The sequence below is a fragment of the Humibacter soli genome (assembly GCF_054779035.1).
Genome location: NZ_BAAGYX010000002.1, coordinates 732795 through 790465 on the forward strand (window position 1 = coordinate 732795; position 57671 = coordinate 790465).

General features: G+C 67.6%; 43 protein-coding genes (2 of these 43 cut by a window edge). 33 read left to right on the forward strand and 10 right to left on the reverse strand.

The genetic code is table 11. From position 1 onward, the window contains the following. From ACYVDN_RS16630 to ACYVDN_RS16655, 6 genes are all read left to right on the forward strand, one after another. Positions 1–886: the 3' portion of a cystathionine beta-synthase gene (locus tag ACYVDN_RS16630; RefSeq protein WP_460573542.1), read on the forward strand. It extends 479 nt beyond the left edge of the window; the window shows 886 of its 1365 coding nt (coding positions 480–1365); its start codon lies beyond the left edge, outside the window; its stop codon occupies positions 884–886. A gap of 230 nt (positions 887–1116) precedes the next feature. Next, a complete protein-coding gene (locus tag ACYVDN_RS16635; protein ID WP_460573389.1) occupies positions 1117–2310 on the forward strand; it encodes a PLP-dependent aminotransferase family protein in 1194 nt (397 codons plus the stop codon). 162 nt (positions 2311–2472) lie between these two features. Beyond that, positions 2473–3723: a bifunctional glycosyltransferase family 2/GtrA family protein gene (locus ACYVDN_RS16640; protein WP_460573391.1), complete on the forward strand. Its 1251-nt coding sequence runs from the start codon at positions 2473–2475 to the stop codon at positions 3721–3723. Then, a complete protein-coding gene (locus ACYVDN_RS16645) occupies positions 3720–5879 on the forward strand; it encodes a glycosyltransferase family 39 protein (protein WP_460573393.1) in 2160 nt (719 codons plus the stop codon). The genes ACYVDN_RS16640 and ACYVDN_RS16645 overlap by 4 nt, the downstream gene beginning before the upstream one ends. Positions 5880–6014: 135 nt before the next feature. Beyond that, positions 6015–6527 (forward strand): DinB family protein, encoded by a 513-nt coding sequence (locus ACYVDN_RS16650; RefSeq protein ID WP_460573395.1) that lies wholly within the window; start codon positions 6015–6017, stop codon positions 6525–6527. Between the two features lie 104 nt (positions 6528–6631). Next, the gene (locus ACYVDN_RS16655; RefSeq protein ID WP_460573397.1) at positions 6632–8338 is read left to right on the forward strand and encodes a glycoside hydrolase family 9 protein; all 1707 of its coding nucleotides are present in this window, start codon (positions 6632–6634) and stop codon (positions 8336–8338) included. A gap of 128 nt (positions 8339–8466) precedes the next feature. Here the strand turns inward: ACYVDN_RS16655 and ACYVDN_RS16660 are convergent, their stop codons facing one another. Both ACYVDN_RS16660 and ACYVDN_RS16665 read right to left on the reverse strand, forming a co-directional pair. Continuing rightward, the gene (locus ACYVDN_RS16660; RefSeq protein WP_460573399.1) at positions 8467–9864 is read right to left on the reverse strand and encodes an APC family permease; all 1398 of its coding nucleotides are present in this window, start codon (positions 9862–9864) and stop codon (positions 8467–8469) included. A 364-nt stretch (positions 9865–10228) separates the two neighbouring features. Next, positions 10229–11161, reverse strand: a complete 933-nt coding sequence (locus tag ACYVDN_RS16665; protein WP_460573401.1) for a zinc-dependent alcohol dehydrogenase — start codon at positions 11159–11161, stop codon at positions 10229–10231. A 239-nt stretch (positions 11162–11400) separates the two neighbouring features. Between ACYVDN_RS16665 and ACYVDN_RS16670 the strand changes: the two genes are divergently transcribed. The 10 genes from ACYVDN_RS16670 (at position 11401) to ACYVDN_RS16715 (ending at position 22659) form a co-directional block, all read left to right on the forward strand. Continuing rightward, positions 11401–12474: a Gfo/Idh/MocA family protein gene (locus ACYVDN_RS16670; protein WP_460573403.1), complete on the forward strand. Its 1074-nt coding sequence runs from the start codon at positions 11401–11403 to the stop codon at positions 12472–12474. Between the two features lie 31 nt (positions 12475–12505). Continuing rightward, positions 12506–13273: a ThuA domain-containing protein gene (locus ACYVDN_RS16675; protein WP_460573405.1), complete on the forward strand. Its 768-nt coding sequence runs from the start codon at positions 12506–12508 to the stop codon at positions 13271–13273. A gap of 7 nt (positions 13274–13280) precedes the next feature. Then, positions 13281–14255 (forward strand): ABC transporter permease, encoded by a 975-nt coding sequence (locus tag ACYVDN_RS16680; RefSeq protein ID WP_460573407.1) that lies wholly within the window; start codon positions 13281–13283, stop codon positions 14253–14255. Beyond that, the gene (locus ACYVDN_RS16685) at positions 14252–16405 is read left to right on the forward strand and encodes a dipeptide/oligopeptide/nickel ABC transporter permease/ATP-binding protein (RefSeq protein ID WP_460573409.1); all 2154 of its coding nucleotides are present in this window, start codon (positions 14252–14254) and stop codon (positions 16403–16405) included. Before ACYVDN_RS16680 ends, ACYVDN_RS16685 begins: the two co-directional genes overlap by 4 nt. After that, positions 16402–17520: an ABC transporter ATP-binding protein gene (locus ACYVDN_RS16690; protein ID WP_460573411.1), complete on the forward strand. Its 1119-nt coding sequence runs from the start codon at positions 16402–16404 to the stop codon at positions 17518–17520. The genes ACYVDN_RS16685 and ACYVDN_RS16690 overlap by 4 nt, the downstream gene beginning before the upstream one ends. Before the next feature lie 79 nt (positions 17521–17599). Further along, positions 17600–19264, forward strand: coding sequence for an ABC transporter substrate-binding protein (locus tag ACYVDN_RS16695; protein WP_460573413.1), 1665 nt, complete (start codon positions 17600–17602; stop codon positions 19262–19264). A gap of 84 nt (positions 19265–19348) precedes the next feature. Continuing rightward, positions 19349–20020, forward strand: coding sequence for a ThuA domain-containing protein (locus ACYVDN_RS16700; protein WP_460573415.1), 672 nt, complete (start codon positions 19349–19351; stop codon positions 20018–20020). Continuing rightward, a complete protein-coding gene (locus tag ACYVDN_RS16705; protein WP_460573417.1) occupies positions 20017–20799 on the forward strand; it encodes a sugar phosphate isomerase/epimerase family protein in 783 nt (260 codons plus the stop codon). The genes ACYVDN_RS16700 and ACYVDN_RS16705 overlap by 4 nt, the downstream gene beginning before the upstream one ends. Continuing rightward, positions 20796–21770 carry a Rossmann-fold NAD(P)-binding domain-containing protein gene (locus tag ACYVDN_RS16710; protein ID WP_460573419.1) on the forward strand — a complete coding sequence of 325 codons (975 nt, stop codon included), beginning with the start codon at positions 20796–20798 and terminating at the stop codon, positions 21768–21770. Before ACYVDN_RS16705 ends, ACYVDN_RS16710 begins: the two co-directional genes overlap by 4 nt. A 127-nt stretch (positions 21771–21897) precedes the next feature. Continuing rightward, the gene (locus ACYVDN_RS16715; protein ID WP_460573421.1) at positions 21898–22659 is read left to right on the forward strand and encodes a GntR family transcriptional regulator; all 762 of its coding nucleotides are present in this window, start codon (positions 21898–21900) and stop codon (positions 22657–22659) included. A 61-nt stretch (positions 22660–22720) separates the two neighbouring features. On the opposite strand, the gene ACYVDN_RS16720 is transcribed toward ACYVDN_RS16715, so the two are convergent. The 5 genes from ACYVDN_RS16720 to ACYVDN_RS16740 all read right to left on the reverse strand — a co-directional run bounded on the left by ACYVDN_RS16720 (position 22721) and on the right by ACYVDN_RS16740 (position 28206). After that, complete coding sequence (locus ACYVDN_RS16720) at positions 22721–23662, reverse strand: ABC transporter ATP-binding protein (protein ID WP_460573423.1); 942 nt, start codon at positions 23660–23662, stop codon at positions 22721–22723. After that, positions 23659–24516, reverse strand: a complete 858-nt coding sequence (locus ACYVDN_RS16725; protein ID WP_460573425.1) for an ABC transporter ATP-binding protein — start codon at positions 24514–24516, stop codon at positions 23659–23661. Before ACYVDN_RS16725 ends, ACYVDN_RS16720 begins: the two co-directional genes overlap by 4 nt. After that, positions 24513–25466, reverse strand: coding sequence for an ABC transporter permease (locus ACYVDN_RS16730; protein WP_460573427.1), 954 nt, complete (start codon positions 25464–25466; stop codon positions 24513–24515). Before ACYVDN_RS16730 ends, ACYVDN_RS16725 begins: the two co-directional genes overlap by 4 nt. A 9-nt stretch (positions 25467–25475) precedes the next feature. Next, entirely contained in the window at positions 25476–26459 is a 984-nt protein-coding gene (locus tag ACYVDN_RS16735) for an ABC transporter permease (RefSeq protein ID WP_460573429.1), read from the reverse strand. Between the two features lie 73 nt (positions 26460–26532). After that, entirely contained in the window at positions 26533–28206 is a 1674-nt protein-coding gene (locus ACYVDN_RS16740) for an ABC transporter substrate-binding protein (protein ID WP_460573431.1), read from the reverse strand. Between the two features lie 242 nt (positions 28207–28448). Between ACYVDN_RS16740 and ACYVDN_RS16745 the strand changes: the two genes are divergently transcribed. The 9 genes from ACYVDN_RS16745 (at position 28449) to ACYVDN_RS16785 (ending at position 38214) form a co-directional block, all read left to right on the forward strand. Beyond that, entirely contained in the window at positions 28449–29486 is a 1038-nt protein-coding gene (locus ACYVDN_RS16745; RefSeq protein ID WP_460573433.1) for a Gfo/Idh/MocA family protein, read from the forward strand. Continuing rightward, positions 29483–30256 (forward strand): GntR family transcriptional regulator, encoded by a 774-nt coding sequence (locus tag ACYVDN_RS16750; RefSeq protein WP_460573435.1) that lies wholly within the window; start codon positions 29483–29485, stop codon positions 30254–30256. The genes ACYVDN_RS16745 and ACYVDN_RS16750 overlap by 4 nt, the downstream gene beginning before the upstream one ends. A gap of 70 nt (positions 30257–30326) precedes the next feature. Then, on the forward strand, positions 30327–32318 hold the full coding sequence (locus ACYVDN_RS16755; protein WP_460573437.1) for a primary-amine oxidase: 1992 nt from the start codon (positions 30327–30329) through the stop codon (positions 32316–32318). Continuing rightward, complete coding sequence (locus ACYVDN_RS16760; protein WP_460573439.1) at positions 32315–33061, forward strand: sugar phosphate isomerase/epimerase family protein; 747 nt, start codon at positions 32315–32317, stop codon at positions 33059–33061. Before ACYVDN_RS16755 ends, ACYVDN_RS16760 begins: the two co-directional genes overlap by 4 nt. Beyond that, complete coding sequence (locus ACYVDN_RS16765) at positions 33058–34212, forward strand: Gfo/Idh/MocA family protein (RefSeq protein ID WP_460573441.1); 1155 nt, start codon at positions 33058–33060, stop codon at positions 34210–34212. The genes ACYVDN_RS16760 and ACYVDN_RS16765 overlap by 4 nt, the downstream gene beginning before the upstream one ends. Beyond that, positions 34209–35228, forward strand: a complete 1020-nt coding sequence (locus ACYVDN_RS16770) for an SIS domain-containing protein (protein WP_460573443.1) — start codon at positions 34209–34211, stop codon at positions 35226–35228. The genes ACYVDN_RS16765 and ACYVDN_RS16770 overlap by 4 nt, the downstream gene beginning before the upstream one ends. Further along, a complete protein-coding gene (locus ACYVDN_RS16775) occupies positions 35225–36112 on the forward strand; it encodes an N-acetylglucosamine kinase (protein WP_460573445.1) in 888 nt (295 codons plus the stop codon). The genes ACYVDN_RS16770 and ACYVDN_RS16775 overlap by 4 nt, the downstream gene beginning before the upstream one ends. Before the next feature lie 102 nt (positions 36113–36214). Next, positions 36215–37693: an aldehyde dehydrogenase family protein gene (locus ACYVDN_RS16780; RefSeq protein WP_460573447.1), complete on the forward strand. Its 1479-nt coding sequence runs from the start codon at positions 36215–36217 to the stop codon at positions 37691–37693. After that, entirely contained in the window at positions 37651–38214 is a 564-nt protein-coding gene (locus tag ACYVDN_RS16785) for a hypothetical protein (RefSeq protein ID WP_460573448.1), read from the forward strand. The genes ACYVDN_RS16780 and ACYVDN_RS16785 overlap by 43 nt, the downstream gene beginning before the upstream one ends. A 65-nt stretch (positions 38215–38279) precedes the next feature. Here ACYVDN_RS16785 and ACYVDN_RS16790 read toward each other — a convergent pair whose 3' ends face one another. The 3 genes from ACYVDN_RS16790 to ACYVDN_RS16800 are packed head-to-tail and all read right to left on the reverse strand — an operon-like array spanning position 38280 to position 43446. Continuing rightward, positions 38280–40922 (reverse strand): glycosyl hydrolase family 2 protein, encoded by a 2643-nt coding sequence (locus ACYVDN_RS16790; protein ID WP_460573450.1) that lies wholly within the window; start codon positions 40920–40922, stop codon positions 38280–38282. Then, entirely contained in the window at positions 40919–42088 is a 1170-nt protein-coding gene (locus ACYVDN_RS16795; RefSeq protein WP_460573452.1) for a dienelactone hydrolase family protein, read from the reverse strand. Before ACYVDN_RS16795 ends, ACYVDN_RS16790 begins: the two co-directional genes overlap by 4 nt. A gap of 8 nt (positions 42089–42096) precedes the next feature. Further along, entirely contained in the window at positions 42097–43446 is a 1350-nt protein-coding gene (locus ACYVDN_RS16800; protein WP_460573454.1) for an ABC transporter substrate-binding protein, read from the reverse strand. 438 nt (positions 43447–43884) lie between these two features. Here ACYVDN_RS16800 and ACYVDN_RS16805 point away from each other — a divergent pair, with 438 nt between their 5' ends. From ACYVDN_RS16805 to ACYVDN_RS16840, 8 genes are all read left to right on the forward strand, one after another. Further along, the gene (locus ACYVDN_RS16805; protein WP_460573456.1) at positions 43885–44913 is read left to right on the forward strand and encodes a LacI family DNA-binding transcriptional regulator; all 1029 of its coding nucleotides are present in this window, start codon (positions 43885–43887) and stop codon (positions 44911–44913) included. 163 nt (positions 44914–45076) lie between these two features. After that, positions 45077–49735, forward strand: a complete 4659-nt coding sequence (locus ACYVDN_RS16810) for a carboxypeptidase regulatory-like domain-containing protein (protein ID WP_460573458.1) — start codon at positions 45077–45079, stop codon at positions 49733–49735. Positions 49736–50071: 336 nt separating this feature from the next. Continuing rightward, positions 50072–51415 carry an ABC transporter substrate-binding protein gene (locus ACYVDN_RS16815; RefSeq protein WP_460573460.1) on the forward strand — a complete coding sequence of 448 codons (1344 nt, stop codon included), beginning with the start codon at positions 50072–50074 and terminating at the stop codon, positions 51413–51415. A gap of 74 nt (positions 51416–51489) precedes the next feature. Next, complete coding sequence (locus ACYVDN_RS16820; RefSeq protein WP_460573462.1) at positions 51490–52812, forward strand: BNR-4 repeat-containing protein; 1323 nt, start codon at positions 51490–51492, stop codon at positions 52810–52812. A 16-nt stretch (positions 52813–52828) separates the two neighbouring features. Continuing rightward, complete coding sequence (uidA, locus tag ACYVDN_RS16825; RefSeq protein ID WP_460573464.1) at positions 52829–54724, forward strand: beta-glucuronidase; 1896 nt, start codon at positions 52829–52831, stop codon at positions 54722–54724. Continuing rightward, positions 54721–55782, forward strand: coding sequence for a DUF6807 domain-containing protein (locus ACYVDN_RS16830; protein WP_460573466.1), 1062 nt, complete (start codon positions 54721–54723; stop codon positions 55780–55782). Before uidA ends, ACYVDN_RS16830 begins: the two co-directional genes overlap by 4 nt. Before the next feature lies 1 nt (position 55783). Continuing rightward, positions 55784–56944, forward strand: coding sequence for a Gfo/Idh/MocA family protein (locus ACYVDN_RS16835; RefSeq protein WP_460573468.1), 1161 nt, complete (start codon positions 55784–55786; stop codon positions 56942–56944). A gap of 2 nt (positions 56945–56946) precedes the next feature. After that, positions 56947–57671: the 5' portion of a cupin domain-containing protein gene (locus ACYVDN_RS16840; RefSeq protein ID WP_460573470.1), read on the forward strand. The gene runs 7 nt beyond the window's last position; 725 of the gene's 732 nt are visible here — the first part of the coding sequence; it begins with the start codon at positions 56947–56949; the stop codon falls past the right edge of the window.

Consider the following 57671-nt stretch of genomic DNA (forward strand, 5'->3'; position numbering starts at 1 on the left):
GACCGGGCCGGAGATCTGGCGCGACACCGACGGACGCGTGACGCATTTCGTCGCCGGCGTCGGCACTGGCGGCACCATCTCGGGCACGGGTCGCTACCTCAAGGAGGTCTCCGAGGGCCGAGTTCGCGTGATCGGCGCGGATCCCGAGGGATCGGTGTACTCGGGCGGAACGGGTCGGCCCTACCTGGTCGAGGGCGTCGGCGAGGACTTCTGGCCGAGCGCGTACGACCCGTCCATCCCCGACGAGATCATCGCGGTGTCCGACGCGGACTCGTTCGCCATGACCCGCAGGCTCGCCCGCGAGGAGGGTCTGCTGGTCGGAGGTTCGAGCGGCATGGCCGTCGTCGCGGCGCTGCGCGCAGCGAAGGACCTCGGGCCGGATGACATCGTCGTGGTGCTACTGCCGGACGGTGGCCGAGGGTATCTCGGCAAGATCTTCAACGACTCGTGGATGCGCTCCTACGGCTTCAGCGACGTGTCCGGTGAGGCAACGGTGCGCGAGGTGATCGCGAGCAAGTCGGGCCAGCTTCCCGACCTGGTCCACGCGCATCCGACCGACACGGTGCACGATGCGATCGCCATCATGAACGAGTTCGGCGTCAGCCAGCTCCCCGTGCTGAGCGCCGAGCCGCCCGTCGTGATCGGCGAGGTCGTCGGGTCGCTGGACGAGAGCGCGCTGCTTGATGCGATCTTCGCCGGACGCGTCGCCATGGCAGACAGCGTCGCCTCGGTGACGGGCGACCCGTTGCCGCTGATCGGCGTGAACGAGCCCGTCGGCGCCGCTCGCGCAGCACTCGGCGAGACCGGCGCACTGCTGGTGACCGACGGCGGCAAGCCCGTCTCGGTGATCACCCGGGCCGACCTGCTGGCCTTCCTGAGCCGCTGACCCTGCCCCTGGTGCGGTCCGATGTCCGTTCATAACTCCTGCAGATCTGCCGACCAGCTCAGGCGGCGCCGCGTGGCGACGCGGATCCCGATCCCGAGCACCCGCAGATTGCAGGAGTTATGCGCAGGGGCAGCTGGCCACATCAGCCTCTGCAGCCCACCGCAGCCCTCGGCTGGCCACCGCAGCCCACCACCGACTAGACCGACCATCCATCCGAACCGGAGACGACCATGACCGACGCACACCACGACGCTGAGAACACGGCGAGCGACGGGTTCGCGACCCTCGCCATCCATGCTGGGCAAGAGTTCGACCCCATCACGGGCGCGATCATCCCGCCGATCTACCAGTCGTCGACCTTCGTTCAGGATGGCATCGGCGGGCTCCGCGGCGGCTACGAGTACGGCCGCTCGGGCAACCCGACCCGCACCTCGCTGGAGACACTGCTCGCAGCACTCGAGGGCGGCGACCGTGGGCTGGCGTTCGCGTCAGGGCTGGCCGCGGAGGACGCCCTGCTGCGCAGTGCGCTGCGACCGGGCGACCACGTGGTGATGGGCAACGACGTCTACGGCGGCACGCACCGGCTGATCAACCGCATCCACGGCGAGTGGGGCATCAGGCACACGGCCGTCGACCTCACCGACCTCGACGCGGTGCGCGACGCGCTTGCCACCGACGGCACGAAGATGCTCTGGATCGAGACCCCGAGCAACCCGCTCATGAAGATCAGTGACATCGCGGCGCTCGCCGAGCTGGGTCACGCGGTCGGCGCGGTGGTCGTGGTCGACAACACGTTCGCGTCGCCCGCCCTGCAGCGCCCGCTGTCGCTGGGCGCCGACGTCATCGTGCACTCGACGACCAAGTACCTCGGCGGGCACTCCGATGTGATCGGTGGCGCCCTCGTGCTCCGCGATGCCACGCCCGAACAGCACAGTCTGGCCGAGAAGGTCGCGTTCCAGCAGTTCGCCGCCGGCGCCATCGCGGCGCCCATGGAGGCGTGGCTGACCGTGCGCGGCATCAAGACCCTCGACGTGCGGCTGCAGCGTCACTCCGAGAACGCTCAGGCGATCGCTGAGCGTCTTGCGGAGCATCCGGCGATCGAGCACGTCTATTACCCGGGCCTGCCCGACCACCCAGGACACGAGCTGGCCGCTCGGCAGATGTCGCGGTTCGGAGGCATGCTCTCCGTCGCGCTGCGCGGGGGAGCGGATGCCGCACATCGCTTCGCAGAGTCCACCCGGGTCTTCCAGCTCGCCGAGTCTCTGGGCGGAGTTGAGTCGCTGATCGGGTACCCGAGCGAGATGACGCATGCATCTGTGCGGGGGACCGAGCTCGAGGTGCCCGCGAACATCGTGCGTCTCTCCGTGGGCATCGAAGACGTTCGCGACCTCATCGCCGACGTCGAGCAGGCGCTGGCGCACTAGGGCGTCCCTCCCCGCTACTCGACCAGCGGGGGTCGGTGCCGCGGCGATGCCCGCGCTCACAGGAGGCCCACTGGACGCTCCCCGAATTCTTACGGTAGTCACATGAATTCGTGACAATCAGGGCAAAGGCACCGCCGAAGCCTGCCCGGCAGCATGGCCGGCATGTTCGAGAACGGTAGCCCCCCGAAGAACCGACTCGACCTCGACGTGGTCGTGCCGGTGTACAACGAAGAGCGCTCCCTCGCTGAGAGCGTGCGCTCCCTGCACGACTACCTGGCCACTCAGGTCAACGCGTCATGGCGCATCACCATCGCCGACAACGCGAGCACGGATGCCACCCCCGGCATCGCCGACGCTCTGGCGACGGAGCTCGCGGGCGTGGTCTCCGTCCACCTCGTCGAGAAGGGGCGGGGACGAGCGCTCAAACAGGTGTGGCTCGCGTCGTCGGCCACGGTGGTGGCTTACCTCGACGTCGATCTCTCGACCGACCTGGCCGCCATGCCGCCGCTGGTCGCTCCGCTGCTCTCCGGGCACTCGGATGTCGCCATCGGCACCAGGCTCGACAGGGCATCCCGCGTCACCCGCGGTGGCAAGCGCGAGTTCATCTCCCGCGGGTACAACACCATGCTGCGGATGACCGGCGCCCGGTTCAGCGATGCGCAGTGCGGATTCAAGGCCATGCGCACCGATGTCGCACACCGACTGCTGCCGCTGGTGGAGGACAACGGCTGGTTCTTCGACACCGAGCTGCTCCTGCTGGCGGAACGAGCAGGGCTGCGCATCCATGAGGTCCCCGTCGACTGGGTGGACGACCCGCAGAGTTCTGTCGACGTCTGGGCGACGGCCCTCGCCGACGTGCGCGGGCTCGGCCGGGTGTGGTGGAGCCTCGCTCGCGGGCGCGTGCCGCTCGCAGCGATCTACGCGGAGTTCGGCAGGCGTCCGTACGAGCCGCCTACGCGGCCGGGGTTCTTCGGCCAGGTGCTGCGGTTCGGCGTCGTCGGCGTGCTCAGCACCGTCGCCTACGCGCTGCTCTATCTGCTGCTGCAGCACGCGATGTCGGCACAGGTCGCGAACTTCATCGCCCTGCTCATCACCGCCATCGCGAACACCTGGGCCAACCGGCGCTTCACGTTCGGGGTGCGCGGCACGGAGCGGGCCGCAACGCACCAGGCGCAGGGCCTCGTCGTCTTCGGCATCGCGTGGGGGATCACGTCGGGCTCCCTCGGGGTGCTGCACCTCGTCGACCCGGATGCCCGACCCTCCGTGGAGCTCGTCGCGCTGACCGCCGCGAACCTCGTCGCCACCGCGCTGCGCTTCGTGCTCCTGAGGGCATGGGTATTCCGACGCGGACGATCCGCCGCCGTTCCTTCGCCGATGCCGACACCGACCACACAGAAAGCGAGCAGCTCATGACCACGACCACTTCGACCACAGCGATCCCGACCGAGCCGCACGGTGCCTCTCCAGGGGTGAACGGCGCATCGCAGGGCCGACGGAGCCGAGCTGACGCCCCGCCGGGCTCGCGCCTGAAGGAGATCGGCGGTCGCCTCGTCCGCGGTCGTGCGGATGCCGCACGTTGGGAGCGTCCCGCCTTGCTCGGTCTGCTCGTCGTCACCGCCGTGCTCTACGTGTGGGACCTCGCCGCCAGCGGATGGGCGAACTCCTTCTACTCCGCTGCGGTGCAGGCCGGAACCACGAATTGGGAGGCCTTCTTCTACGGCTCCTCCGACGCGGGCAACTCCATCACCGTCGACAAGCCGCCGGCCAGCCTGTGGCTCATGGAGCTCTCTGCGCGTGTGTTCGGGCTGAGCCCGTTGAGCATCCTGCTGCCCGAGGCGATCATGGGCGTCGCGACGGTGGGCATCCTCTATCTCACGGTGCGCAGGCACTTCTCAGCGGGAACGGCGCTGCTGGCCGGCGGCGTGCTCGCGCTGACGCCCGTCGCGGCCCTGATGTTCCGCTTCAACAATCCGGACGCCCTGCTCGTTCTGCTCACGGTGCTCGCGACCTACTTCACGCTGCGCGGCATCGAGTCGGGGCGCATCCGCTGGGTGATCTGGGCAGCGGTCATGATCGGCTTCGCCTTCCTCACGAAGCAACTGCAGGCATTCCTCGTGGTGCCCGTGCTCGGGCTCGCATATCTGACCATGGCGAGGGCGACGGTCGGCAGGCGATTCCTGCACGTGGTCGCGGCGCTCGGCGCGATCGTCGTGTCTGCCGGTTGGTGGGTCGCGATCGTAGAACTCGTGCCTGCCTCAGCCCGTCCCTACATCGGCGGATCGCAGAACAACAGCTTCCTTCAGCTGACATTCGGCTACAACGGCTTCGGGCGCATCACCGGCGCAGAGACCGGCAGCGTGACCGGTGGTGGAGGCAACGCCGCGGGTGGCGGGGCAGGGATGTGGGGTGCGACGGGCATCCTGCGCCTGTTCGAGAACGAGATCGGCGGACAGATCTCGTGGCTGCTCCCCGCCGCTCTCGTGCTGCTCGTCGTCGGCATCGTGATCATCGGCCGGGCCCCGCGCACTGATGTCCGCCGCGCGACCCTTCTGCTCTTCGGCGGCTCGCTGCTGGTCACCGCTCTCGCGTTCAGCTTCATGGCCGGGATCTTCCACGCCTACTACACGGTGGCTCTCGCTCCCTCGCTGGCGGCGGTCGTGGCGATCGGCGCCTCGCTGCTCTGGAGCAAGCGGGCGTCGCTCTGGGCACGCATCGTGGCCGCGGCCCTCGTGCTCGGCAGCGCCATGTGGGCGTTCGTGCTTCTCGAGGAGGCATCCGCTTGGCTGCCCTGGCTGAAGTGGCTCGTCGTCGTGATCGCGCTCGCCGGAGCCGTGCTGCTGTGCATCGGATGGAAGACCGCACGGATGTCCGCCGTCGCTGCCGCCGTCGCGCTCGTCGCCGTGTTGCTAGCACCGCTCGCCTACACGATCGAAACGGTCACGACTCCGCACAACGGCTCGATCGTGACGGCGGGTCCCGCGGTGGCGAGTGGCATGGGCGGGCCCGGCGGTGGCGTCGGCGGCAGGGGTGGCCCAGGCCAAGGCGCGGCCGGCCAAGGCGGGGCGGCGCAAGGCGGGACGGGCCAGGGAACGACCGGCCAGGGTGGATTCGGCCAGGGAGGTCCTGGCGGTGGCTTCGGCGAGAACCCGCCGGGGCAGACCCAGGGCGGTACGACGCAGGGCGGAGCTCAGGCGGCCGCCGGCGGCGGCATGGGCAACCTGCTCGGATCGTCCGCCGTGAGCTCCTCGCTCAAGGCGATGCTGCAGAAGAACGCCGGCCGCTACACCTGGGTAGCCGCTGCGATCGGTTCCAACAGCGCCGCCGGGTACCAGTTGGCGACCGGCGACGCGGTGATGCCGATCGGCGGCTTCAACGGCAGCGACCCGTCGCCGACGCTCGCGGAGTTCACCAAGCTGGTCGCCGAGGGGCGCATCCACTACTTCATCGGCGGGTCCGTCGGGGCCTCGAACGGCGGGAGCAGTGACTCGAGCTCGATCGCGTCGTGGGTTGCGAAGAACTTCACGGCGAAGACCGTCGGTGGCGTGACGCTCTACGACCTCACGACCTGAGGCACTCCGGCTGGTCGAGTGGGATCAGCGCAGCGGGGCCGGGTGCGCGATCCCACGGTGGGAGGCTGCCAGCGGAGGACGCACCAGGCGTAACGTGACGGATGCCCACGTCGACACCATGAGCGGAGCAACCATATGGACACCAGGGACCTTCTGACCGACGCGGTCGATCGCATCGGACAGGGCGTGCACCGCCTTCTTGCGGACACCGACCACGCGACGCTGACGTTCCGCGTCGACCACGATGCCAACACGATCGCGTGGCTGGTGTGGCACCTCGCTCGCGGCCAAGACGCCCAGATCGCCTCGGCATACGGACTCGAGCAGGTATGGGAGTCGGAGGGCTGGGCGGACCGCTTCGCCCTTCCGTTCTCGCGCAGCGCGACGGGTTACGGCCACTCGCGGGACGAGGTGGCCGCGGTCGACGTCTCTGCGGAGCTGCTCCGCGGGTACTACGACGCGACGCAGCGGGTCACGATCGCACAGCTCGCGGCGACGAGCGACGCCGACCTCGATCGCGTCGTCGATTCCCACTGGAACCCGCCGGTCACCCTCGGAGTGCGCCTGATCAGCATCATCGACGACAACGTCAAGCACCTGGGCCAGGCCGAATTCGTGAACGGGATCGCTCGGCGCTCCAAGGGATGAGCGACGCTCGGCGGTGACTCGTTCTGAGTGCGGGGGCCGGGCGTCGACATCCCCGGCTCTGGTAGGTTCGGTTCCATGTGGTCTTATAGTGGACTGAGTCCTTCGTGAAGTCGGTCGGCAGCGAGCCGACGCTCCTGGTCAACCACCTCGGGTACGGCGCAGCGGCTCCGAAGTCCGCGATCCTGGCCGCACCGCCCGGCACTGTGGTGACCGGCGCGCATGTGCGAGTCGACGGCAGGACGGTGGCCGTCGCGGTGGAGCCGGCAGAGACGGTGCACGGCTGGGGGCCGGTCGAATACCGGCGGATCGACCTGTCGCTGGTCGCCGAGTCGGGCATCCATCTGCTCGAGGTCGAGCTCGGTGCGTCGACTCTGGCCGCCGAGGTCGTGGTGGGCGATGACCGGCTGCCGCGACTCGCCGTCTCCGACATCACGGCCGCGTTCCGTGCTGCACGGTCATCCGGTGAGATCGACCGCAAGGACGCGCACGCCCGCTTCTACGGCGACGACAGTGGAGCCGAAGTGGATGCCAGGGGCGGCTGGCTCGATGCGTCGGGCGACTACAGCAAGTTCCTCAGCCACCTGACGTACACCCGCATGATGAGTCCGCAGCAGATCCCGCTCTGCGCGTGGGCGATGATGGCGGCGCACGACGAGCTCGCCCGGAAGCATCCAGGGTTCGTCACGTCCCAGCGTGCTCGGCTGCGAGACGAGGGCCTGTTCGGAGCGGACTTCCTGATGCGGTTCCGGTCACCGGACGGCTATTTCTACACCGCGATCTTCGATGCGCTCACCAAGGATCTCGACGAGCGCGTGATCACGGCACCCCTGCAGGACAGCGTGCGAACGCAGCGGTGGCAGGCGGCGTACCGGCACGGCGGTGGCCTGGCGATCGCTGCGTTGGCGAGGGCGTCGACCCTGGATGACCGAGGTGAGCATCCTGCGGAGGCCTATCTGGATGCCGCCCGCCGCGCCTTCGACCACCTCGAGCAGCACAACGAGGAATACCTGTTCGACGGTGCGGAGTCGGTCATCGACGACTACTGCGCCCTTCTCGCGGCCGCCGAGCTGGCTGCCGCCGACAGCGACGAGCGCTTCGTCGAGGCAGCCCGACGCCGGGTGCAGAACCTGCGGAACCGATGGACGACGGATGACGGCCATGGCCACCTCATCGGCGATCGTCTCGGCCGGCCCTACTTCCACGCTGCGGAGTCCGGTCTGCCCGCGATCGCCCTCGCGCGCTTCGCGGCGGTGCTGCCCGACGACCCCTTCGCGACTGAGGCCCGCGCGCTCGCCGTCGACATCATGGCGGCGTACGTCGCGCGCACCGATGCGGTGCCAAATCCGTTCGGCTATCCGCGCCAGCTCGTGCAGGATGAGCACGCCGAGGCGCCGCGAGAGGCGTTCTTCTTTCCGCATGACAACGAGACCGGGTACTGGTGGCAGGGGGAGAACGCCAATCTCGGGTCGGTGGCCGTTGCGTCATCCCTCGTCGCTGAGCTGCCGGAGTGCGGCGACGACCTGCGCGTCAGGCTCGGGATGCTCGCGGCGGACTGCCTCGCCTGGGTCGGCGGCCTCAACCCGTTCGACTCCTGCATGCTGCAGGGCCGGGGGCGCGGCAACGTGGAGTACCTGGGCGAGTACCAGAACAGCCCAGGGGCGATCGTGAACGGCATCACGTCGCATCCGTTCGACGAGAGCGGCATCGCGTTCCTGCCCGAGGAGGCGGATGACGGCGAGGAGTGGCGCTGGGCGGAGCAGTGGATCCCGCACAGCGCCTGGTTCCTCCTCGCGGTCTGCGTCTCCCCCTAGAACTCGCCCGGGGAGTCCCAGGTGGTGCTGGATTTCGGAGATTCGCCGCACCGCCCGACGTGTTGGGGCCGGATGCCCGCGTGTCGGGGCAGATCTCCGAAATCCGGCACCGGTTCCGGGGGTGAACCCTACGCGGTGGGCTCCGGTGTCCGCGCCTCGTGGAGGGGCGCCGGGTCGTCCTCGCTGAAGTCCATGACGGGCGGCTTGCGGCGGAATCCCCGTGTGATCATGAGCAGGATGACCACGCCGATCACCACCCAGACGATGCCGGTGATCAGCGCGGTCGTGGAGAGACTCGTCCACAGCCAGGCCGTCATGGCGAACCCGATGGCGGGCGCCACCACGTACTTCAGCACCGCCGCCGTCCCGCGCTCCCGCCGGTCGATCATGAAGTGCTTGATCACCGAGAGGTTCACGAAGCTGAAGGCCACGAGCGCACCGAAGTTGATGATGGATGCCACGAAGTCGAGGCTGAGGAACAGCGCGCCGAGCAACCCGACGATCCCGACGATGATGATGCCCAGCCACGGCGTCTTGAACCGCGGATGCACAGCGGCGAACACCCGCCGCGGAAGCTGGCCGTCGCGACCCATCGCGTACAGGATGCGCGAAACGCTCGCCTGCGACGTGAGCACAGAGGCGAAGCTGCCCGCGATGTAGGCGGCCGTGAAGAACGCGTAGAGCGCGGCGCCTCCGATGCGGGTCATCACCTCGAGCGAGGCGGTGTCTGCATTGTGGAAGTGCGCGTAGTCCGGGTAGACGATCCCGGCGATGTACGAGACCAGGATGAAGATGAATCCACCGATCAGCGTGCACAACACGATCGCCCGCGGGATCGAGCGCCTCGCGTTCTTCGCCTCCTCCGAGAGGGTGGAGATGGCGTCGAAGCCCAGGAAGGCGAGCGCGAGGTAGGCCGACCCGGCCATGATGTTGCCGACCGTCGAGTTGGCGCCGAAGAACGGCTCGAGCAGGTTCGGCGGGGATGACTGACCGCTCGCATATGCGATGCCGGTCACGACGAAGACCGCGATGAACACCAGCTGCACGCCGACGAGGGCGATGTTCGCGCTGGAGACCAGGGTGATGCCGATCACATTGAGCAGCGTCACGAGCACCACCGACAGCACGATGAACACCCACGCGGGCACGGCGGGGAACGCCTGGTTCAGGTAGAGCCCGATGATCAGGTAGTTCAGCAGCGGCAGCACCAGGTAGTCGAGCAGCAGGGCCCATCCGGTGAGGAACCCGAGATGCGATCCGAACGCCTTCTGCGTGTAGGTGTACGCGGAGCCCGCCGCCGGGTAGGCACGCACCATGTTCGCGTAGCTGTACGCCGTGAACAGCATCGCGATGGTCGTGACGAAGTACGCTCCCGCGAGGTGTCCGCCGGTGACCTGCGTGACCAGGCCGTACGTGGTGAACACCGCGAGCGGCAGCATGTACGCCAGTCCGAAGAGGAGCAGCGACGGGGTGCCGAGCGCGCGTTTGAGCTGCGCCGGTGCGGGTGGTGCCGATGGTGTGGACACGACAATCTCCTTCGATCGCGATGACACTGACTCCGATGCGTGCGGGCGAACGGATGCCCGGAAAACGCTTACCCGCGAATGTACACCTTTGGTCTTAAATGGTTAAGCACCAATTTGGACATGTGGGTCTGGGAGGCGGCGAAGGCGTTGCCGGCAACCGTGGGTTGAGGAGCATCGCGAAGCGACGCGTCTCGCCCGTGGGTTGAGGAGCATCGCGAAGCGACGCGTCTCCCCGTGGGTTGAGGAGCATCGCGAAGCGACGCGTCTCGAAACCCTGCAGCGGCGATCGGGTTTCGAGACGCGCGCCTTCGGCGTGCTCCTCAACCAGCGGAGGGGTGCGCCTTCGGCGTGCTCCCCTGGAGGGCTACGGGAGGAGGACGCCCTTCACGAAGGACGCGTCTCGGGCATCCATCAGCTCGTACGCCGCGTCGACCTCGTCGAGCCCGAAGCGGTGAGTGACGAGGGGCGCGTAGCTGAACCGCCGCTGCGCGACGAGGTCGAGTGCGTCGCCCATCGCCCGCATGACGCGACCGCGGTCAGGGCAGAAGCCGTTGACGACCGTCGCGCCCTTGTACCAGAGCTCCATGTCGAGCTTGGCCGTGCCTGCGTAGTGATAGCCGACGATGCAGAGCGTGCCGAACGGCTTCACCAGCGGCGAGGCGGTCTCGAGGCCGGGCGTGACTCCGGTCGCCTCGATCACGAGGTCGGCGCGTCGGTCGTCGCCGGCGTCCAGGTAGCCGGCGACCTCGTCGGGATGAAGCGTCACGGCACATCCGAGCGCGAGCGCGCGCTCCCGTGCCGCCGGGCTCGGGTCGACCCCGATGACCTCGAGTGGCGCACGCGTGAGTGCGAGCTGCACCAGCCCCAGGCCCATGAAGCCGAGCCCCACGACAGCGATGCGCATGCCGGGCACGGGATTGCAACGGGCGATCGCCTCTTCGAGCGTCGCGATCGGCTCACCGATGGCGTGCTCGGCGGGGACGCCGTCCGGCACAGGGAGCAACACGCGCTCGTCTGTGATCAGGTGGGTGGCGAAACCGGGTCCGCCGAGCCCGGTCACGAGATCACCGACGCGCCAGCGCGAACCCGACGAGCCGACGGCGGCGACCCGGCCCGCGACCTCGTGCCCGAGCTCCGTCGGCCTGCCGTCGCCAGGTCCGCGACGCCAGACGTCGAGGTCGGACGTGCACACGCCGCTCGCGACCACCTCGAGAAGCACCTCGCCGGGGGCCGGCTGCGGGGTCGCGAGCTCGACGATCTGCGAGGTACGGGGGGCGACGAGCCTGCTGATCTTCATGGTGCGGTCCTTTCACGGCGGCATACGACGGCTGTCAGTGTACCGAGTGGTCGGCAGTGGTCATATGTGGAATGTTCTGCCGGGTGCGGCGATTGTCGCCTCGACGAGGGTATGCATCCCCTGTGACCTGGGTTGGCGCGTGACAAATCGTACGACCGCGCTTGCCTGGTTGGCTCTTTCGTCTTACGCTGGCTCAAAGTGGTATAGCTTTGGGATAGGCACTTTCGAAGGAGAAACCGATGGGGAGACACACCGCAGCGGTCATCGCAGCGGGCGGTCAGGCTCGCGTGCACGCTACGGCGTACTCCCGCTTCGCCGACCTCGTCGCCGTCGCGGACCCTGTCGAGTCGTCTCGCGAGGTGCTTGCGGCCGAGCTCGGCATCCCGCGCACCTATTCGGACTTCGAGCGGATGCTCGAGGAGGAGCGCCCGGAGATCGTCTCGGTCTGCACCCCTCCTGCCCTGCACAAGCCGGCCGTGCTCGCTGCCATCGCCTCCGGTGCAAAGGCCGTGCACTGCGAGAAGCCCATCGCGCTCTCCTACGCCGACGTGCTCGAGCTCGTCGAGGCGGCCCACCGCTCAGGCGTGCAGCTCACCTTCAACCTGCAGCGACGCTTCGACCCCGTGCAGGTCTACGCGCGTGACGCGATCCGCTCAGGCGCGATCGGCGAGATCCTTTCCTTCGAGGCGCACTGCCCCAACCTGCTCGACTGGGGCAGTCACATCGTCGACCTGCTGTTGTTCTATCGGGACGACGTCGCTCCGGTAGACGTGCTCGGCCAGGTGGACGTCAGCGTGAACCGCTATGTGTACGGGGCACTGATGGAATCGGCATCCCTCACCTCCGTGTCCTGGGCAGACGGCGTGCACGCCACCGTCACGACCGGCCGCGATGCCGGATCGCCCGTGCTGCACCCGGAGGTGTCGCTCGGCATCATCGTCGAAGGCTCGCTCGGGCGCATCATCGTGACCGGTGACGGATGCGACGTGCGGCGCTTCGACGCGCCGGCCGAGCGCTTCGACTCACCGACCGATCGCAACACCAGCACCTGGGATCACGGCATCGACCCCGCGATCTTCGCGGCGACCTCCGACGCGATCGAGGACCTGATCGACTCTCTCGACTCCGCCCACGAGCCCGCCTGCGCAGCACGCTTCGGCGCTGCGGGCGCAGAGCTCATCTTCGCCACCTACCAGAGCAGCGCGGCGCGAGCGCGGGTCATCCTGCCGCTGAATCGTGCCGCCGTCACGATTCCCGAGGGCATCGAGAACGGCTACTGGCACCCCGTCGGCGAGACCGCCTCCACCTACTGACCCCGTTCGCCCACCACCGGAACTCACACCAATGCCCCCAACCCCATCGACCGTCGTCCATGACGAGGTCGCCAGAGCCGACGTCGCCCGCGCGGGACGCCGCGCGCTCGTGGTGATCGCGGGCGACGACGTCTACGAGGATCTGTTCACCGCGAGCTGCGAGCTGCAAGACCTGCTCGCCTCGCTCGGCTTCGTCGCTCGCGTGCGTATCGGAACGGCCGCCCTTCAGGAGGTGCGCCCCGGCGAGCTCGTCGTGCTGTACACGGCCGGCGCTCCGGTCACCGGCGCGCAGCTCGACGCTCTGCGCTCGGCCGTCGAGTCTGGCGGAGGGCTCGTCTCGATCCACTCCTCCGTGCTGGCGCAGGGAGACGACTACGACCGGCTCGCCGGTGTGGTCTTCCGGTCGCACGGCCCCCTCCCGCACGAAGGCGACATCGTGCTGCGCGTCGAGCACGGGAATCCGCTCGCACCTGACCTCGCCGGGGTCGACGGGGCGGTCGTCGCGCACGAGCACTACCGCACCGAGCTGCTGCCCGGTGTTCGGGTCGCCGTCTGGCGGGATGCCCCATACGGGCCCGAGCCGCTGCTGACCACGAACCGCGTCGGCCGTGGCCGCGTCTGCTGGGTGCAGTTCGGCCACGACATGGCGGCGTGGGGCGAGCCGGCGGTGCGCTCGATGGTCGGCGCGGCCGTCGGCTGGGTCGCTCCGGATTGGGCCGCTCCGCACTGGGTGGCGACCGACTGGGCGGCCGCGGACGGGGCGGCAGACCTGCCGCACGGCACAGGGAACGAGGACTGAGCGACACATGAGGGTTCTGCTCCGAAGAGGCTTCTTCTATCTGGTCACCGCCTGGGCGGCGATCAGCCTCAACTTCCTGCTGCCGCGCATCATGCCTGGCGACCCGGCCGACGCCCTGATCGCCAAGTTCCACGGCAAGCTCTCACCGACCGCCGTTCAGGCGCTGAAGGTGCTGTTCGGCCAGAGCGACGCGAGCCTGTGGCAGCAGTACCTGAACTACTGGCACAACCTGTTCACCGGCAACTTCGGCATCTCGTACGCCTACTATCCGACCCCGGTCTCCGACGTGCTCAGCGAGAGCATCGGCTGGACGCTGTCGCTGATCACCGTCTGCACCGTGCTCGGCTTCGTGATCGGCACCGGCCTCGGCATGATCGTCGGCTGGCGGCGAGGCAGCTGGCTCGACTCGCTCATCCCGGCGACCACCCTGCTGTCGTCGATCCCGTACTTCTGGTTCGCGATCTGCGTCGTGCTGCTGTTCGCGATCGTGCTGCACTGGTTCCCGCTGTCGGGCGGCTACAGCGTGACCGAGACGATAGGCCTCAACTGGGGATTCATCTCGTCGTCGGTGTACTACGCGATATTGCCCGCGCTGACGATCGTGGTCGCATCGATCGGCGGATGGCTGATCGGCATGCGCAACATGATGGTCACGACCCTCAGCGAGGACTACGTGAAGCTCGCCGAGGCGAAGGGCCTGTCGAAGCGCAGGGTGATGTTCACCTACGCCGCCCGCAACGCCATGCTGCCGTCGTTCTCGAGCTTCGCGATGTCGCTCGGATTCGTCGTCGGCGGCTCCATCGTCACCGAGGTGGTCTTCAACTACCCGGGCATGGGCACCGTGCTGTTCAAAGCCGCCCAAGCGCAGGACTACCCGCTCATGCAGGGCGTCTTCCTCGTCATCACCTTGACCGTGCTCGTGGCGAACATGCTCGCCGATGTCGCGTACGTGTTCCTCGACCCACGAACCAGGGAGGGATGACCGTGACGGACATCTCCGCAGAAGTCGCACAAGAAGTCGTCGACACAACGGACACCGCCGGCTCGTCGAGGTTCGCATGGGTGCGGGCGTTCCGCAGGCCGTGGACGCTGGCCGGGGTCGTCATCGTCGCGATCTTCTGCATCCTGGCGATCATCGGCCCGTGGATCGCGCCGTACGACCCGTCCGCCGTGAGCAAGGCGACGCTTCAGCCGCCGAGCGCGGAGCATTGGCTGGGTACGACGCAGACCGGGCAGGACATCTTCTCCCAGATGCTCTACGGCACCCAGGTGTCGATGCTCGTCGGCGTGCTGGCGGCCGTCTTCGCAACAGTGCTCTCCGTCATCGTCGGCCTCGCTGCCGGTTACCTGGGCGGACTCTCGGACGAGATCCTCTCCCTGATCGCGAACGTCTTCCTGGTCATCCCGGCGCTGCCGCTCACGGTGATCCTGGCCGCATACCTTCCGAAGACCGGGTCGTTCGGCATCATCCTGGTGATCTCGATCACCGGGTGGGCATGGGGCGCCAGAGTGCTGAGAGCTCAGACTCTGTCGTTGCGCAAACGCGACTTCGTCGAGGCCGCCCGCGCGACGGGCGAGGGCACGACGAGCATCATCTTCCGCGACATCTTCCCGAACCAGATCGCCGTCATCGCCGCCGCGTTCCTCGGCACCGTGACGGGCGCGATCCTGACTCAGGCCAGCCTGGCGTTCCTCGGTCTGACGAACGTGACCGAATGGTCGTGGGGCACGATCCTCTACTGGGCGCAGGTCTCCAGCGCGATGCTCACCGGAGCGTGGTGGTGGTTCGTGCCGGCCGGCGCGGCGATCGCTCTGCTCGGCACCGGCCTGTCGCTCGTGAACTTCGGAATCGACGAGTTCATCAACCCGCGGCTTCGGCAGGTGAACATCGGCACCAAGAAGGCCCAGCGTGCTCAGATCAAGGCCTCGAGGGTGAAGGCGCCGCGCCGCAGCAGGCGTGCCGAGCGGGCATCCTTCCCTGGCGGACGCACCAGCGACGTCATTCTGCAGATCAACGGCCTCGAGGTCGACTACCTCGGCGACGGATCGACCACCAAGGCGGTCAACGACGTCTCGCTCACCCTGCGCCGCGGGGAGGTGCTCGGCATCGCGGGCGAGTCCGGTTCGGGCAAGTCGACCCTCGCTCACGCCATCACGCGACTTCACAAGCCGCCCGCGCAGATCAGCGCAGGCGAGATGATCTACCAGCGCGGCGACGGCTCGACGGTCGACATCCTGAAGATGGGCGACGATGAGTTGCGACGCTTCCGCTGGGAAGAGCTCGCCATCGTCTTCCAGTCGGCGATGCACGCGCTGAACCCTATCCTTCGCATCGGCAAGCAGATCGACGACGTGATCAGGGCCCACCGTCCGTCGATGTCGTCGAGCGAGCGGGCGGCGCGAGTGCTCGAGCTGCTCGACCTCGTCGGCATCCAGAAGGACAGGGTCAACGCCTATCCGCACGAGCTCTCCGGAGGCATGCGCCAGCGCGCCATGATCGCCATCGGCCTGGCGCTCGATCCCGAGATCATCGTGATGGATGAGCCGACGACCGCACTCGACGTGGTCATCCAACGCCAGATCATCGAGAAGATCATCGAGCTCAAGGACCGCCTCGGCTTCTCCGTCATCTTCATCACGCACGACCTGTCGCTGCTCATCGAGATGTCGGACACCATCGCCGTGATGTACGCGGGCCGCATCGTCGAGCTGGCCGATGCCGACGAGTTCTACCGCAACCCGCGGCATCCGTACAGCAGGGGGCTGCTCGGGTCGTTTCCGACGCTCTCCGGGCCGAAGCGCGAGCTGGCCGGCATTCCCGGCTCGCCTCCCGACCTGCGGAACCCGCCGAGCGGATGCGCGTTCAACCCGCGCTGTCCACTCGCGTTCGATCGATGCACGGCCGTCGTGCCACCCCTGTTCGCTCTGGCCGGCCAGGCCGAGTGGCGCCAGGCGGAGGCCGCGTGCCTGCTCTACGAGGGCGACGGCACAGCGCCGGACCGCCCGATCGACGGATCAACAGGCCGCCCGATCCTCGACCTGACCGTACAGAACCGAAGCGCAGAGGGCGGGATGCCCTACGACGACCTGCTCGCAGAAGAAGACGACCGGCTTGCCGAGGAGGCACGATGACCACGGCTGAGACGACCGCAACACGCGACAGGGCCGAGGCAGGCAGCGCGGTGCTGGAGGCCAGGCACGTCACGAAGGAGTTCGTCACCAGGGCGAACCCGTTCGGGCGGGGAAGCGGCAGCGTCGTGCACGCGGTCGACGATGTCTCGCTGGTGCTGTACGCCGGAAGGATCACCGCTCTGGTGGGGGAGTCCGGCTCGGGCAAGTCCACCTTCGCGCGCTTGCTCGCTGCGCTGCATCCGCTCACCAAGGGCGAGATCGTCTTCAGGGGCGAGGTGGTCAACGCGAAGGGCGGCAAGCGCTTCAGGGACCACGTGAGCCGTGTGCAGCTGATCCTGCAGGACCCGTTCGGCTCCTTCAACCCCGTCGCCACGATCGCCAGCACGTTGCTGCGCGCCGTGCGCCTCCATCACAAGAGCGCATCGCCGTCTCGACGCAAGGCCATCATCGAAGACCTGCTCGCACAGGTGAGCCTCCGCCCGGCCGCGCAGTTCACGCAGAAGTATCCGCACGAGCTCTCCGGCGGGCAGCTGCAGCGCATCTCGATCGCGAGGGCGCTCGCCGCAGACCCCGACGTGTTCCTCGCCGACGAACCGGTCTCGAGCCTCGACGTCTCGATCCGTCTCGGCGTGCTCAACCTCCTTCGCAAGCTGGTGGAGGAGCGCGGGGTCGCGCTGCTCTACGTGACGCATGACATCGCCTCGGCCCGCTACTTCGCCGAGGACACTGCGGTGATGTACGCGGGGCAGCTCGTCGAGCACGGCTCGTCGGAGCAGGTCACGCAGAACGCCGCTCATCCGTACACGCAGCTGTTGATCGCTTCGGCTCCCGACCCGTCCCGCGACGTCGAGAACCGGGTGCGTGACATCGGCCAGCCGCCGAGCCTCATCAACCCGCCGAGCGGATGCCGGTTCCACCCGCGCTGTCCGTTCGCCATGGCGCGCTGCGCAGACGCGGCGCCCCCGCGGTTCGCCGTTGAGGACGGGCAATGGGCCAGGTGCTGGCTCTATGCGGACGACGACGAAGCCGCTGCAGGTCGGGCGCAGAACGCAGACCTGTACGGCAGGGGAGAGATCCGTCTGGCGGGACGACCCGTGCCCGACGACGAACTCTGAGCACCTGAGCACCATCCGCACCACCGAATACCGGTCGACGAACGACCTTCTCCGCAACACATGACAAAGGAGCACACAGATGCGCAAGACGAGGATTCCGCGTTCGCGGAAGCTGATCAGCGTCGCCGTAGCCGGCGCGATGATCGCGGGCCTCGCCGCCTGTTCCAGTGGCGGCAACAACTCAGGTGACGGCCTGATCCTCAACGTCGCGAGTCAGTCCGACTCGCTGACTCAGACCTTCAACCCCTACCTTCCGAACACTGCGCAGGGCGCGACGTTCGCCGGACAGGGCTCTGGCGGCTTCATCTACGAGCCGCTCGTGCAGATCAACAACGTCAAGATCGGCGACGACATCCCGTGGCTCGCCAAGTCGTGGACGTGGTCCGACGAGAACAAGAAGCTCACGCTCGACCTTCAGAAGGGCGTGAAGTGGACCGACGGCAAGCCGTTCAGCGCGGATGACGTGGTCTTCACCTACAACATGCTGAAGAAGTTCCCGGCGCTGAACGTCGGCGGCATCGACTTCGACACCGTGACGGCGCCCGACGCGAACACGGTCGTCATGACCTTCAAGCAGCCGTCGGAGATCAACTTCACGTCGATCGTCTCGGCCGCCATCGTCTCGCAGCACATCTGGAGCAAGGTCAAGGACCCGACCAAGTATGCGGACAAGAACCCGGTAGGCACCGGCCCGTTCGAGCTCAGCACCTTCTCGCCGCAGAGCTTCGTGCTGAAGGCCAACAAGAACTACTGGCAGACCCCGCCGAAGATCGGCGGACTGCGGTTCATCCCCTACAAGGACAACCAGGGTCAGACCAACGCCCTCGTGCAGGGTCAGGCGGACTGGGGTGGAACGTACATCGCCGACGCCACGAAGACCTACACGTCGAAGAGCTCCGACAACCACTACTGGGCGCCAGTGGTCGGCCAGGACGGTCTCATCCCCAACCTCGAGAAGTGGCCGCTGAGCGACATCGCCGTCAGGCGCGCGATCAGCCTCGGCGTCGACCGCAGCCAGGTCGGAGCAGCGACGGACTCGCCGCCCGCGACGAACCAGACCGGCCTGCCGATGCCCGCGTTCATGCCGGAGGTCGCTCCGCAGTACAAGGACCTGAACTTCAAGTACGACAAGTCGGCTGCCGAGAAGCAGCTCACCGACGCCGGGTACTCCAAGGGCAGTGACGGCTACTACCAGAAGGATGGCAAGCGCGTCGAGTTCTCGGTGAGCTTCCCCGCCTCGTACACCGACATCGCGGCCCGCGCCCAGGTGCTGGTGTCGCAGCTCAAAGACATCGGCATCAAGCTCGACATCGACACCACGAGCGTCAACGACATCAACAAGATCACCGCTGACGGCTCGTTCCAGTCGACGATCGGCTACCCGGTCGGCCCTGCGCCTCGTGCGTTCAACATCTACCAGGCGATGATGGACCCGAACCAGTACTACCCGATCGGTCAGTCGACCCCGACGTTCGAGAACATCGAGCGTTTCAACGACCCGACCGCGAAGAAGCTGTTCAACGAGTATCCGCTGGCCACGACCGACGCAGAACGATCCAAGATCATGGCGCAGCTCGAGGGCATCTGGATCGACCAGCTCCCGATGATCGTGATGTTCTACTGGGGCAACTACGGTGACTGGAGCACGGCAAAGGTGACCGGCTTCCCGACGCCGTCCAACCCCTACTTCGCGCCGTACCCCAACCCGGTTGTCGCGCTGAAGCTCACACCCACCTCGAAGTGACGGACACCGTGGTGGGCGGGCGCTGTGCTCGCCCACCACGGTGTTGTCCGCACTGATCCGCGCCACATAACCCAACGAACGAAGATGACCGACAACAGACACGCACTCGTCATCGTGAACGGCGATGACATCCACCACGACCTGCTCTCTGCTGCAGGAGTGTTCCAGCAGCTCGGCATCGAGGCCGGCCTGGTCACGCGCAAGGGAATGGGCACGGCAAGGTTCGTCGACCCCCGCCCCGAGACGTCCGGCGCGGACACCTACCTCTTCTATACGGCGGGCGGCGGCTTCGCCACCTCGCAACAGGAGGCGCTCGCCGCGGCGGTGCGTGACGGCAAGGGACTCGTCGGTGTGCACGGCGCCAACATCCTCGGCTGGCAGGGCGACGGCCTCGACCCTGCCGATCGCGCGATGTTCGAGCTGCTCGGCAACCGCTATCTCTCGCACGGGCCGGGTCACCACGAGGGCAGACACACCATCGAGATCGTCGCCGACCATGCGGTGACCGCAGGTCTGAGCGACTTCGAGCTCTTCGACGAGTACTACGAGTTCGAGCTCGCCGATGACGACGTCACCGTGCTCGCCCAGCGCCATCGTGCGGATGGCGAGGTCATCCCCGTCGTCTACGCACGGGAGCACGGCGAAGGACGAGTCGTATACATCGCGCTCGGACACGACATGCGCGCGTGGGGCGAGCCGTCGTTCCGCACCCTCGTGCGTCAGGCGCTGCGGTGGACCGCGAAGGCCGACGCATGAGCGCCCCGATCGCGGTGATGGCGTACACCGTGCTCGCCCAGGCGTTGGATGACCTCGAGGGCACGCTCGCCAGGGTCGCCGACCTCGGCTATCTCGGCATCGAGACCTACGGCGTCGTCGAACACTACGGTCCGACGCGGGTGCGCCGCGCGCTCGACGCGGCCGGACTGCGGCTGACCAGCGCGCACACCCCGTTCCCGGCCGGAGCCCAGGCGGAAGCCATCCTCGACCAGAACGCCGAGCTCGGTGCGACGACGCTGGTCTGGAGCATGGAGCGCGAGGAGTTCGACTCCGTCGACGGCATCCTGCGGGGCCTTCAGCGGGTCAACGAAGCGGCCGAGGCCGCAGCGACCCGCGGCATGCGCATCGCGTACCACAACCACTTCGCCGAGTTCGCGAACCGGTTCGGCGATCGCTCGGCCTATGACGTTCTGCTCGACGCCCTCGACCCGAGGGTGGTGCTCGAGATCGATGTGTACTGGGCGCGCATGGGCGGCGCCGATGTCGCCGCGCTCCTCACCGACCTCGGCGAGCGGGCTCGTCTCGTGCACATCAAGGACGGCCCGGCCATCAGCTACGACGACGACGTGATGGTGCCGATCGGCGACGGCGCGGTCGACTGGACCGACGCCCTCACCGTGCCGTCAGGACTCGAATGGCACATCGTCGAGTTGGAGCGCCTGAACGTCGACACGTTCGAGGCGCTCGAGCGCAGCTATGACCACCTCGTCGGCAATGGACTGTCGACCGGTTCACGAAATGTGGAGGCATCCCGATGACCGCACGACTGCTGTTCCTCGGCGGCGCAGGCATGATCGGCTCTGCCGTCGTGCGCGAGGCCGTCGCACAGGGCGACGACGTCACGATCGTGACCAGGAACGAGCCACAGCGCGCTCTGCCCGAGGGGGTGCGTCGCATCCGGGCCGATGTGAGGGATGTCGACGCTCTACGCGACGCCACCGGCGGCGAGAGCTACGACTCGGTGGTGAACTGGGTGGCCTTCGAGCCGCACGACCTGGCAGGCCACCGCGACCTCTTCATCGACAGCGTCGGCCAGTACGTGCTCATCAGCACCTGCTCCGTCTACGCAAGGCCGGTTCCCCAGCTGCCGATCACCGAGTCGTCGCCGCGCAGGCAGAACGACTTCGGCTACCCGCGCGGCAAGATCGCCTGCGAGGACGAGATGGAGCTCGCGTACCGCAGCGGGCTCCCGGTCACGATCGCGCGGCCCTTCCACACCTATGACGAGACCACGCTGCCGATCCTCACCGGCTCGACAGCGATCGAGCGGATGCGCGCAGGCCGTCCGGTCGTCGTGCACGGTGACGGCACCTCGCTGTGGACGCTGATGCATTCCTCAGACCTCGCCCGCGCCATCCTGCCGCTGCTCGGCAACCAGCACGCGGTGGGCGAGACCGTCAACCTCGTGAGCGGCGACATCCTCACCTGGGACCAGATCCACCTCACGCTCGCCGCCGCGGCCGGGGTGCACCGGCCGACGCTCGTCCACCGCTCGAGCGAGTCGATCGCGCGGCACGTGCCCGGACTCGCCGAGGTGCTCGAGCACGACTTCAGGCACTCCATGCTGTTCGACACGGCCAAGCTGCGGCAACTGGTGCCCGGCTTCGCGCCGCGAGTGTCGTTCTCGGAGGGGGCTCGGCAGATCCTTCGGCACTACGACGCGACCGGCCCGCACCGGGTCGACACCGAGTTGGATGCCGCATTCGACGCAATGATCGCGGACGTCTAGAAAAGGGGCAGAGCCGGGCTGAAGGGCTCGTCGCCGGATCGCTGGGCTCGGCGCGCGAATGTCCCTGTGAACCATGGTCCAGGTGGTAAGAAAGAGGCATGTCATCGGTAGACACGGGGTTCTCGCTGTGACGGACACCGGCGAGAGGGCGCCCGCGATCAGGCCGGACTACCCGGAGCCGCTGTGGATCCAGGCGGTCAACCTCATCCTCGACGAGATCAACAGCGGGGTGCTCAAGCCGGGAATGCGGCTTCCACCGGAACGCGAGCTCTGCGGGCAGCTGAACATCTCTCGGGTCACGTTGCGCAAGGCGCTCGGCAAGCTCGTGGATGACGGTGTGCTGAGCGCTTCTCACGGGCGGGGCTGGTACGTCGCCCAGGCACCGGTGAACAAGGAGTGGCCGAACAGCCTGGAATCCTTCAGCGAGACGGCGACCCGCATGGGCCTCGTTCCCTCGTCGACGGTGCTGCGTGCAGAGAGCAAGCCCGCAAGCCTCGACGAGGCGGAGGAGCTCTCGATCGCGCCGGGAACGCCGCTCTTCCACCTCGAGCGCATCCGCCGGCTGAACGATGTGCCGATCGCCCTCGACGTGACGCGGCTTCCGCTGAGCGTCGCGCCAGGTGTCGCCGATGCCGACTTCGCCGTCGACTCCCTCTACGAGCAGCTCGGTGCAGCCGGCGTCGAGCCGTTGCGCGCCGACGCGACGATCGAGGCGAAGGGTGCGGATGCCACCCTGGCCGCCGAGCTCGACATCGACCTCGGCGCACCCGTTCTGGTGATGCGCCAGATGGTGGTCAACACCATCGACAGGCCCATCTTCGTCTCCACCATCACCTATGCGGGCGACAGGTACCGCCTGCGCACCTACTTCGCGCGCTCCACGCACTGACGGCATCCACTCTCCATCGAGCGGTCACGCCCGATCAGGCTGGTCGCGCCCTGCCGAGGGGTCACACCCCGACGGCGTCGAGCAGCCTCGACACAGACTCGTCGTCCTGCCACGACCGCGCCCAGTGCCGTTCGGCCGGCCAGGTCGTGATGTCGGGGTCTGTCGAGTCGACCGTCACCTCGTCGTGCGCCAGGTAGCGGTCGGGGTCGACGACGAACGGCGCCGACTTGGGGTCGGGCGCCGCCCGCACCAGCAGCTGCGTGTAGGGGTGGATCGGGTTCATGATGACGTCGTCGCTGAGGCCGCGTTCGACGACCCGTCCGGTGCGCATCACCACGATCTGCGAGGAGAAGTGTCTGGCGGTCGCCAGGTCGTGCGTGATGTAGAGCACGGCCAGGTTGCGATCCCGTTTGAGGTCGTCGAGCAGCTGCAGGATCTCCAGACGGATCGAGACGTCGAGCATCGAGACCGGCTCGTCGGCGATGAGCACCTCCGGCCGTGGTGCGAGCGCTCGAGCGATGGCCACACGCTGACGCTGTCCGCCGGAGAGCTCGTGCGGGTACTTGTCGAGGAAGCCCCTCGCGAGGTTCACGGTGTCCATCAGCCGAACGAGCTCGCGCTCGCGTTCGCGACTCGTGTGAACGACGCCGTGGATCTGAAGGGGACGCGAGAGCTGGTGCCTGATCGGCAGGGCGGGGTTGAGCGACGAGAACGGGTCCTGGAACACCATCTGCACGCGAGACCGATAGGCCTTGGTGGCGGCCTTTCCCTTGGCGGGTGCCGCGCCGTCGAGCAGTATGCCGCCGGAGGTGGGTTCGACCAGCCGGATCAGCATCTTCGCCATGGTCGACTTGCCGCTTCCGCTCTCACCGACGAGCGCGACGGTCTCGCCCGGCTTCACGATGATCGAGACGTTGTCGACCGCGCGCAACTGCGAGGATCGCAATCCCGTGCCCCTGACGGTGTATTCCTTGCTGAGCCTCACGGCCTCGAGCGTCGTCATGCTGACGCGGCTCCCTTCTGGGCGACGTAGCGGGTTCCTGTCACGGGCGCGGCGCCGCGCAGACTCGGGAAGGATCGGAGCAGGTGCTGCGTGTAGTCGTGCTGCGGATCGGCGAGAAGCCGATCGGGCACGCCCTCTTCGACCAGCTCGCCTGCCAGCATGACGCCGACCCGGTCGCTGATCTCGAGGAGCAGCCCGAGGTCGTGTGTGATGAACAGCACGGCGAATCCGAACTCGCGACGCAGTCGGTTGATCTCCTCGATGATGTTGCGCTGCACCACGACATCGAGGGCAGTGGTCGGCTCGTCCATCACGATGAGCCTCGGGCGCAGTGCGAGCGCCATCGCGATCATGACGCGCTGCCGCATGCCGCCGGAGAGCTCGTGCGGGTAGCTGTTCAGGCGTCGTTCGTCGATGCCGACGGTGCGCAAGAGCTCGGCGGCGCGGGCGGTACGCTCCCGGCGACTCAGGCGCACGCCGTGGTCGACGAAGATGTCGGCGATCTGCGAGCGCACGGTGTGCACCGGATTGAGGGCGTTCATGGCGCCCTGGAACACCATCGAGATCTCGCTCCACCTGAAGGCGCGAAGCGACTCGCCGTCGAGGCCGAGCACGTCGGTCTCCGATCCGTCGGCGTTGCGCCAGAGGATCGAGCCGCCTGCGATCGTCGCAGACGGCTGCAACAGCCGGGTGATCGCGTACGCGAGCGTCGACTTGCCGCATCCGCTCTCTCCCGCGAGGCCGAAGATCTCGCCAGGGTCGATGTGCAGCGAGACGGATTTCACCGCGCGAACCGTCGTCTTCGCCTGGTACTCGACGCTCAGGTCGCGGATGCTCAGCAGAGGCTCGGTCATCGTTCGGCCTTTCGTCGGGCATCCCGTTTCGCACGCTTCGCAACGGCGAGGGTGCGGAGGTGGGGGTTGATGCGCTCGTCGATGCTGAAGTTGATCAGGCCGAGCGCGGCGCCGAGTATCGCGATGCAGAGGCCGGGCGGCACGAACCACCACCACGCGCCGAGGGTGATCGCCTGGGCGTTCTGGGCGAAGAACAGGATGCTGCCCCACGACTTGCCGCCCGGGGCACCGAGCCCGAGGAACGACAGTCCAGCCTCGGCCAGGATGGCGCCGAGGGCACCGAACACGAACTGCGAGGCGATGATCGGCATCAGGTTCGGCAGAATCTCGCGCAGCATGATGCGCCAGGTCGACTCGCTCGCGACGCGCGCGGCGTCGACGTAGTCGCGGGAGCGTACCGAGAGCGTCTGGGCTCTCAGCACTCGCGCGGCGCCCGGCCAGCTGACGATCGCGATCACGAAGGCGATCACGATGATGCTGCGGGACTGCACGTAGTCGGTCACGATGATGAGCAGCGGAAGACCGGGGATGACCAGGAACACGTTGCTGAGCAGCGATGAACCCTCGTCCCACTTGCCGCCGAGGAACCCGCCGCCGACGCCGAAGAGCAGGGAAAGGATCACGGTGATGGCACCCGCGATGAAGCCGATCGCGACCGATCCCGTGGTGCCGGCGATGACCTGGCTGAGCACGTCCTGGCCGATGTTGGTGGTGCCGAGCGGATGCGCGAGCGACGGCGGCTGCAGCCCGATCGGGCTCGTCTGGTTGGGGTTCGGCGCGATCACCGGCGCGATGAACGCGAGGATGACGAAGAAGGCGCAGATGCCGAGTCCCGTCCACAGCATCCACGACGCGTTCCTGAGCACGTCCCAGCGAGGCCGCCGTTCCTCGTCGTCCGCCTCGTTGCGCGCCACCTCTGGCGTAGAGAGTTCCTGTTGCGAGAAGCTCATCGTGGTCTCCTAGCTGGCGATTCTGGTGCGGGGATCGATCACGCCGTAGATCACGTCGGCGATGAAGTTGGCCCCCAGCACAGCGACGGTGATGATGAGGAAGAGCGCCTGCATCAGCGGATAGTCGTCGTTCTCGACGGCCTGGATGAGCGTGAATCCGACTCCCGGATAGGAGAACACGCTCTCGGTGACGACCGACCCGTTCACGATGAAGCCGAGCGAGATCGCGAACCCGGTCACGCTGGGGAGAAGCGCGTTGCGCATCGCGTAGGAGCCGAAGACGCGGCTCGGGCGCAGTCCCTTCGCTCTCGCGGTGACGACGTAGTCGTCTGCCATCGTCGACACCATCATGTTGCGGGTCGCGAGCACCTGGGACGTGACGGATGCCAGCACGATCGTGAACGCCGGAAGGGCGCCGTAGTAGATGACGGAGCCGATGAACTCGGGAGTGAACCCCGGGGTGATCGTGTTGCTGTAGCCCCCGGTGACCGGGAACCACTGCAGGTTGACGCCGAAGATGTAGACCAGGATCAGTGCGAGCCAGAAGTAGGGGATCGCCGAGAGGAACGTCGAGGTGGGCACGAGGGAGTCCAGCCAGCTGCCGCGGCGCCAGCCGATGTACGACCCCACGAACAGGCCGATCACGTAGCTGATGATGGTCGCCAGTCCGACGAGCCCCAGCGTCCACGGAAGTGCCTGGCCGATCACGTCGACGACCGGGGTCGGGTAGTACGTGATCGAGAGGCCGAAGTTGCCGGTGAAGATCTCCTGCAGGTAATGCAGGTACTGCACGATCATCGGATCGTGCGTCTGGCCGAACTGCAGCTCGAGCGCGTGCCGCGCGGACGGCGGCAGCGGGGCGAGCCTCTGGGTCTTGGCGATGATCACCTGAACCGGGTTGCCCTTCACCATGCGGGGAAGGAAGAAGTTGAGGGTGATCGCGATCCACAGGGCGAGCAGGTAGAAGACGATCTTTCTCAGGTAGTAGCGCATCTCGTGGTCCTCAGGTCGCACGGACACCCACGGTGGGCGGCGCGCTCAGCACGTCGCCCACCGTGAGCACTCGTCAGGAGCGGGGCTTCAGCTGCTTGGCGATCCAGCCGACGTTCTGCGCGATCCAGTTCGACGGGTTGGCCCACAGGTCGCTGTCGGTGGGCATGCCGGTGAAGTACTGGTTGCGGTACGTCGTGATGGCGCCGTTCTGCGACAGCAGGATGTACGGCTGGTTCTCGGCGAAGTAGGTGCCGAGCTGCTGGTAGGCCGTCGTGAGCTTGGCCGGGTCGTTGGTCGACGACGCGTCGCTCAGCATCTTCTGGACCGCCGGGTCGTGGAACCGCACGAAGTCCGCCGAAGCCGGCTTGCCGATCGGGGCGCTCAGGTCGTAGTTCAACGCGGAGTTGAACTGCTGGAACGGGGTTGGTCCGGTCGCGATCCTGTCGTCGAGCATGTCGAACTGGCCATTCGCCTGAGCCGTCGAGTAGGCACCGAGCGACATCTGCTGCGGGGTGACCTGGATTCCGAGCTTCGCGAAGTCCTCGACGAGAAGCTGGTCGGCGGTGATGGTGTCGGTGTAGCCGGTGACCGTCGCGATGTTGAAGGCGATCGGCTTGCCATCCTTGCCGAGCAGGTGGCCGGAGGAGTCGGTCTTGTAGCCGGCGTCGGCGAGGACCTTCTTGGCCTGGCTCAGGTCGTCGGTCATCGTCTTGCCCTCATACGCCGGCGGCACGTACGCCTTGTCACGTGGCTGCAGCAGGCTGGTCGGGTTGGCGGGGGTGTCCGTTCCACCGAAGGCCTGCTTGATGATCGCGTTGCGGTCGATCGCGAGGCTGAGCCCCTTGCGGAACTGCAGGTCGTTGAACGGCGCCTTCGTGAGGTTCATCATCAGAACCTTCACGTCGGCTGGGATGACCGTCGCCTTGTTGTACGGGCTCTTGTCGAGGAACGACTGCTGCAGGTCGGTCAGCGCGATGCCCGCCCAGTCGACCTCTCCTGAGTTCAGCGCGTTGAGGCCGCCGGTGTTGCCGTTCTCGGCGACGAAGCGCAGACCGGGCACGGCCGGCTGTCCCTTGACGTAGTAGTCGGGGTTCTTGACCACGGTCCACGACTGGTTCGTGTAGGTGCCGAACTTGAAGGCCCCCGTGCCGATCGGCTTGGTGTTGAGGTACTTGGACGGGTCCTTGACCGACTTCCAGAGGTGCTCAGGCACGATGAAGGTCTCGCCGAGCAGCGGGAACTCGTTCGTGAAGTCAGGCTGAGTGAGCGTGATCTGCACGTGCGTGTCGTCCGTCGCCTTCGCGTCGGCCAGTTTGAGGCCGTAGGTGTTCAGCGCGGGGTTGGACTTGATGAGGTTGTAGGTGAACGCGACGTCTGAAGCGCTGAAGGGCTTGCCATCCTGCCACTTCACTCCGCTGCGCAGTGTGACGTCGTACGTCTTGCCGTCAGGGGAGACCGTGAAGCTCTTGGCGAGCCACGGCTGCGGCGCCTCGTTCTTCGCGGTGTTGTAGTAGAACAGCGGCTCGTACACCGTGCCGAGCACGGTGCCCGTCGGGCTCCAGTAGACGCTGGACGAGAACGGGTTGAAGTTCTGGGTGATCGCGCCCGGATTGCCGGTGTAGATGTTCATGTACCGGTCGGACGATCCGGATGAGCCCGATGACGAGCATCCGGCCAGTGCGAGCGCGGCGATCGCCACGCCGGCTGCGGCCGCCAGAAGACGCCCGCCTTTCCTACGCAGGTGCACTTCTTTCTCCTTGCTGCCGATGGATCGGTTGATGTGGCGGGCCGCGTCGTCGCGTGCTCGTGCCGGGCAAGAGCTCGGAGAGGCGGTGCGACGGTGCGTCCGCATTGCAGGTCTGCAGCAGTTTGGCTCTGCAGAGGTATCAAGAGGTGTCTATATCAAACCATTGAACAAGTCAAATAGTAGACCAATAGTTAACCACATCGCTATCATGGGGTAGCTCGCACCAGCATCAGGAGGACTGTGTGATTCGAATCGGCCTGCTCGGCTCCGGCTTCATCGGCGACACCTACGCGGACGCACTCCGCGACGTTCGTGACGCCGAGCTCGTGGCGAACTACTCTCGTGACCCGCTCCGTGCGCAGGAATTCGGCCGTCGCTGGTCGATCCCCGATCAGTACGACGACCTCGCGCAGCTGTGCGCGCGCGACGACATAGACATGGTCGTTGTCGCGCTGCCGAACGAGGCGCACGTCGACGCGGTGCGCATCGCGGCCGAGGCAGGCAAAGCGATCGTGTGCACCAAGCCGCTCGCCCGCACCGGCGCAGAGGCGGCAGAGATCCTCCGCATCGTGCAGGAGCACGGCGTGTGGCACGGGTACGCGGAGAGCTCGGTGTTCTCGCCGAACATCGCCAAGGCGCACGAGATGGTCGCGGCAGGCGCCATCGGCGAGGTGCTCACCATGCGCGCTCGCGAGGCGCACTCCGGCCCGCACGCCGCGCACTTCTGGGACGCCGAGACGGCAGGCGGCGGAGCTCTGCTCGACATGGGATGCCACACCGTCGAGTCGGCGCGGCACTTCTTCGGCAAGGACAACCCCGTGACCGAGGTCTTCGCATGGGGCGCGACCATGGTGCACGGCGACAAGACGACGGGCGAGGACACGGCCGTTGCTCTGCTCAAGTTCGCAGGCGGACAGCTCGCGACCATCGAGTCTTCGTGGATCGAGAAGGGCGGTATGGCGCTCAGGCACGAGTTCGTCGGCACCGCGGGACGAATCGTGACCGACACCTCGAACACCCCGGTCTGGGGCTTCATCGAGAAGCCGGCCGGCTACCTGGTCGAGAAGGCGGATGCCGACACCGGTTGGGTCTACCCCGTTCCCGAGGAGGCGCGGGCGTACGGCTTCAGCCAGGAGATGCGGCATTTCGTAGACTGCTTCGCCGCCGGCATCGCGCCGATCGAGACGTTCGAGGACGGTCTGATCGTCAACACGATCCTCGACGCCTGCTACGAGTCCATGCGGTCGGGCGGCTGGGTGAAGGCGCAGGTCTCGTCGTGACCGAACAGGCGACATCCGGGTTCCGCGTCGACTACCCGGACCCGCTGTGGATGCAGGCCGTCGACTCGCTTCGCGAACAGGTGGCATCCGGGGCTCTGCAAGCCGGCATGAGGCTGCCGCCGGAGCGCGAACTGTGCCAACGACTCGGCATCAGCAGGGTGACGCTGCGCAAGGCGCTCGCTCGGCTCGTGGAAGAAGGCGTGGTGCGCTCCTCGCACGGCCGTGGCTGGTACATCGCGGGAGACGACGGTCACGAGTGGCCCAACAGCCTCGAGTCGTTCAGTGAGACTGCTGCCCGCATGGGCCTCGTGCCGAGCTCGCAGGTTCTCGAGGCGACGTCGTTCCCCGCCGGAATCGACGACGCGGAGCGGCTCGCGATTGCGCCAGGGACCGCGGTGTTCCGGCTCGAACGGGTTCGCCTGCTGAGCGAAGTACCCATCGCCGTCGACCGATCGTTGATCCCGCTCGCGCTCATTCCCGACGCCGAGACCGTCGATTTCCGCACGGAATCGCTCTACGAGACGCTGGTCGAAGCCGGTCTCGACCTCGCGCACGCGGAGACGACGATCGAGGCTCGACCCGCGACGGACGACGTCGCCCAGTACCTCGGGGTGAGCATCGGGCAGCCGACGCTCGTCATGCACCAGCTGGTCAGGACGCGCTCAGACCGGCCGATCCTCGCCTCGACCATTCGCTACGCAGGCGACCGCTATCGGCTTCGCACTTTCTTCGCGCGAGGCGGTGCGCACAACACGTTCGGCGTCGAGTGACGCGCTTGCACTACCTGTCCCATAGTGGATAACCTTTGGTTTGTAGTGGTTCCTTGAAAAGGAGACATCTGTGAACACTGCCCCTCACACTTCGCCCGATGTGGCGCATGCTCTGGCGTCCCTTCGCGGCGAGGAGATCGAGGCGAGCATCGGCGTCCTGCGTCGGGACGGTCTCATGACCCCGACGACCCAGGTCTCGTACTTCGGTCTTCTGGAGCAGGACAAGCGAACGCTGCTCGCAGGCTCGCCACAGCCCCGTCGCTTCAGGGCGATGCTCATCGACATGTCGACCGGCGTGCAGCACGACGTCGTGGTCTCTCCCGACGAAGACAGAGTCGTCTCGGCCAAGCAGCTCGACGTCGCGGTCGACGGTCAGGTGCCGGTCGTGCTCGAGGAGTTCTCCCTGGTCGAGGAGGTCGTGCACGAAGACGAGCGCTGGCTCGCCGCCATGCGCAAGCGTGGACTCACCGATGTCAGCCGGTTGCGCGTGAACCCGCTCTCGGCGGGCGTCGCGAGCGTGGATGAGCAGGGTCGCAGGATCCAGCGTTGCTTCACCTTCGCGCAGAAGACCCCGGATGACCTCGGCTGGGCGCACCCCGTCGACGGAGTCACCGTGATGGTCGACGTCGTCACCCGCGAGGTGCTCGACGTCATCGACTATGTCGACCTGGCCGTGCCCGAGGAAGACGGCAACTTCCACCTGCAGCAGTGGGTCGATCAGCCCGAGCGTTCGGGTCTCAAGCCCATCGAGATCAGCCAACCGCAGGGCCCGAGCTTCGAGATCGACGATGACGGCGTGATCGACTGGGCCGGCTGGCGGCTGCAGGTGAGCTTCGATCAGCGCGAGGGTCTCGTGCTGCACAACGTGTCGATCGCCGACGGCGGCGCACAGCGTCCTGTTCTGTACCGCGCGTCGATCGCCGAGATGGTGGTGCCCTACGGCGACCCGTCGGCGCAACGCTGGTTCCAGAACTTCTTCGACTGCGGCGAGTACCTGCTCGGCGGTTTCGCCAACTCGCTCGAGCTCGGCTGCGACTGCGTCGGCGAGATCACCTATTTGGATGCCACCCTCGTCGACAACGCAGGCGAGGTGCGGGTCATCCCGCAGGCCATCTGCATCCACGAGGAAGACACGGGCATCCTCTGGAAGCACTTCGACAATTGGAACGGGTCGAGCGACTCGCGGCGTGGTCGCAGGCTCGTCGTCTCGTTCTTCGTCACGGTCGGCAACTACGACTATGGCTTCTACTGGTACTTCTCCCTCGACGGTTCCGTCGAGCTCGAGGTCAAGGCCACCGGTGTCGTGTTCACCTCGGGATACCCGGGGGAGGGATATCCGTACGCGTCGGAGCTCGCGCCCGGACTCGGCGCTCCGTACCACCAGCACCTCTTCAGCGCCCGCCTCGACACCATGATCGACGGCACCGACAACGCCGTCGACGAGCTCGAGGCGGTCTTCGTGCCGCGCGGCCCTGAGAACCCGACGGGCACCGGATTCACCCAGTCGGTGACCAGACTCCGCACCGAGAAGCAGGCGCAGCGCCTCGCAGACAACGCGAAGAACCGCGCGTGGCTCGTGACCAACCCGTCAGTGCGCAACCGGCTCGGAGGACCTGTGGGGTACGTACTGCACCCCGAGGGCAGGCCGGTGCTGCTCGCAGACGCCGAGTCGGACATCCACAAGCGTGCGACGTTCACCACCAAGCACCTCTGGGTCACTCCGTACGCGCCGGACGAGCTGTACCCGGCGGGCGATTTCGTCAACATGCACCCCGGCGGGGCCGGGCTGCCGGCGTGGACCGCCGCGGATCGCGAGGTTGACGACACCGACATCGTCATCTGGCACACCTTCGGTCTCACCCACTTCCCCCGCATCGAGGACTGGCCCGTGATGCCCGTCGACAGCGCGGGCTTCGCACTCAAGCCGTACGGCTTCTTCGGGCGCAACCCCACCCTCGACATCCCGCCGGCGGATCATTGCGCGCCGGGCGAGCACAGCGACGACGAGCACGACCACAGCGCACACGACCACAGCGCACGCGAGCACGGAGCACACTCATGACGGGGCCGGAGTCCGGGCTCGGAGTGCAGCTCTACAGCGTCAAGGACCACCTCGGCGACCAAACCTCCGCCACCCTGCAGCGGCTGGCTGAGTTCGGGTTCAGCCATGTCGAGCCGTACGACATCCTCTCCGACACGACGGGCCTCAAAGCAGCCGCCGACGGTGCCGGCCTGCGGATCGCATCGGTGCACGCAAAGGTCACCGAGCTCGACACCGAGCGGGTGCTCGACGCGGCAGGCGAACTGGGCGCGGGCACCGTCGTCATCCCGTGGGTGGCTCCCGCAACGTTCTCCACCCCCGACGGCATCGCGCGTTTCGCCGATGCGATCGCCCAGGCTGCGGATGACGCCCAATCGCGCGGCATCCGTGTCGGCTATCACAACCACGACTTCGAGTTCGCGACCATCGTCGACGGGCGCCCGGCCTACGAGCTGCTCGTCGAGCGACTCGACCAGCGCGTCGTGCTCGAACTCGACACGTTCTGGGCGAGCGTCGGCGGAGCCGACGTCTTCGAGCTGCTGCCGAGGCTGGGCGAGCGCGTCCGGTTGCTGCACCTGAAGAGCGAGCCGTACGACGACCGGCATCCCATCACCGGTGTCGACGTCTCCGAGCGCCTCGACGAGGTGCTCGCCCTCGCGCGACCGACGCTCGAACTGCCGGTCGTCGAGGTGGTCGTCGACGGCGATGTCTTCCCGGTGCTCGCCAGGAACGCACGGTTCTTCGCAGAACGGGTGGCGGCATGACCGCGATCGCACCTGTCGGCGTCGGGGTCATCGGCGCCGGCAACATCTCCGACGAGTACCTCAGCACGCTACGCGCGGCTCCGGATGTCGAGCTGCTCGGCATCGCCGACCTCGACATAGCCCGTGCCGCCGAACAGGCCGAGAAATACGGCATCCCGTTCAGCGGCACCGCCGACGAGTTGCTCGACCTGCGCGGCGTCGAGCTGATCGTCAACCTGACCATCCCTGCCGTGCACGCCGAGGTCACTCTGCGCGCGATCCAGAAGGGCAAGCACGTGTGGGCCGAGAAGCCCATTGCGCTCGACCGCGCGGACGCTCGGCGGGTGCTCGATGCGGCGGCAGCGGCAGGCGTGCTGGTCGGCAACGCTCCGGACACCATCCTGGGCGAGGGCATCCAGACCGCCGCCGCGCTGCTGGCGTCCGGTCGCGTCGGTGCACCGCAGACCGTGCTCACGCTCATGCAGGGGCCGGGACCCGACGCGTGGCATCCACGCCCGCAATTCCTCTTCGCGCGCGGCGCAGGCCCTCTCTTCGACATCGGCCCGTACTACGTCACGACGCTCGTGCAGCTGCTCGGTCCGATCGAGTCGGTGTCAGCGGCCGGCCACCGGGCGCAGAGCGAGCGGATCATCGGGTCGGGCCCCGACGCCGGCACCCGCTTCCCCGTCGAGGTCGACACCCATCTGAGCGTGCTCAGCCGCTTCGCCAGCGGGGTGGTCGGTACCTCGGTCTACTCGTTCGACTCGCCGCAACGCCGCCAGCTCTTCGAGATCACGGGCAGCACGGGAGTGCTCAGGGTTCCGGTGAGCGGCTTCGACGGCGACACGGACGTGCTCGACGGTGATGACAGGAACACCGAGTGGGTCAGCGCACCTGCGGTCGGATCGCACCGGGAACGCGGTGTCGGCGCTGTCGACCTCGCACGAGCCGTTCGATCGCACGGGTCACCGAGGGCGAGCGCCCAGCTGGCGCATCACGTGCTCGACGTCATGCTCGCGATCGAGGAGTCTGCAGCGAGCGGTGCCCCCGTAGACATTCGAAGCACGGCAGCGCCGGTCGCACCCGTTCCGCCGGACTGGGATCCGACAGCGGCATGGGATCCAGATCAAACACCACACGACACCGCAGACCAGACGGGGGTTCGAGAATGACACAGGGTCACGTGCCGTTTGCGCACGCCCGCCGCGAGCAGAGCGCTCTGCTGACAGACGCGGTTCCGCACATCACGGGGCAGGTGCGGGCGCTCGCCGCTGCCGGACGGCTCTCCGGGCCGGGCCCGGTGTTCGTGGGCATCGGTGCGAGCTTCGCCGCTGCCGGAGCGCCGGTGTGGGCGCTGCGGTCGCGCGGCATCCATTCCTGGCGACTCAGTGCGGGGGATCTTCCGGTTCCGTACCCGCAGAGCGAGCACCCCATCGTCGGGGTGTCCCAGAGCGGAAGGAGCGCGGAGACGCTGGCCGTGCTCGAGTCCATCCCGGCTGCGCAGCGACTCGTCGTGGTGAACACCGACCCGTCGCCGATGACGGCGCTCGGGGCATCCACCGTCGCGCTCGGCAACCTCGAAGACAGCTACGCATCGACCATCGGCTACACCGCGACGGTCGCCGCGCTGGGCATCCTCGCCGATGCCTGGAACGGTGGCGCGATCGACCAGGGCTGGGCTCGACTCGGTGACGCCTTCGCCGAGCTCGACGAGGTGGCCTGCGCGCGAGCAGAGGCTCTCGCACCGCTCTTCGCCGACGCCACATCGGCAGACTTCGTCGGAGCCGGCCCCGCGGTGGGCTCGGCAGAGGCCGGAGCACTGCTGTTCCGCGAGGTCGCGCGCATTCCCGCCACCGGCATGAGCACGAGGCAGTACCTGCACGGGTCCATGGAGTCGGCAGGCGACGGAGTGCACGTCGTTCTCGGCGACAGCCGCGAGCTCGACCTCGCGTTGACCCTGTCGAGCGCGGGCCACCATGTCATCCTGGTGACGGCGGAGCCCGTGCGCGAGACCGCGACGCTGCATCCGATCGCGATCCCCCGCAGGCCTGCCGCACAGCGGGCCGTGCTGGAGGCATCCGTTCTGCAGTCGCTCGTGCAGTCCGTCGCCGAGGTGCGCGGGCTCGACATCGAGGAGTTCGTCTTCCACAACGCGGACACCAAGGTCTCTGCGGGAGGTGAAGGATGACCGACGTGCTGGTCGGAATCGACGCGGGCGGAACGAAATGCGCCGTGCGCGTCGAGACCATCGACGGAGTGCGTATCGCCGGCGTCGTCTTCGACGCGGACGACTGGGCAGCCGAACCGCCTTCGGTCGCGGCACGATGGCTGCGGGAACGAGCCGACCGGGCAGCGGCCGACCACCACATCGTCGCGATCGGCGTCGGCGCACAGGGCTGCGACAGCGCGGAGCTCGCTGCCGACCTCAGCCGTGAGCTCAGCGCACTCGGCTCACCGGCCGTGGTCGTCAACGACGCGGCCCTTCTGGTTCCTGCGGCGGGTTTGGATGACGGCGTCGGCGTCATCGCAGGCACGGGCTCGATCGCGGTCGGCACGACCTCCGACGGCGAGCCCGTCGCTGCAGGTGGTTGGGGCTGGGTGATCGGCGACGAAGGCGGCGGAGCCGCGCTGGTGCGCGAGGCGACGAAGGCTGCGCTGTCGGCGCACGACGCCGGCGAAGCAGACGACGGGTTGCTCGACGCACTGCTCCAAGCCTTCGAGGTCGCGGATGCCGAACGCCTGGCTCGCGCCGTGAACGACGATCCCAGCATCCCGAACTGGGCGCCGAAAGCACCCGCGGTCTTCCGTGCGGCGGATGGCGGGTCGGCGCTCGCCGCCTCGGTGATCGACGACGCGGCGGCGGCACTCGCCCTGCTCGTCGACCGGGTGGTGGCGCGCGGTGCCGTCGGCAGCACGGTCGTCGCAGCCGGCAGCGTGGTCGTGGCGCAACCCCGGCTGTACGACGGGCTGCGCGCGCGGGTGCTGAACGGGCATCCGGGCTACGAGACGGTGCTGCTCGACGACGACCCGGTCGCGGGCGGCATCACGCTCGCCAGGCGTATCGCCGGCTGATACCCCACCCACCGATCCGGCCCAGCCGGGCACCCAGGCCCATCGACAGCACAGCGACATCGGCAGCACAGCGACACCTACTGCACAAAGAAGGAGAAACCAATGACGGACACACTCTCCGCCGCGCCCGCAACGGGCCACCTGGCACCGTCGGCGATCTACGTGGACGGCGCGTTCGCGACGGCCGGCGAATCGCTCACCGTTCTCGAGAAGGCGACCGGGCGGCCGCTCGGCGAGGCCGGTCTCGGCTCGAAGACCGACCTCGACCGCGCCGCCGCTGCCGCGCGACGTGCGCAGGCCGACTGGGCCGCCCAGCCGTACAACGTGCGCGCCGACCTGCTGCGCAGGGCGGCCGAGCGGCTCACGGCACGCGCCGACGAGTTCACCGACCTCATCGTGCGCGAGACCGGCTCGATCGCAGGCAAGGCGGCGTACGAGGTCGGCGGAGCCGTGGACGAGCTGCTCACCGCGGCCGGTCTCGCGGCACGGCCTCGCGGTGAGGTGATCGTCTCGCACGATCCCGGCCGCACCAGCATCGTCGAGCGCATTCCGGTCGGGGTTGTCGCCGTGATCACTCCGTGGAACTTCCCGCTCATCCTCGCCATGCGCGTCATCGCCCCCGCCATCGCGCTGGGCAACGCGGTCATCCTGAAGGCCTCTCCCGAGACCCCGATCTCTGGCGGACTGGCGATCGCGTCGCTGTTCGACGAGGCGGGCGCACCGGCAGGCCTGTTCCAGGCGGTGTGCGGCGATCTCGAGTTCAGCGAGGCGCTCACGACCCACCCCGCCGTCGACATGGTGCACTTCACCGGCTCGACCGCGGTGGGCTCAACGATCGCGGGCGCCGCAGGACGACTGCTCAAGAAGGTCTCTCTCGAACTCGGCGGCAACAACGCTCTCGTCGTGCTGGATGACGCGGATGTCGAGCGCGCAGCCATGCTCGGCGCGTGGTCGTCGTTCCACTACCAGGGCCAGACCTGCATCTCGGCCGGGCGTCACATCGTGCACGAGAGCCTGGTCGACGCCTACGTCGAGAACCTCGCCGCCAGGGCACGTCGTATCACGGTCGGCGACCCGACGGATCCTTCGATCGGCATTGGCCCGATGATCAACGAGCGGCAGGCGCGACGCGGCGAGCTGCTGCTTCGCGACGCCGTCGAGCGGGGCGCGACGATCGTGGAGGGCGGCACCCTCGACGGTTTGTTCTTCCGCCCGACGGTCGTCACCGGCCTCACGCGCGACATGCCGCTGTGGACCGACGAAGTGTTCGCACCGATCATCCCCGTGATGTCGTTCTCCACCGACGAGGAGGCGCTCGAGCTCGTCAACGACACCCCGTACGGGCTCGTCAACGCCGTGGTCACCGGTGACGAGGCACGCGGCGAACGCTTCGCACAGGGCGTGCGCAGCGGTATGGTGCACGTGAACGACGCCACCCCGACCGACGAGGCGTCCGCGCCCTTCGGTGGGCTCGGCGCATCCGGCCTCGGTGGACGCGCCGGCGGCGAGGCCAACCTCGAGGAGTTCACGGAGCGCAAGTGGATCAGCACGCAGCACGGAACACCGCAGTATCCGTACTAGAGGCGCATCGCACCGCGATCCGGCCGCTCGGCCGGCGTTGGCCGGGGGTCGCAACGGCCCGGTTCCCGGTTGCCAGGGGGGAACAGTCCGGTCGGGCGGGTCGTCGGCGTGAGCTGACGGCCCACCTGGCCGACGGATGCCTGCACGCTGCGATGCTCGCGGCGCTCGTTCCGATGGTGGCGGGTCAGATCTCGGCGGCGGTCGCGTCCGGCCTGCTCCTCGTCGCGCTCGCGATGATCCTCGCGCCTTTCTGCCGCAGCTCGAGCCGCGTGCGCATCCACGTTGTGGATCTGCTCGCGATGGGCATCGTCACCGTTGCCGCCTTCGTCGCTCCCGTCGGCCACACCGGAATGGCCATGCCGATGAGCGGGGTCGGCGGCCTGCAGCTCGCCTGGCTGATCGCCGCCGGGTGGGCCGCCGCTCGAGTCGTGCTCACGATCCGCCAGAGCGGACACCGCCGCTGGTCGGTCGCCACCGGCGTGCTCACCGCCGCCTGCCTCGCGGCGATGCTGCTGCTCTAGCGCGCTTCGCCGGTCGAGTAGCGCCGACCAGAGGTCGACGCGCTACTCGACCACCGGAGTCCGCGCTACGACCAGCGCAGGCGCGGCACCTCCAGCAGCCCCGACCGGAGACCGACGGTCGCCGTCTCGAGGTCCTGCATCGTGAACCGCTGGCCGTAGTGCGCGCGCGAGGTGCGTACCAGCTCGTCGACGGCCGAACGAACCTCGGGATCCCCGAACGCGGACGCCGTGCTGTTCGCCACGACGAGCCGCAGGGTGTTCGTGCCGATCACGAGCGCAGAGGTGATCTCGACTCGGAACGGCGGAGCGAACAGCACGCCGAGGCCGTCGCCGTTCACCTCGATCTCGACGATCTCGCCGACCGACGGGCGCAGCACCGCGCGGTACGACGAACCGCGGATCCCCTGCTCGCCTGCATCGCCGCCGTGCTCGGGTTCACCCGCGCCGAAGTCCAGCACAACGCGCTCAGGGATGCCCGACGGCCACAGCTCCTCAGTGTCGAGCTCGACCGTGTACTCCACCCGACCGGCGTAGCCGGTGCGTTCGTTCTCCCACACGTGCGGAAGCTCGACAGCTCGGGAGGCGTGGTCATCCTCGGCGCTGTCGAGGAATCGGGCGGTCCACCCTGAGGTGATCGTCGCCTCTCCGGTGAGGCCCTCGGTGACGATGCCGTTCGCCGAATCGGTCGCCGGCGTCGTCTCCGTACCATCCTGGGAGGCTTCGAATGCCTCCCCCGTCACGAGCACGACTGCCTGGTACGGCGCGAGGGTCACGTCGATGCGAGCGGACGCGTCGCCCGACGCGACGACGCGTGCTTCATCCGGGCTCCAGAGCTGCCAGCCGACTTCGAGGCTTCTCGGCCGTGCGACGAATGACTCCGTCGTGGCGCCGGTGTTGACGATGAGGTAGGTATCGCCGTCGAGGAGTCGGCGATGCACGAAACCGATCGTCGGTGCTGCGGGTTCGATGGTGAGGTCCGCGGCCGTGCGGGCGAGCAGTTCGTTCGCGAGAGACGCGGCGGTCACCGCATCGCCGGGAACATGCTCGCGGGCATCCGTTCCGTCCTCGACGACGGCGATCACGGTTCCGCCCGCCTCTCGAACGGCGCGGAGCACCCCGGCGCTGCCGTCGGGAAGGCTCGACACGAAGGGCAGCACGACAGTGGTGGATGCCGATGGCGTGAGCTCGGCCAGCGTGTCGTCATCCACGAGATCGAAGTCGAATCCAGCCTGCCTGATGGCGGCGGGGATCGGGGCGCCGATGCGGTCGCGCGACTGCCGCCACAGGTCGAGCGTTCCGCCCTGCTCCATGCCGAGGGTCGGATACACATCGCCGACGGGCAGGTAGAGCAGCACGTCTCGCACGGGTTCGCCCTGGCGAAGCAGCCAGCTCAGTCGTGTGAGGTAAGTGGTGAGCTGTGGCATGGCCGGCCACCACGCATTGCGATCGTCGAGCGCACCCGACGCGTAGAAGAACCAACCGAGCCCTTGCGCATCGGGAGCGGTGTATGGCCAGCCGTGGCCGACCAGCTGGTTGATGCCGAGCAGGAAGTGCTCGTGCGCCTCACCCTTGAGATCGAGCGGGGTCGCGCGGAAGGACGGGGAATGCACCCAGGTCCAAGTCTCCGACGACACGATGGCCGTGCCGTCGTGGTGCGCTGCGGATGACGCCCATCTGGTCTGCGGAATCCCCAGCCATCCCCACCCTTCGCCCTCAGCGAGGTCGGCGTGACGATAGCTCCGGAGCCGGGCGGGCGGCGCACCGTAGCTCTGCACCCGGAACGGAACCCCGCGGCCGGCCGCCCACTCGCTCACCACGTCGAGGAAGTTGCGCTCGTAGAGCTCGCCGAGCGTCTCGTAGTACTCGGCTCTGAACGCCCCGGAGCCGGGGGAGTCGAAGCGCAGGCGCCAGAGCTCGGAGAGCAGCGGATGCCCGTTCCTTCGCTCGAACTCGGCGGGGAGGTCCGTCGTCCAGTCCGCGCCGTACGCCTCGAGGCTGTCGCAGAACACCGAGCCGAGCAGATGCGCGGGAACTGCGTCCAGCATCGGATCGGCGACGGCACGCAGGTGGTCACGCGTTGCCGCGGCCGAATAGTGGTCGAGAACCGGCCCCTCGGCTCCGGCAGCTGCACGCTTCACCTGCTGCCCGGTGGTCACCGACCACGCGAGTGCGAGCACGCGCGGACCGCGGCCGCCCGGCACGGTCAACCTCTCGGGCGACTCGTGGTCTGGTTGGACTCGGTCCAACCTCTGCGGCGGCTCCTGAAGCGACCCGTCGCCGACGTAGGCGCCGAGAAACGCGTCGCCTCGCTGAGTCGGCGCCGCCAGCACCTCGGTTTCGAGTGGGCCGATGTCGCGGACATCCCATCGCACCCGGCGGGCCGCCGTGTCGTCGGTGATGTGAGGCCCGCCGAACGACCACCCGCTGCCGATGGTGAGATCGAAGGTCATCCCGAGCTCGCGCGCGGTGTCCGCAGCGAAGCGCAGGTCGCCGAGCAAGGCGGGGGAGAGGAACGGATGCTGCACCCGCGACAGCGGATACACGAACGCGACCTCGACGCCGCCGATGCCCGCGTCGCGCATGGCGGTCAGCTCGCGTGCGAGTTCGCCCCGCTCGACATCCGGCCCGAACCACCACCAGCGCATCCTCGGCCGGCAGTCTTCCGGCGGGTTCGCGAACGTGCTCAGGCTCGGGCGGGCTTCGCTCATGGCAGGTCGGGCTCCTCGTGCGCCGCATCATCCGTGACCTGGCTCTGCGCGCGAGCGGCCCACGCGGAGAGGAAGGATGCCGCGACATCCTTCATGTCGGGCGTGAACTCGTGCCCGGCATCGAAGAACCTACCGACGTAGCCGGGCAGCTCGGAGAGCGAGGCGTCGGCCTCGCGCATTCCGTCGAGTGGGAAGAGCGGGTCGCGCTCGCCGTAGAGCGCGAGCAGTTCGCGGTCGCCTCCGACGCGGGCGACGTCGGGCCAGTCGGTCAGCTGCCAGAGGCCAGGGCTGTGCAGCAGCCAGGAGTGCGCTTCGATGTAGCCCGGCATCATCGAGGCGAACGTGGCCATCATGCCGCCGACCACGACGGCACCGAGCCGGTGATCCAGCGCGCCGAGCAGGTGCGCCCGCCCACCGCCGCCCGAGAAGCCGATCGTCGCGAGGCGAGAGGCGTCGACCCCTGGCAGCCCGGCGAGCACGTCGAGTGCGACGAGGTCGTCCGCGACCACCATGCCGGCGAACGTCTGGCCGAGGGAGCCGGCGATCTTGGCGAGCAGCTCCTCGTGGGCGTTCGACACCGCGTCGAAGAGCTCGTCGTCGGTCCAGGTGCGGCCCTCGGATGCCCAGAGTGCGAGCAGCGCGTCGCGGGTGACGGCGAGCTTCGGTGTCAGCACCGAGAGGTCGAACCGTCTGCTCGACCATGAGAAGGCGTCGTGCGCGAGCACCACGAAGCCCTCGCGTGCGAGCCGGTTGGCGATGGCGCCCGGGTTCTCGCCGCCGAAGTCGATGAGCTTGTTCGCTCCGACCGAGCGACGGCCGCCGTGCGAATGGAGCGCGAGGATGCCGGGCGCGTTCCCACCCCCGGCGTCCGAGTCGCCCGCCGCCGAGTCGGCCGCACGCACCTCCCACGCCTGGGTCTCCGGCCCGTACGGCATGCGCCACCGCAGCGGTGTGATGACGACACCCCCGTGCGCGATCGGTTCGTCGCGCACAACCTCTGGCGTCTCTGGCCGAGCCCTCAGCCCGAGCACATCCGCGAGACGTTGCACGTCGTCGTTCCGCGCCACGAAGGGTGACGCGGCAAGGGCGTGCGCCGGCCAGTCGTCGTACCCGCGCACAGGCGAGGGCACGGGCGCCGCGATCGGCGCACCGTGCCCTTCGTTCATCGTGTGGATCAGCTGCCCGACGACGCCGCGGACAGCAAGCCCTTGGCCTCGGTGTCGAATGCCTGAGCGGCCTGCTGCGGCGTGGCGCGCTTGTACATGACGTCTTCGATGTGGCGCAGGATGACCGCAGCCATCGTGCTCGTGCCCTTCGGCGGCACCGGCGGGACCCACTTGATCTCGCTCTTGATGTCGTTCATGTAGTTGATGGCGTTCTGGTCGTACTTGGAGAGCAGCGGCTTCACAACGGCGAGCACCTTCTCGTTCGCAGGAACTCCGCGCTCGGCGAGCTGCAGCTTGGCCGCGTCGGTGCTGTTCAGGAACTCGTTGATGAGCGCGCCGGCCTGGGCCGGGTACTTGGTCTGCGATCCGATCGACCAGTACATCGACGGCTTGTAGTAGACGCCGTTCTTCTTGGCGGAGCCCGCGACGCTCGGCGGGCGCAGCAGAACGCAGTCGCCGCCGTTGGCCTGCTGGTAGGCACTGATCTGGTTGCTCCACATCACGGCCATCGCGAGCTTGTTGGTGCCGAACGTCGTCTGCTGCACCGACGCGGTCGAGTCGTTGATGAAGGCGTCGGGGCTCAGGCCACCGCCGGAGTTGAAGAACTTCTGAGCGAGGGTGAACCACGACGTCACCGTCGGCAGGCTGTAGCCGAGCTTGCCCTTGTCGGTGTAGAGCTGCTCGCCGTGCTGGTGCAGCCAGATCTGCAGGTCGGTGTCGCCGGAACCCCAGCTGCCGCCCGCGTAGGCGCCGTTGGATGCCTGGGCGAGCTTCTTCGAGATGTCGATGAAGTCGTTCCACGTCCAGGTGGTGTCGTCGGGAACGTCGACCCCTGCCTTCTCGAACAGCGTCTTGTTCGCGCCGTACGCGTAGGCGTTGTTGCCGGTCGGGATGCCATACAGCTTGCCGTTCAGCATGCCCTCGTCGAGTGTCGACTGCAGAGGCTTGGTGTCGATCGTGGCGATCTTCGACATGTCGAGCAGCGCGCCGCGGCCGCCGTACTCGGCGATGTAGGCCTGGTCCATCTGGATGATGTCGGGCTCGGTCTGACCGGCGACCTGGGTCGACAGCTTCGTCCAGTAGGTCGGCCACTCACCAGGAGCCTGGCTCACCGTGATGGCGGGGTGCGCCGTCGTGTAGTCCTGGATGATCTTGCTCGTGTACGCGGAGCGCACCGGGTTGGTCCACCATTCGAAGTTCAGCGTCGCCTTCTTGAAGGCATCGCCCGCTGCCGCGGTGGCTCCGCCGCCCGCGCCGCTCGGAGTGGCGGAGGTACCGCATCCGGCGAGCAGGAACGTGGTGCCGATACCGGTGAGCGCGAGAGCGCCGAACTGACGCCGGGACATCTGCTGTGACATGTGTGTGGCCTCCTTGCCATACTGCGATCACGACGGGTAAACGCTTTCCCGACCGCTCGCAAAATTATTGTGACTTCACCCGAATCGTGTCAAGGGTTGCCCGACACTTTCAGAAATCGCTTTCTGGAGGGCAAGTGTATGCATGCTTCCGGGGCAGCCCAAGACGTTGTGCCGTGAATGTTATCTACGACTCAGGACTCCCTCATGAAAAGTGATCGTTCATGCCGAAGAGTGAACGACTGCACGATCCGTTGGATAAACTGATGGCAACGTTTTGCCATTGCGTAGACAGGTCCGCTCTGTGCGGCGTCGATCCCGAAGTCGACCCGAACCACATCGGACGTGAGGAGCCTCGGCAGTGCGTCGTGTTCCGTTTCGCGTCGATGGTGACGCCGGGAACGGGCAGGACGCACTTCGCAGAGGGGTGAGTGAGGGGACATGCAGGACAACGCGACGAGGGTGCCCGCGCCGCGGCGCAAACGCGTGACGATCATGCAGGTGGCCAGTCATGCCGGAGTGTCGCACCAGACCGTCTCGCGCTACCTGCAGTTCAACGGAGGCCTCAAGCCGGCGACGATCGAGAAGGTCGAGGCGGCGATCCGCGAGCTCGACTACAAGCCCGATCTGATCGCACGGTCCATGCGCACCCGGCGCACGAACCGCATCGCCATCGTGCTCCCCGAACTGACGTATTACCTGCCGACACCCTTCCGCGGTGCGGCCGCCGTGGCTCACGAGGCGGGATACGAGGTGGACGTCGTCAGCCTCGAAGGCGACGAGGCGAGGCGGCGCCAACGGGTACTGGCCCTGATGGAGAGCGAGCGCATGGAGGGCATCCTCTCGCTCACCCCCATCGGAGACGTGGCCTCCCTCCAGGAGGAGTCGTCGGCACCGGTGCTCACGGTCGGCCAGTACGACGACAAGATGCGCTCGACCGGAGCGTTCGCCGACGGCGCCTTCGTCGCGGTCGTCATCGGTCACCTCGCAGATCTCGGCCATCGCAGGTTCCTGCATGTCGCGGGCGACCAGCGCTGGGCATCCGCCCGCAACCGCATCAACGTGTACAACGAGACGATCGAGCGACTCGGGCTCGAGTCGTACGGGGTCGTCGGAGGTGAATGGACCGCGCAGTCGGGCTACGACGCTGCGCGCGACCTGCCTGCGAACTCGGGCGTGACAGCCATCTTCGCCTCGAAGGACACCATCGCGTTCGGCGTGATCAGGGGTCTGCAGGACCGGGGGATCAGGGTTCCGCACGACATCAGCGTCGTCGGGTGGGACAACGACGAGTTCGCGCGGTTCTCCGTGCCGACGCTGAGCACAGTCGAGGACAACCTCGAGCTCATCGGTCGCCAGAGCATGCAGCAGCTGATCGCCCGCATCAGGGGCGAGAACCCGCCGGAGTTCCCGAACGAGATCGTCGGCCGGCTGATCCCGCGGGGATCGAGCGGCCCTGCGCCCAGCTGAGGTCGCGCACGTCGTTCCGGGTCGCGCCGCACGCCGGGCATCCGACTTCGACCAAGTCGTTGACAGTAATAGTGAACGATCACTAGAGTCACACCGCCGGACCCGCACCAGCAGAACCATCGGTTCGCGGTCGAGGGGTCTGGCGGAAGCGAAAGGAACATCGATGTCCCTCTTCTCATCGACTCGACGGTCGCGCGGCCTTGCGGCGATCACCCTCGGCGCGGTCTTCGCCGCCACCCTCTCGGTTGTCGCCGCTGCTCCTGCGGCGTCGGCCGCGCCCTCGTCGGCGACCTCTTTCACCGGTTACACCGGCAAGGGGCAGCTCCAAGCAACCGGGCGAGGCATCGTGCAGAACGACGCGCTGCCTGTCGCCGACTCCTCGGCGCCCGCGGGCACCGGCACCACCTACTACGTCGACTCCCAGGGCGGTGACGACTCGGCGAACGGCACGACGCCGTCGACCGCCTGGAAGTCGTTCGCGAACGTCAACGGCAAGGCCTTCGGCCCCGGCGACCGCATCCTGCTCAAGGCGGGGAGCGTCTGGCAGGCGCAGGGCGACCAGGTCGCGAAGGAGGCGTTCGACTACACGACCTGGAACAACGGCGTTCCGACGGATGTCACCGAGGCGGCACCGACAGCGCTTGTGGCGCCAGGGGGCTCCGGCAGCGCGGCCGACCCGATCGTCATCTCCAGCTACGGAACGGGCGACGCTCCCAAGCTCGAGGGCCGCGGAGTCGTCAACGACGTGCTCCAGCTGACCAACCAGCAGCACTGGGACATCTCCAACCTCGACATCAGCAACGTCACCGATGGATTCGACCCGTCGCAGTGGCAGCCGGGAGCCAACCAAGGCCTCCTTCCGGGCGAGGAGAACCCGAAGACGGGCGACCTTCGGGGCATCCACGTGCAGGGCGAGAATGCGGGAACGCTGAGCGGCTTCGACATCCACAACGTGTTCGTGCACGACGTCAGCGGCGTCACCTGGTCGATCGGCAGCGCCGGCCTCGATCGCTCGAAGCGCACGGGCGGCATCCTCTTCGAGGGCCTGAAGGGCGACGGTCAGACCGTCTCGCGCTTCGACGACGTGGTGGTCAGCGACGACTACGTCGCGAACACCTCGTTCGCGAACGTCATCTTCAAGCAGTTCTCCGGCATGGGCACCGACCGCTACCTCGACCGCGCACCCGGCTGGGGCGACCGCGCCGTCGCCAAGGCGAGCAACACCGGCGTGGTCACCGAAGACCCGAACTGGCGGCCGAACACGCACATCGACATCTCCGGCAACTACCTCACCAACCGCGACACCCAGTACGGATGGGACTCGCTCTACCTGACGAGCGTTCAGGGCGCGACGGTGGATGACAACCTCATCGACGGCGCAGGCGTGTCGGGCATCGAGATGTACTACTCCGACAACATCGTCGTTCAGAACAACGAGGTCGCGGCGATCACCAACCGTGCGAATGCGGCCGACTCCAACGGCATCGACGGCGATCGCGGAACCTCGAACATCCTGATCCAGGGCAACTACATCCACGACTCCGGCGAGGGTGTGCTGCTCTGCGGTTTCGCCTTCGGCACCTCGGTGGAGCGCTACAACGTCATCCAGGATGTCGCGCGCAACTATGTCAACCCGCACGGCGACTCCGGTGTGAACGTCATCTACGACAACCTGATGTACAACACGAGGGCTCCGTCGTCGAACAACACCGTCGGGTTCTTCAACTCGTCGGGAACGAACAGCAGCGTGCTGACCGACAAGAACCGTCACTACCTGTACGACAACGTCTTCGTCAACACGCTCGCCTCGGTGAGCGGTGCAGCCCTGCAGGCGAACTTCCCCGGCGTGTTCTTCGGCAACAACTCGTACTACGGCCCGGATGTCTCCGCACCCGCGCAGGATGCCGACCCGACGACGGCCGACCCGATGCTCGGCGACCCCGGTGACGCCATCACCGACATCGCGCCGACGTCGGCGTCATCCTCACTGATCGCAGCGGGCACCCCAGTCGACCTCTCGCAGATCGCGCCCGGCTTCGACGCGACGGGCGACACCTCGACGAGCCAGTTGCCGGTGAGCACCGACTTCTTCGGCAACCCTCTGACGACGCCACCGACGATCGGGCCCGCCTCCCACACCCCGGCGACCGGCAAGGCCGTCATCGTCGGAATCGTGCGCGACCAGGACGGCGTCGCCGTGCCGAGCGCGCAGGTGCAGTACGGCACGACGTCACTGACCACTGGAGCCGACGGCAGGTACGCCATAGAGGTGCCGGCAGGCGACTACTCGCTCGCCACGTCGGCCGACGGCTACGCGGATGGCCAGCCGTTCGCCGTCACCGTCACGGCCGGTCAGACCCTTTCGCAGGACCTGACGCTCGGTCAGACCACGGCGACCGTCGGAACCGTCGCTGGAACGGTGACCTCCAGCGGCAAGCCCCTCGCAGGGGCCACCGTCACCGTCGCCCAGGGCACGAACGCCCTCGGCACGGCGACCACCGACGCACAGGGCGCCTACTCGATTGCGAACGTCACGATGGGCACCGGCTACACCGTGTCGGCGACCAAGCCCGGCTACCAGACCGGCTCGCAGTCCGGGGTAGAGGTCAAGCCTGCTCGAACCGTCACCGTCAATCTCGTGGTGCCCGCCCAGGCGCAGCCGACGCATTACGCGATCAACGAGACGTTCGACAACGACGCGACAGGCGACTTCACCCAGACGGGCGACGGCGCCCTTGTGGCGAACACCAACCCGGCCGTCGGCACGGTCAGCGTCGTCGACGATCCGTCTCACCCCGGCAACAAGTACCTGAGCATCGACAAGACCAGCTCGAGCTCCGGGGTTCTCGCCGTGCACAACACCAGCCCGCTGAACCTCACGGGCACGGTCACCATCGAGGCGCGCATCCAGCGCACCAGCACGAACACCTCGGCGAACCAGGTGGCGATGTACTCGTACGCGGCATCCGGCTGGAATGCGTCGAGCCCGGCATCCTCCACCAATCCGGCGGCGACGTTCGGGTTCTCCGGCGGCAAGATCATCACGCACAACGTCACAGGGTCGAGCACCGTGAAGAACGTGGAGAACTACAACGTCGGCCAGTGGTACACGGTGCGCAACGTCGTCGACCTCGACACCGGCACGTTCGACCTCTATGTGGATGACATGAGCACGCCCGTGCTCACGGACCAGCCCCTGCGCACCAAGGTGAGCTCGCTCGACTACTTCGACTTCTACGTGAACGCGTCCAATGTCGGCGACATGCTCATCGACTACTTCAGAGTGAACACGGGGACGCCTGTCGACTACAACGACGCCTCACTCGGAACGGTCACAGCCAAAGCGCCGAGCGGCGATGTGGCCCTGACCCCGTCGCAGGACGGACTCTCGTACACGGGAACGACCGACCCCTACGACACCACGGCGACGATCGCCGCCGCCACCGACAGCCCGTTCGCAACGATGACCGTGAACGGCAAGACGGTGGCATCCGGAGCGTCTGTCGACGTGCCGCTCGCCGCCGGCAACGACGGCGACGCGCTCGTGACGACCGACATCCCGGTGGTCGTGACAGCGGAGGACGGGTCCCAGAAGGCCTACACCGTCTCGATCTCGCGCACGAACCCCAACCAGCTGGCCCAGCTGCGCAGCCTCTCCCTCGACGGCCTTTCGCTGGATCCGGCGTTCTCGCCGGGTCGGGTGGGCACGGACAGCCCGTACGCGGTCACCCAGAAGCTCGACTCGAGCGTGACATCCGTTCACCTCACCTGGGCGCTCGGATGGGATGACCAGCAGGTGCAGATCAACGGCAACGTTCTCCCAGCGGGCACCACAGACGCGACAGTGCCGGTTAGGCCCGGCGACAACACGATCACGATCGGCGTGGACTCGTACCCGGGGGACTCCGGCACCTACGTCGTCACCCTTACACGGAACGCCGTTGACCTCACGGCTCTGACAGCGGCGATCGCCGGGGTGGACGCCCTGGATGTGACGCAGTACAGCGCTGACAGTTGGGCTCCGTTGGCAGCCGCCCGGGACGCCGGCGCGAAGGTGGCGGAGGACACGGGGGCTTCGCAGGCCGATGCGGATGCCGCGACCGCGGCGATCACGGCGGCGAAGGCCGGTCTGGTGTCTGCGGTGCAGACGCTGTCGGTGATGCCGGCGAAGGAGGCGTTCGCGACCGGTACGGCCGAGGCGGGCAGCCCGGTGTTGCACGGCACTCGGGCGGATGGTTCGACGGTGACGTTGACGGACGCCGACGTCACGGCGACGGGATGGAACTCGTCGAAGGCAGGTTCGGTTCCTGTGACGTTCACGCTGCGTCCCGGTCTTGCGGCCACCGGTTCAGCGCCGGTGACGGCCACGGCGACGTTCGTGTTCGCTCCCGCGTGGTCGGCGACGACGGCCTATGCGGCGAACAGCACGGTCGTCTATCAGGACACCCTCTGGTCGGCATCCTGGTGGAGCCAGAATCAGAAGCCCGGCGACCCGACCGGTCCGTGGCAGCAGTTGCGCACGGCACCGGATGGCACGACCATCTGGACCGCGTCGCGCATCTTCGACAAGGGTGACGTCGTGGTCTATCAGGGGCAGCTCTACAAGGCGGATTACTGGACGCGGAACCAGACGCCCGGCGACCCGAACGGACCCTGGGAGCAACTGGCGACCACCAGCGACGGCACGGCGCTGTGGACGGCGTCGAGGATCTTCCACGCCGGTGATGTCGTCAGCTACCAGGGCAAGCTCTACTCCGCCAAGTGGTGGACCCGGAACCAGGTGCCCACCACCCCCAACGGCCCGTGGGAACTCCTCGGCTGACATCCCCAGCACCGCCGGCCCACCGGCCCGTGCCCGCGCGCCTGTAGGGCCGCGGGAGCGCGGAGCCGCGTCCCCCTCCCGCGAGACTGCACGCCCACCCCATACAGCGGGTAAACACCGCGCCCGTGGCGTGGGCGTGCAGTCTCGCGCGCTGGCGGGCGGGCGCAGGGAGGACGCGACGGGCCTCGGGCTCCACGCGAGTGCCGGCGCACCCTTGCGGACCATTCCGACCTGAAAAGTCACCCCGACTAGTGAACGATCACTTTCTGTGTTACCGTGACACGACGAAGCGGGAAGCGCTTTCCCGCGGACCCCACACCATGGCAAGGAGGCCACATGTCACAGCAGCTCTCCCGGCGCCAATTCGGCGCTCTCGCCTTGACAGGCATCGGGACCACATTCCTGCTCGCAGGGTGCGGGACCTCCGCAACTCCGTCCGGTGGCACCAGCTCGACGGCGGCGGCAGGCGATGCCTTCAAGAAGGCCACACTCAACTTCTCCTGGTGGACCAACCCCGTGCGGTCGACCAACACCGCCAAGATGGTGAGCGACTACACCGGGGCGCACTCCGCGATCACCGTGAACCAGCAGCCCGGCCAGTGGGCGACGTACTGGACCAAGCTGTCCACGCAGGTCGCCGGTCAGACCGAGCCCGACGTCATCCAGATGGACCAGGCGTACATCGCCGAGTACGGCGGCCGCGGTGCGCTGCTCGACCTCGCGACCATCGGCTCCATCGACACCTCCCAGGTCAAGTCCTCCCTCGCGGACGGAACGCTGGATGGCAAGCTCTACGGCATTCCGATCGGTGAGACCGCATACAGCATCTGTGCGAACAAGACCCTGTTCGAGAAGGCGGGTGTCGACGTTCCTGACGACAAGACCTGGACGTGGAACGACTACCTTGCTGTCAGCAAGCAGCTTGCCGATGCATCCAAGGGCGCCTTCACAGGCACCTCGTGGTTCGGCGCCGACCAGGACTTGCAGATCTGGCTGCACCAGCACAACCAGCAGCTCTACACAGACAAGGGCAAGCTCGGCTTCACGACCGACGCTGTGGCGAGCTGGTTCACGATGGTGCAGAAGCTGTTCAAGTCCGGCGGCGGACCGACCACGGATCAGTACACCAACGACATCGTCGCGCCGGTGCAGCAGACGATGTTCGGCACGAACAAGACGGCGCTCGGCTGGCTCTGGAACACCCAGATCACAGCGTTCCAGCAGGCCAACGGCGGGGACTGCGTGCTGCTGCGTCCGCCGAGCGTCTCCGGCTCGGCTGACAAGAACGGCCTGTACTACAAGCCGTCGATGTACTGGTCGATCGGATCGCAGACGAAGTCGCCTGCTCAGGCAGGTGGTCTGATCAACTACTTCCTCAACAATATTCCCGCCAACAAGATCCAGCTCACCGAGCGTGGTGTGCCGGTGGGTGCCGCTGTGGTCTCCGCGATCAAGCCGCTGTTGTCGCAGTACGACCAGAACGCCGTCGACTACCTCGCGAAGATCAAGAGCGAGATCAAGTGGGTGCCGCCGGTGCCGCCGCGTGGCACCAGCCAGGTGGGCTCCACCGCACAGCGCCACACCGAAGACGTGATCTTCGGGCGTGCCACTCCGTCGGCCGCAGCCGCCGCGTTCAAGACCGAGGTGCAGGGCCTTCTGAGCGCCGCCAGCAACTCCTAGGAACGCCTCGAGGCCGTCCGCCTGGTGAAGGTCAGGCGGGCGGCCTCGTGTTCGTGCACGAGAGAAAAGGACTCATGACCGAGTACGTCATCAACGACAACGGAGCCTGGTGCTGGTTCCAGGATGAGCGGGCACTCGTCGACCCGACGACCCAGACCCTCGTGGTCGGGTCTATGGCCGCGGCAGAGGGCGCAGGGGGCGAGGGCCGATCCGGCAACGTCGAACTCACCGTCGTCGACCTCGCGGCCGGCACCTCCAAGGTCGTCGTGCTGCACGAGGCGCTCGAGGTCGACGACCACGACGTGCCGGCGCTCTGGCGTCGCAAGGACGGCCGCTGGCTGGCCGCGTACTCGAAGCACAAGACCGACGACCTCATGCGCTGGCGCATCAGTGAGCCGGGAGACCCGACGACCTGGGGACCGGAGCTCACGTTCGACTGGAGTCCGTTCACCGAGGGACGGGGCGCGACGTACTGCAACCTTCACGAGCTGGACGGCCGGCTGTACTGCTTCACACGGGCGGTCAACGACGACCCGTGCATCCTCGTCTCCGACGACGACGGCGACTCGTGGACGTACGCGGGTAAGCTCTTCACCCGGCCGAAGGTCGGCTACGTCAACGGCTACACCCGTTACGAGTCGTCGCCAGGACGGATCGACTTCGTCACGACGGACCACCATCCCCGCGACTACGACAACTCGATCTATCACGGCTACCTTGCCGGGACCGCCCTCCACCGATCGGACGACTCGATCGTGCACTCGCACGCCTTCGACCCGACGGTGGATGCCCCCTCCCAGGTCGAACTGACGACCGTGCTTCCCGCGGGGGCGTCGCTCGGCGGTGCCACGCTCACGCACGCGTGGACGTCCGATATCCGGCGGGGCAGCGACGGCACGATCGTCGCGACCCTGACTGCGCGCGGCGACGACTTCCCCGAGACGCCCGAGGAGGAGTTCGCACGCCTTCGCCCGGTGCTCGACCACCGCTTCGTCTACGCGCGCAAAGAGCAGGGGCGTGACTGGGCGCTGCACCCGCTGGGCAAGGCCGGCGCCGGTCTGCTGCCTCACGAGCAGGACTACACAGGACTCGCCACGATCGACCCCTACGACGTGGACTCGGTCTATATCTCGACGTCCTTCGACCCGCGCACGGATGAGAAGACGCCGCACCACGAGATCTACGTGGGACGAACCGCCGATGGTGGAGCGAGCTGGTCGTGGACCGCCGTGACCGAGAACTCGGAGGTCGACAACCTGCGTCCGATCGTGGCGCCCGGCGACCCCGACCTGGTGGCCCTGCTCTGGTTCCGCGGCGACATGACCGCCTCCCAGCACTTCCGGTGCGAGGTCGTTCTGCGGCACGTTCCGCGCTCGTCGGACGAGAACGCGCACTAAGAGAAGGGAGGCCCCGATGTTGCGGCCGCAAGACAACGACGTCAGGGAGCGCAAGCTCCTGAACGGGCTCTGGTCCTTCCGCGTCGACCGGAATTCCGTCGGACGCCAGGAACGCTGGGCGGATGAGCCGCTGAGGCATGCCCGGCAGATGGCCGTCCCAGCGAGCTACAACGACGTCATCGTCGACGCCCGGACGAGGCTGCACGTCGGCTCGGTCTGGTACGAGACCGTGGTGTGGATACCGCGCGGGTGGGGCGAGAGGCGGATCATCCTCTACTTCGAATCCGTGACCCATCGCGCCACCGTCTGGGCAGACGGAGTGAAGGTCGGCGGCCACGAAGGGGGATACACACCGTTCGAGATCGACCTCACCGCGCAGGCGGCGGCCGGGTCATCAGTTCGCATCACGGTGGAGGTCGACAACACACTCACGTTCCAGACCATCCCGCCGGGCGTCGTACTCGATACCGAGCGTGGCACGCGCCAGAAGTACTGGCACGACTTCTTCAACTACGCCGGCATCCACCGGTCGGTGTGGCTCGCGACGACGGCACGGTCGCACCTCGACGACGTCACGGTCGACACCGACATCGATGGGACCACCGGCGTGGTCAGATACTCGTGCGACCTGGTCGGCGGCGAGGGGCTCACCGTCTCCGCGACCCTCGTGGATGCCGAAGGCGCGGTCGTCGGCACGGATGACGGTGCCACGGGCGAGATCGCGGTGCCGGACGCCCACCTCTGGGCGCCGGGCGGTGGCTACCTCTATGAGCTGCGACTGCGGGCGAGCGACGGGGACGACCTCGTCGACGAGTACCGGCAGAGCCTGGGCATCCGCACCGTGCGTGTCGACGGGACCCGCTTCCTCATCAACGGCGACCCCTTCTACTTCCAGGGCTTCGCGAAGCATGAGGACATCCCGATCGTCGGCAAGGGCCACAACGACGCCTTCCTGCTGCACGACTTCGAGCTGATCGAGTGGATGGGCGCCAACTCGATCCGCACCTCGCACTACCCGCACTCCGAAGACGTCATCGACTACGCGGACCGGCGCGGCATCGTCGTCATCGACGAGACGCCGGCCGTCGGGCTCAACATGGGCATCGGCGGCGGCGTGTTCGGCGCGCCGGGCTACGTCACCTTCTCGGACGACACCATCAACGCCGTCACTCAGGATGCCCATGCCGCAGCCATTCGTGAGCTGATCGCCAGGGACAAGAACCACCCGAGCGTCGTGCTGTGGAGCATCGCGAACGAGCCGGAGTCGCAGACCCCAGAGGCCGAGGAGTACTTCCAGCCGTTGTTCGACGTCGCGCGTGCATCCGACCCGACGCGGCCCGTGGGCATCGTGAACGTCGTGCTCGCTCCGCACGGGGAATGCCGGCTTGCGAAGTACAGCGACGTCCTCATGATCAACCGCTACTACGGCTGGTACGTCGAGCCGGGCGACCTGGAGCTCGCCGAACTGCAGCTCGAGACCGAGCTGGCGGCATGGGCGACGGATGGCAAGCCGATGATCATCACCGAGTACGGCGCCGAGGCGTATCCGGGGTTGCACTCCGTCGTGCCTACGCCGTGGACCGAGGAGTTCCAGCAGGAGTTCTACGCCATGTACCACCGGGTCTTCGACCGCATCGACGCGGTCATCGGCGAGCAGGTCTGGGTGTTCAGCGACTTCGCCACCACCGCGGGCCCGATGCGGGTCGGCGGCAACCGCAAGGGCATCTTCACCAGGGACCGCAGCCCGAAGGGCGTCGCCCACGCGCTGCGGTCGCGGTGGCTCAGCCGGGCCGGCCAGATACGGCACGACGAGACACGACACGACGAGACGCGACACGACGACGCAGACGACACGACGAGACGGCCGGGCGGCGACGCCCGACGGCCGCAAGAAAGGACGCAAGCACCATGAACCCGAATGCGCAGCGGAGGCTCTCCCTGCTCCACGACGTCGATCGCGGTCTCACGGTGACCGCGGGCGCCGACGGAGAGCCTGATGTGCAGCTGATGCGGTACGTCTACCGCCCCGACGAGGTGCAGTACGAGTCCCCGCGCCCCTACGTGCACCCGATCCGCACCCCGGGCGGCCGCCTCGTGACGGTGTTCCGGCCCTGGGATCACGTCTGGCACAAGGGCGTCACCCTCGCGCTTCCCGTCGTGGGCGGCGACAACTTCTGGGGTGGTCCCACCTACACCCGTGCGGCCGCCGGATACGTCAAGCTGCCCAACAACGGCTCGCAGGACCACGAGCGCGTCACGGAATTGACCGAGCGCGATGGCACGGCGGTGTTCGCGCACGAGCTCACGTGGCACCGCCAGCCCGCAGAGGGCGAGCGCGTGGGCGTCGCCGTCTTCACGGAGCGCAGGACCATCACGGCGACCCTGCTGCCGGAGCACCAGGCCTGGGTGCTCGGATGGCGCACCGAACTCACCAACGTGTCGGGGGCATCCATCGAGATGGGCTCTCCGACCACCGAGGGGAGGGAGAACGCCGGATACGGCGGGCTCTTCTGGCGTGGCCCGCGGGCTTTCACCGGCGGGGACATCGTCGGCTCCGACGGCACGACCGGCGAGGACGTGCGCGGCACCCGCGGCGAGTGGGCCGGATTCAACGGACGGCACGACGGCGAGGACGGCTCATCGACAGTGGTCTTCGTCGACCGCTCGCCATCGCAGGGCTTCGACACCAAGTGGTTCGCACGCTCCGAGCCCTTCGCCTGCCTCAACCCCGCGCCGTTCTTCGATCGGGTGCGCGTGTTCGAGGCCGACGAGACCATCGAGCTGCGGCATGCCGTGACCTTCGCGGACGGTGCATCGGACGCCGACAGGATGACCGTGCTCGCGCGGGCGGCACGCGGTGTCGCCGAAAGCGGGGATGACCTCGTCGCGGGCATCCACTCCGGGACCCAGATCGAGACCCGGACCCAGATCGAGACCCAGATTCACACCGACGCAGAGGGAGCGCGTTGACATGACCGAACAGAATGCGAACCAGCGACAGGCGAGGGCCTTCACTTCGGAGGCGCCGCTGCGCGTCGGGATCATCGGCACGGGCGGCATCGCTCGCAAGCACGCGTCGAGCCTTGCCGAGCTCGACGGCCGCGCCCGCATCGTCGGAGCGTGCGACATCGATGCGGAGCGGGTCGAGGCATTCCAAGCCGAATGGGACGTGCCCGTCGGCACCACCGCGCTCGAGGAGCTGCTGGATGCCGTCGAGCTCGACATCGTGCACCTGTGCTCGCCTCCCGGGCTGCACAAGCAGCAGGCCGTCGTCGCGCTTCGGCGGGGCATCCACGTGCTCAGCGAGAAGCCGCCTGCGCTGTCCCTTGCCGAGCTCGACGAGATCGCGGAGGCGGAGCGTGTCGGCGGTGCACAGTTCGCGACCATCTCCCAGCACCGCTTCGGATCGCGGGCGGTCTGGCTGCGCGACCGGGTCGCCGACGGTGCGCTCGGCCGTCCGCTGACCGCGGTGTGCAACACCCTCTGGTACCGGCCGGACTCGTACTTCGACGTGCCGTGGCGCGGCAACTGGGACGTCGAAGGCGGCGGGCCGACCATGGGCCACGGCATCCATCAGATGGACACCACGCTGTCCATCCTCGGCCCGTGGTCGCAGGTCATCGCCGTTGCGGCCCGCCAGGCTCGGCCGGTGGTCACCGAGGACCTGACCCAGGCGATCGTCACGTTGCAGAACGGCGCCGTCGTCAGCGTCGTGAACAGCCTGCTGTCGCCGCGCGAGACCAGCTATCTGCGGTTCGACTTCGAGTACGCGACGGTGGAGCTCGAGCACCTCTACGGATACTCGGACGAATCCTGGAGGATCACGGCGGCACCCGGGTACGAGGAGCAGGTGGCGGAGGCATGGGCGCTCGGGCCGCACGGCATCGCGAGCAGCCATGCCGCGCAGTTCGCCGCCATCGTCGACGCGCTGGAGAAGGGCGATCCCATCCCGGTGACCCTCGACCAGGCGCGAGGCACCCTCGAGCTCATCGCCGGCATCTACGCCTCGGCGTTCACCGGAACCTCGGTCTCGGCCGGCGACATCGACGCCGAGTCGCCCTTCTACCGCAGCATGGAAGGAAGCGGCGCGCCGTGGGCCGGAGAGGTGGTCATGGCGGAGAAAGCCTCGTGAGCGTGGCCGACGAGGCCCTCGCGAGGGGTCTTCCCGGCGGCGTCGCGGTGTCGCGGCTGCGGGTCTACGACTGGCCGACCGCCGACGGCGAGCACGGCGGGTCCCCCCACCTGCACACCGCGTCGACAGAGGGCTACGTCGTGATCGCCGGCACGGGCCGGGTGCAGACGCTGAGCTCCCAGGGGCTCGCCGTGACCGAACTCGTGCCAGGAACCGTTGCGTGGTTCACGCCCGGTACCGTGCACCGGCTCATCAACGACGACGGCCTCGACATCCTCACCCTGATGTCGAACGCCGGGCTCCCCGAGGCGGGCGACGCCGTGATGACGTTTCCGGCCGACGTGCTCGCAGATCAGGAGGAGTACGCGCGGCGTGCCGCGCTTCCGGCATCCGTCTCCTCGGAGGAGAGAGCGAAAGCCGCACGTCGTCGTCGCGACCTCGCGCTGGAGGGCTTCGCCGAACTCTGCGAGCGGGCTGCGACGGATCTGGATGGCACCCTCGACGACCTGTATGCGTCGGCGGCTTCTCTCGTGTCCGACCGGGCCAGGTCGTGGAGGCCGATCGTCGAGGCTGGCCCGCGGGCTCAGCTCGCCGCCACCCTCATGCAGCTTGAGCGACTGGGCGCAGCGGATGCGGGGCTGATGGCCGACTCGGGCATCCGGAGCACGACCCCACGACCCGAGGAGCAGTTCGGCATGTGCGGCATGCTCACGACGTGGGGAGTCGA

Excerpts from the sequence above, each read along its gene's own strand:
- ACYVDN_RS16700 (WP_460573415.1), top strand. The coding sequence starts at position 19,349 with ATGACCGACAACAGACACGCACTCGTCATCGTGAACGGCGATGACATC.
- ACYVDN_RS16650 (WP_460573395.1), top strand. The coding sequence starts at position 6,015 with ATGGACACCAGGGACCTTCTGACCGACGCGGTCGATCGCATCGGACAG.
- ACYVDN_RS16795 (WP_460573452.1), bottom strand. The coding sequence starts at position 42,088 with ATGAACGAAGGGCACGGTGCGCCGATCGCGGCGCCCGTGCCCTCGCCT.
- ACYVDN_RS16720 (WP_460573423.1), bottom strand. The coding sequence starts at position 23,662 with ATGACGACGCTCGAGGCCGTGAGGCTCAGCAAGGAATACACCGTCAGG.
- ACYVDN_RS16780 (WP_460573447.1), top strand. The coding sequence starts at position 36,215 with ATGACGGACACACTCTCCGCCGCGCCCGCAACGGGCCACCTGGCACCG.
- ACYVDN_RS16815 (WP_460573460.1), top strand. The coding sequence starts at position 50,072 with ATGTCACAGCAGCTCTCCCGGCGCCAATTCGGCGCTCTCGCCTTGACA.
- ACYVDN_RS16635 (WP_460573389.1), top strand. The coding sequence starts at position 1,117 with ATGACCGACGCACACCACGACGCTGAGAACACGGCGAGCGACGGGTTC.
- ACYVDN_RS16760 (WP_460573439.1), top strand. The coding sequence starts at position 32,315 with ATGACGGGGCCGGAGTCCGGGCTCGGAGTGCAGCTCTACAGCGTCAAG.
- ACYVDN_RS16725 (WP_460573425.1), bottom strand. The coding sequence starts at position 24,516 with ATGACCGAGCCTCTGCTGAGCATCCGCGACCTGAGCGTCGAGTACCAG.
- ACYVDN_RS16765 (WP_460573441.1), top strand. The coding sequence starts at position 33,058 with ATGACCGCGATCGCACCTGTCGGCGTCGGGGTCATCGGCGCCGGCAAC.
- ACYVDN_RS16695 (WP_460573413.1), top strand. The coding sequence starts at position 17,600 with ATGCGCAAGACGAGGATTCCGCGTTCGCGGAAGCTGATCAGCGTCGCC.
- ACYVDN_RS16835 (WP_460573468.1), top strand. The coding sequence starts at position 55,784 with ATGACCGAACAGAATGCGAACCAGCGACAGGCGAGGGCCTTCACTTCG.
- ACYVDN_RS16775 (WP_460573445.1), top strand. The coding sequence starts at position 35,225 with ATGACCGACGTGCTGGTCGGAATCGACGCGGGCGGAACGAAATGCGCC.
- ACYVDN_RS16705 (WP_460573417.1), top strand. The coding sequence starts at position 20,017 with ATGAGCGCCCCGATCGCGGTGATGGCGTACACCGTGCTCGCCCAGGCG.
- ACYVDN_RS16830 (WP_460573466.1), top strand. The coding sequence starts at position 54,721 with ATGAACCCGAATGCGCAGCGGAGGCTCTCCCTGCTCCACGACGTCGAT.
- uidA (WP_460573464.1), top strand. The coding sequence starts at position 52,829 with ATGTTGCGGCCGCAAGACAACGACGTCAGGGAGCGCAAGCTCCTGAAC.
- ACYVDN_RS16670 (WP_460573403.1), top strand. The coding sequence starts at position 11,401 with ATGGGGAGACACACCGCAGCGGTCATCGCAGCGGGCGGTCAGGCTCGC.
- ACYVDN_RS16685 (WP_460573409.1), top strand. The coding sequence starts at position 14,252 with ATGACCGTGACGGACATCTCCGCAGAAGTCGCACAAGAAGTCGTCGAC.
- ACYVDN_RS16805 (WP_460573456.1), top strand. The coding sequence starts at position 43,885 with ATGCAGGACAACGCGACGAGGGTGCCCGCGCCGCGGCGCAAACGCGTG.
- ACYVDN_RS16675 (WP_460573405.1), top strand. The coding sequence starts at position 12,506 with ATGCCCCCAACCCCATCGACCGTCGTCCATGACGAGGTCGCCAGAGCC.
- ACYVDN_RS16680 (WP_460573407.1), top strand. The coding sequence starts at position 13,281 with ATGAGGGTTCTGCTCCGAAGAGGCTTCTTCTATCTGGTCACCGCCTGG.
- ACYVDN_RS16790 (WP_460573450.1), bottom strand. The coding sequence starts at position 40,922 with ATGAGCGAAGCCCGCCCGAGCCTGAGCACGTTCGCGAACCCGCCGGAA.
- ACYVDN_RS16665 (WP_460573401.1), bottom strand. The coding sequence starts at position 11,161 with ATGAAGATCAGCAGGCTCGTCGCCCCCCGTACCTCGCAGATCGTCGAG.
- ACYVDN_RS16710 (WP_460573419.1), top strand. The coding sequence starts at position 20,796 with ATGACCGCACGACTGCTGTTCCTCGGCGGCGCAGGCATGATCGGCTCT.
- ACYVDN_RS16820 (WP_460573462.1), top strand. The coding sequence starts at position 51,490 with ATGACCGAGTACGTCATCAACGACAACGGAGCCTGGTGCTGGTTCCAG.
- ACYVDN_RS16770 (WP_460573443.1), top strand. The coding sequence starts at position 34,209 with ATGACACAGGGTCACGTGCCGTTTGCGCACGCCCGCCGCGAGCAGAGC.
- ACYVDN_RS16735 (WP_460573429.1), bottom strand. The coding sequence starts at position 26,459 with ATGCGCTACTACCTGAGAAAGATCGTCTTCTACCTGCTCGCCCTGTGG.
- ACYVDN_RS16730 (WP_460573427.1), bottom strand. The coding sequence starts at position 25,466 with ATGAGCTTCTCGCAACAGGAACTCTCTACGCCAGAGGTGGCGCGCAAC.
- ACYVDN_RS16690 (WP_460573411.1), top strand. The coding sequence starts at position 16,402 with ATGACCACGGCTGAGACGACCGCAACACGCGACAGGGCCGAGGCAGGC.
- ACYVDN_RS16800 (WP_460573454.1), bottom strand. The coding sequence starts at position 43,446 with ATGTCACAGCAGATGTCCCGGCGTCAGTTCGGCGCTCTCGCGCTCACC.
- ACYVDN_RS16640 (WP_460573391.1), top strand. The coding sequence starts at position 2,473 with ATGTTCGAGAACGGTAGCCCCCCGAAGAACCGACTCGACCTCGACGTG.
- ACYVDN_RS16810 (WP_460573458.1), top strand. The coding sequence starts at position 45,077 with ATGTCCCTCTTCTCATCGACTCGACGGTCGCGCGGCCTTGCGGCGATC.
- ACYVDN_RS16645 (WP_460573393.1), top strand. The coding sequence starts at position 3,720 with ATGACCACGACCACTTCGACCACAGCGATCCCGACCGAGCCGCACGGT.